This is a genomic window from Amycolatopsis sp. NPDC021455 (assembly GCF_040640995.1).
GTDB lineage: Bacteria > Actinomycetota > Actinomycetes > Mycobacteriales > Pseudonocardiaceae > Amycolatopsis.
The window spans coordinates 1-55,162 of record NZ_JBFACT010000047.1 but is presented as its reverse complement, the minus strand read 5'-3'; the positions used below and the strand labels follow the sequence as shown (position 1 = coordinate 55,162).

61 protein-coding genes and 1 tRNA gene (1 of these 62 cut by a window edge) are annotated in these 55,162 nt (G+C 70.9%); 14 read left to right on the top strand and 48 right to left on the bottom strand.

What is annotated here, in order from left to right; genetic code table 11:
* Positions 1-701: the 5' portion of an MFS transporter gene (locus AB0G28_RS35295; protein WP_361099415.1), read on the bottom strand. Its footprint begins 637 nt before the window's first position; only the first 701 of its 1,338 coding nucleotides appear in the window; it begins with the start codon at positions 699-701; its stop codon lies beyond the left edge, outside the window.
* 110 nt (positions 702-811) lie between these two features.
* On the opposite strand from AB0G28_RS35295, the gene AB0G28_RS35290 reads away from it, so the two are divergent.
* Positions 812-1,759 carry an AsnC family transcriptional regulator gene (locus tag AB0G28_RS35290; protein WP_361099412.1) on the top strand — a complete coding sequence of 316 codons (948 nt, stop codon included), beginning with the start codon at positions 812-814 and terminating at the stop codon, positions 1,757-1,759.
* An 83-nt stretch (positions 1,760-1,842) separates the two neighbouring features.
* Here AB0G28_RS35290 and AB0G28_RS35285 read toward each other — a convergent pair whose 3' ends face one another.
* Positions 1,843-2,019 carry a zf-HC2 domain-containing protein gene (locus AB0G28_RS35285; protein WP_361099409.1) on the bottom strand — a complete coding sequence of 59 codons (177 nt, stop codon included), beginning with the start codon at positions 2,017-2,019 and terminating at the stop codon, positions 1,843-1,845.
* 315 nt (positions 2,020-2,334) lie between these two features.
* Between AB0G28_RS35285 and AB0G28_RS35280 the strand changes: the two genes are divergently transcribed.
* Positions 2,335-2,583: a hypothetical protein gene (locus AB0G28_RS35280; protein ID WP_361099406.1), complete on the top strand. Its 249-nt coding sequence runs from the start codon at positions 2,335-2,337 to the stop codon at positions 2,581-2,583.
* Positions 2,584-2,817: 234 nt separating this feature from the next.
* Positions 2,818-3,891 carry a glycoside hydrolase family 19 protein gene (locus AB0G28_RS35275; protein ID WP_361099403.1) on the top strand — a complete coding sequence of 358 codons (1,074 nt, stop codon included), beginning with the start codon at positions 2,818-2,820 and terminating at the stop codon, positions 3,889-3,891.
* Between the two features lie 40 nt (positions 3,892-3,931).
* Here AB0G28_RS35275 and AB0G28_RS35270 read toward each other — a convergent pair whose 3' ends face one another.
* The 6 genes from AB0G28_RS35270 to AB0G28_RS35245 form a co-directional block, all read right to left on the bottom strand.
* Positions 3,932-4,678, bottom strand: a complete 747-nt coding sequence (locus tag AB0G28_RS35270; RefSeq protein WP_361099400.1) for an alpha/beta fold hydrolase — start codon at positions 4,676-4,678, stop codon at positions 3,932-3,934.
* A 128-nt stretch (positions 4,679-4,806) separates the two neighbouring features.
* Positions 4,807-5,961 carry a thioester domain-containing protein gene (locus tag AB0G28_RS35265; RefSeq protein ID WP_361099397.1) on the bottom strand — a complete coding sequence of 385 codons (1,155 nt, stop codon included), beginning with the start codon at positions 5,959-5,961 and terminating at the stop codon, positions 4,807-4,809.
* Between the two features lie 274 nt (positions 5,962-6,235).
* Positions 6,236-6,943: a serine hydrolase gene (locus AB0G28_RS35260; RefSeq protein ID WP_361099459.1), complete on the bottom strand. Its 708-nt coding sequence runs from the start codon at positions 6,941-6,943 to the stop codon at positions 6,236-6,238.
* Positions 6,835-7,326 (bottom strand): cellulose binding domain-containing protein, encoded by a 492-nt coding sequence (locus tag AB0G28_RS35255; RefSeq protein ID WP_361099394.1) that lies wholly within the window; start codon positions 7,324-7,326, stop codon positions 6,835-6,837. Before AB0G28_RS35255 ends, AB0G28_RS35260 begins: the two co-directional genes overlap by 109 nt.
* 70 nt (positions 7,327-7,396) lie before the next feature.
* Entirely contained in the window at positions 7,397-8,962 is a 1,566-nt protein-coding gene (locus AB0G28_RS35250) for a cellulase family glycosylhydrolase (protein ID WP_361099391.1), read from the bottom strand.
* 154 nt (positions 8,963-9,116) lie between these two features.
* Positions 9,117-10,412, bottom strand: a complete 1,296-nt coding sequence (locus AB0G28_RS35245; protein WP_361099389.1) for a hypothetical protein — start codon at positions 10,410-10,412, stop codon at positions 9,117-9,119.
* A gap of 56 nt (positions 10,413-10,468) precedes the next feature.
* Between AB0G28_RS35245 and AB0G28_RS35240 the strand changes: the two genes are divergently transcribed.
* The 3 genes from AB0G28_RS35240 (at position 10,469) to AB0G28_RS35230 (ending at position 12,880) form a co-directional block, all read left to right on the top strand.
* Positions 10,469-11,005 carry a helix-turn-helix domain-containing protein gene (locus AB0G28_RS35240; RefSeq protein ID WP_361099386.1) on the top strand — a complete coding sequence of 179 codons (537 nt, stop codon included), beginning with the start codon at positions 10,469-10,471 and terminating at the stop codon, positions 11,003-11,005.
* 114 nt (positions 11,006-11,119) lie between these two features.
* Entirely contained in the window at positions 11,120-11,428 is a 309-nt protein-coding gene (locus tag AB0G28_RS35235; RefSeq protein WP_361099383.1) for a hypothetical protein, read from the top strand.
* A 399-nt stretch (positions 11,429-11,827) separates the two neighbouring features.
* Positions 11,828-12,880 carry an NlpC/P60 family protein gene (locus AB0G28_RS35230; protein ID WP_361099380.1) on the top strand — a complete coding sequence of 351 codons (1,053 nt, stop codon included), beginning with the start codon at positions 11,828-11,830 and terminating at the stop codon, positions 12,878-12,880.
* 70 nt (positions 12,881-12,950) lie between these two features.
* On the opposite strand, the gene AB0G28_RS35225 is transcribed toward AB0G28_RS35230, so the two are convergent.
* On the bottom strand, positions 12,951-13,970 hold the full coding sequence (locus AB0G28_RS35225) for a hypothetical protein (protein ID WP_361099377.1): 1,020 nt from the start codon (positions 13,968-13,970) through the stop codon (positions 12,951-12,953).
* Between the two features lie 101 nt (positions 13,971-14,071).
* Between AB0G28_RS35225 and AB0G28_RS35220 the strand changes: the two genes are divergently transcribed.
* Positions 14,072-14,680, top strand: a complete 609-nt coding sequence (locus tag AB0G28_RS35220; RefSeq protein WP_361099374.1) for a TetR/AcrR family transcriptional regulator — start codon at positions 14,072-14,074, stop codon at positions 14,678-14,680.
* 1 nt (position 14,681) lies between these two features.
* Here the strand turns inward: AB0G28_RS35220 and AB0G28_RS35215 are convergent, their stop codons facing one another.
* Both AB0G28_RS35215 and AB0G28_RS35210 read right to left on the bottom strand, forming a co-directional pair.
* Entirely contained in the window at positions 14,682-15,662 is a 981-nt protein-coding gene (locus tag AB0G28_RS35215; protein WP_361099371.1) for a hypothetical protein, read from the bottom strand.
* 110 nt (positions 15,663-15,772) lie between these two features.
* Complete coding sequence (locus AB0G28_RS35210) at positions 15,773-16,753, bottom strand: YafY family protein (protein ID WP_361099368.1); 981 nt, start codon at positions 16,751-16,753, stop codon at positions 15,773-15,775.
* 86 nt (positions 16,754-16,839) lie between these two features.
* On the opposite strand from AB0G28_RS35210, the gene AB0G28_RS35205 reads away from it, so the two are divergent.
* Positions 16,840-17,787 carry a hypothetical protein gene (locus AB0G28_RS35205; protein WP_361099365.1) on the top strand — a complete coding sequence of 316 codons (948 nt, stop codon included), beginning with the start codon at positions 16,840-16,842 and terminating at the stop codon, positions 17,785-17,787.
* A 61-nt stretch (positions 17,788-17,848) separates the two neighbouring features.
* Complete coding sequence (locus tag AB0G28_RS35200; protein ID WP_361099363.1) at positions 17,849-18,490, top strand: hypothetical protein; 642 nt, start codon at positions 17,849-17,851, stop codon at positions 18,488-18,490.
* A 234-nt stretch (positions 18,491-18,724) separates the two neighbouring features.
* On the opposite strand, the gene AB0G28_RS35195 is transcribed toward AB0G28_RS35200, so the two are convergent.
* The 24 genes from AB0G28_RS35195 to AB0G28_RS35080 all read right to left on the bottom strand — a co-directional run bounded on the left by AB0G28_RS35195 (position 18,725) and on the right by AB0G28_RS35080 (position 38,616).
* Complete coding sequence (locus AB0G28_RS35195) at positions 18,725-20,194, bottom strand: MFS transporter (RefSeq protein WP_361099360.1); 1,470 nt, start codon at positions 20,192-20,194, stop codon at positions 18,725-18,727.
* 6 nt (positions 20,195-20,200) lie between these two features.
* Complete coding sequence (locus AB0G28_RS35190) at positions 20,201-22,333, bottom strand: MMPL family transporter (RefSeq protein ID WP_361099357.1); 2,133 nt, start codon at positions 22,331-22,333, stop codon at positions 20,201-20,203.
* Between the two features lie 13 nt (positions 22,334-22,346).
* Positions 22,347-22,952 (bottom strand): hypothetical protein, encoded by a 606-nt coding sequence (locus tag AB0G28_RS35185; RefSeq protein WP_361099354.1) that lies wholly within the window; start codon positions 22,950-22,952, stop codon positions 22,347-22,349.
* 112 nt (positions 22,953-23,064) lie between these two features.
* Entirely contained in the window at positions 23,065-23,250 is a 186-nt protein-coding gene (locus tag AB0G28_RS35180; RefSeq protein ID WP_361099351.1) for an acyl-CoA carboxylase epsilon subunit, read from the bottom strand.
* A complete protein-coding gene (locus AB0G28_RS35175) occupies positions 23,247-24,767 on the bottom strand; it encodes an acyl-CoA carboxylase subunit beta (protein WP_361099457.1) in 1,521 nt (506 codons plus the stop codon). Before AB0G28_RS35175 ends, AB0G28_RS35180 begins: the two co-directional genes overlap by 4 nt.
* Before the next feature lie 77 nt (positions 24,768-24,844).
* The gene (locus AB0G28_RS35170) at positions 24,845-25,171 is read right to left on the bottom strand and encodes a TcmI family type II polyketide cyclase (RefSeq protein ID WP_361099348.1); all 327 of its coding nucleotides are present in this window, start codon (positions 25,169-25,171) and stop codon (positions 24,845-24,847) included.
* Between the two features lie 12 nt (positions 25,172-25,183).
* Positions 25,184-26,344 carry an acyltransferase gene (locus AB0G28_RS35165; protein ID WP_361099345.1) on the bottom strand — a complete coding sequence of 387 codons (1,161 nt, stop codon included), beginning with the start codon at positions 26,342-26,344 and terminating at the stop codon, positions 25,184-25,186.
* A gap of 29 nt (positions 26,345-26,373) precedes the next feature.
* Positions 26,374-27,330, bottom strand: a complete 957-nt coding sequence (locus AB0G28_RS35160; RefSeq protein WP_361099342.1) for an amidohydrolase family protein — start codon at positions 27,328-27,330, stop codon at positions 26,374-26,376.
* Positions 27,327-28,208, bottom strand: a complete 882-nt coding sequence (locus tag AB0G28_RS35155) for an NAD(P)-dependent oxidoreductase (RefSeq protein WP_361099339.1) — start codon at positions 28,206-28,208, stop codon at positions 27,327-27,329. Before AB0G28_RS35155 ends, AB0G28_RS35160 begins: the two co-directional genes overlap by 4 nt.
* Positions 28,209-28,221: 13 nt before the next feature.
* Entirely contained in the window at positions 28,222-28,968 is a 747-nt protein-coding gene (locus AB0G28_RS35150) for an SDR family NAD(P)-dependent oxidoreductase (protein WP_361099336.1), read from the bottom strand.
* Positions 28,961-29,452, bottom strand: coding sequence for a SchA/CurD-like domain-containing protein (locus AB0G28_RS35145; protein WP_361099333.1), 492 nt, complete (start codon positions 29,450-29,452; stop codon positions 28,961-28,963). Before AB0G28_RS35145 ends, AB0G28_RS35150 begins: the two co-directional genes overlap by 8 nt.
* On the bottom strand, positions 29,449-30,504 hold the full coding sequence (locus AB0G28_RS35140; protein ID WP_361099330.1) for a methyltransferase: 1,056 nt from the start codon (positions 30,502-30,504) through the stop codon (positions 29,449-29,451). The genes AB0G28_RS35145 and AB0G28_RS35140 overlap by 4 nt, the downstream gene beginning before the upstream one ends.
* Before the next feature lies 1 nt (position 30,505).
* Positions 30,506-30,826, bottom strand: a complete 321-nt coding sequence (locus AB0G28_RS35135) for an antibiotic biosynthesis monooxygenase family protein (RefSeq protein WP_361099327.1) — start codon at positions 30,824-30,826, stop codon at positions 30,506-30,508.
* Positions 30,823-31,110, bottom strand: a complete 288-nt coding sequence (locus tag AB0G28_RS35130) for an antibiotic biosynthesis monooxygenase (protein ID WP_361099324.1) — start codon at positions 31,108-31,110, stop codon at positions 30,823-30,825. The genes AB0G28_RS35135 and AB0G28_RS35130 overlap by 4 nt, the downstream gene beginning before the upstream one ends.
* Before the next feature lie 13 nt (positions 31,111-31,123).
* Positions 31,124-31,852, bottom strand: coding sequence for an SDR family NAD(P)-dependent oxidoreductase (locus AB0G28_RS35125; RefSeq protein WP_361099321.1), 729 nt, complete (start codon positions 31,850-31,852; stop codon positions 31,124-31,126).
* 8 nt (positions 31,853-31,860) lie between these two features.
* Positions 31,861-32,580 carry an SDR family NAD(P)-dependent oxidoreductase gene (locus AB0G28_RS35120; RefSeq protein ID WP_361099318.1) on the bottom strand — a complete coding sequence of 240 codons (720 nt, stop codon included), beginning with the start codon at positions 32,578-32,580 and terminating at the stop codon, positions 31,861-31,863.
* A complete protein-coding gene (locus tag AB0G28_RS35115; protein ID WP_361099315.1) occupies positions 32,577-33,050 on the bottom strand; it encodes a hypothetical protein in 474 nt (157 codons plus the stop codon). The genes AB0G28_RS35120 and AB0G28_RS35115 overlap by 4 nt, the downstream gene beginning before the upstream one ends.
* Positions 33,047-33,967 (bottom strand): hypothetical protein, encoded by a 921-nt coding sequence (locus AB0G28_RS35110; RefSeq protein WP_361099312.1) that lies wholly within the window; start codon positions 33,965-33,967, stop codon positions 33,047-33,049. Before AB0G28_RS35110 ends, AB0G28_RS35115 begins: the two co-directional genes overlap by 4 nt.
* Positions 33,964-34,920, bottom strand: a complete 957-nt coding sequence (locus AB0G28_RS35105; protein WP_361099309.1) for an SRPBCC family protein — start codon at positions 34,918-34,920, stop codon at positions 33,964-33,966. Before AB0G28_RS35105 ends, AB0G28_RS35110 begins: the two co-directional genes overlap by 4 nt.
* Before the next feature lie 21 nt (positions 34,921-34,941).
* On the bottom strand, positions 34,942-35,439 hold the full coding sequence (locus AB0G28_RS35100) for a hypothetical protein (RefSeq protein WP_361099306.1): 498 nt from the start codon (positions 35,437-35,439) through the stop codon (positions 34,942-34,944).
* 1 nt (position 35,440) lies between these two features.
* Entirely contained in the window at positions 35,441-35,725 is a 285-nt protein-coding gene (locus AB0G28_RS35095) for an acyl carrier protein (protein WP_361099303.1), read from the bottom strand.
* A 13-nt stretch (positions 35,726-35,738) separates the two neighbouring features.
* Positions 35,739-36,977 (bottom strand): beta-ketoacyl synthase N-terminal-like domain-containing protein, encoded by a 1,239-nt coding sequence (locus AB0G28_RS35090; protein ID WP_361099300.1) that lies wholly within the window; start codon positions 36,975-36,977, stop codon positions 35,739-35,741.
* Positions 36,974-38,242, bottom strand: coding sequence for a beta-ketoacyl-[acyl-carrier-protein] synthase family protein (locus AB0G28_RS35085; protein ID WP_361099297.1), 1,269 nt, complete (start codon positions 38,240-38,242; stop codon positions 36,974-36,976). The genes AB0G28_RS35090 and AB0G28_RS35085 overlap by 4 nt, the downstream gene beginning before the upstream one ends.
* Positions 38,239-38,616: a cupin domain-containing protein gene (locus AB0G28_RS35080; protein WP_361099294.1), complete on the bottom strand. Its 378-nt coding sequence runs from the start codon at positions 38,614-38,616 to the stop codon at positions 38,239-38,241. The genes AB0G28_RS35085 and AB0G28_RS35080 overlap by 4 nt, the downstream gene beginning before the upstream one ends.
* A gap of 348 nt (positions 38,617-38,964) precedes the next feature.
* Between AB0G28_RS35080 and AB0G28_RS35075 the strand changes: the two genes are divergently transcribed.
* The 3 genes from AB0G28_RS35075 (at position 38,965) to AB0G28_RS35065 (ending at position 41,733) form a co-directional block, all read left to right on the top strand.
* A complete protein-coding gene (locus AB0G28_RS35075) occupies positions 38,965-39,870 on the top strand; it encodes a UbiA family prenyltransferase (RefSeq protein ID WP_361099291.1) in 906 nt (301 codons plus the stop codon).
* A gap of 221 nt (positions 39,871-40,091) precedes the next feature.
* Entirely contained in the window at positions 40,092-41,078 is a 987-nt protein-coding gene (locus tag AB0G28_RS35070; protein ID WP_361099288.1) for an ATP-binding protein, read from the top strand.
* A complete protein-coding gene (locus AB0G28_RS35065; protein ID WP_361099285.1) occupies positions 41,071-41,733 on the top strand; it encodes a response regulator transcription factor in 663 nt (220 codons plus the stop codon). Before AB0G28_RS35070 ends, AB0G28_RS35065 begins: the two co-directional genes overlap by 8 nt.
* A gap of 46 nt (positions 41,734-41,779) precedes the next feature.
* Here the strand turns inward: AB0G28_RS35065 and AB0G28_RS35060 are convergent, their stop codons facing one another.
* Positions 41,780-42,247, bottom strand: coding sequence for a hypothetical protein (locus AB0G28_RS35060; protein WP_361099282.1), 468 nt, complete (start codon positions 42,245-42,247; stop codon positions 41,780-41,782).
* 149 nt (positions 42,248-42,396) lie between these two features.
* On the opposite strand from AB0G28_RS35060, the gene AB0G28_RS35055 reads away from it, so the two are divergent.
* Positions 42,397-43,134 (top strand): LuxR C-terminal-related transcriptional regulator, encoded by a 738-nt coding sequence (locus AB0G28_RS35055; RefSeq protein ID WP_361099279.1) that lies wholly within the window; start codon positions 42,397-42,399, stop codon positions 43,132-43,134.
* A 65-nt stretch (positions 43,135-43,199) separates the two neighbouring features.
* On the opposite strand, the gene AB0G28_RS35050 is transcribed toward AB0G28_RS35055, so the two are convergent.
* The 4 genes from AB0G28_RS35050 to nfi all read right to left on the bottom strand — a co-directional run bounded on the left by AB0G28_RS35050 (position 43,200) and on the right by nfi (position 46,138).
* A tRNA-Leu gene (locus AB0G28_RS35050) sits at positions 43,200-43,276 on the bottom strand.
* 103 nt (positions 43,277-43,379) lie between these two features.
* Positions 43,380-44,714 carry an NAD(P)/FAD-dependent oxidoreductase gene (locus AB0G28_RS35045; RefSeq protein ID WP_093949616.1) on the bottom strand — a complete coding sequence of 445 codons (1,335 nt, stop codon included), beginning with the start codon at positions 44,712-44,714 and terminating at the stop codon, positions 43,380-43,382.
* A gap of 84 nt (positions 44,715-44,798) precedes the next feature.
* Positions 44,799-45,482 (bottom strand): uracil-DNA glycosylase, encoded by a 684-nt coding sequence (locus tag AB0G28_RS35040; protein WP_361099276.1) that lies wholly within the window; start codon positions 45,480-45,482, stop codon positions 44,799-44,801.
* A complete protein-coding gene (gene nfi / locus AB0G28_RS35035) occupies positions 45,479-46,138 on the bottom strand; it encodes a deoxyribonuclease V (RefSeq protein WP_361099273.1) in 660 nt (219 codons plus the stop codon). Before nfi ends, AB0G28_RS35040 begins: the two co-directional genes overlap by 4 nt.
* A gap of 48 nt (positions 46,139-46,186) precedes the next feature.
* Here nfi and AB0G28_RS35030 point away from each other — a divergent pair, with 48 nt between their 5' ends.
* Positions 46,187-47,680 (top strand): peptidase S10, encoded by a 1,494-nt coding sequence (locus tag AB0G28_RS35030; protein WP_361099270.1) that lies wholly within the window; start codon positions 46,187-46,189, stop codon positions 47,678-47,680.
* 7 nt (positions 47,681-47,687) lie between these two features.
* Here the strand turns inward: AB0G28_RS35030 and AB0G28_RS35025 are convergent, their stop codons facing one another.
* The 8 genes from AB0G28_RS35025 to AB0G28_RS34990 form a co-directional block, all read right to left on the bottom strand.
* Entirely contained in the window at positions 47,688-48,521 is an 834-nt protein-coding gene (locus AB0G28_RS35025) for a hypothetical protein (protein ID WP_361099267.1), read from the bottom strand.
* A 67-nt stretch (positions 48,522-48,588) separates the two neighbouring features.
* Positions 48,589-48,714 (bottom strand): hypothetical protein, encoded by a 126-nt coding sequence (locus AB0G28_RS35020; RefSeq protein WP_361099265.1) that lies wholly within the window; start codon positions 48,712-48,714, stop codon positions 48,589-48,591.
* Positions 48,711-49,328, bottom strand: coding sequence for a hypothetical protein (locus AB0G28_RS35015; RefSeq protein ID WP_361099262.1), 618 nt, complete (start codon positions 49,326-49,328; stop codon positions 48,711-48,713). Before AB0G28_RS35015 ends, AB0G28_RS35020 begins: the two co-directional genes overlap by 4 nt.
* Positions 49,329-49,396: 68 nt before the next feature.
* Positions 49,397-51,112, bottom strand: coding sequence for a S8 family serine peptidase (locus AB0G28_RS35010; RefSeq protein ID WP_361099259.1), 1,716 nt, complete (start codon positions 51,110-51,112; stop codon positions 49,397-49,399).
* 73 nt (positions 51,113-51,185) lie between these two features.
* Entirely contained in the window at positions 51,186-52,184 is a 999-nt protein-coding gene (locus AB0G28_RS35005; RefSeq protein ID WP_361099256.1) for a dipeptide ABC transporter ATP-binding protein, read from the bottom strand.
* Positions 52,177-53,172, bottom strand: a complete 996-nt coding sequence (locus AB0G28_RS35000; RefSeq protein WP_361099253.1) for an ABC transporter ATP-binding protein — start codon at positions 53,170-53,172, stop codon at positions 52,177-52,179. The genes AB0G28_RS35005 and AB0G28_RS35000 overlap by 8 nt, the downstream gene beginning before the upstream one ends.
* Positions 53,173-53,178: 6 nt before the next feature.
* Positions 53,179-54,132 carry an ABC transporter permease gene (locus tag AB0G28_RS34995; RefSeq protein ID WP_361099250.1) on the bottom strand — a complete coding sequence of 318 codons (954 nt, stop codon included), beginning with the start codon at positions 54,130-54,132 and terminating at the stop codon, positions 53,179-53,181.
* Complete coding sequence (locus AB0G28_RS34990) at positions 54,125-55,054, bottom strand: ABC transporter permease (protein ID WP_361099247.1); 930 nt, start codon at positions 55,052-55,054, stop codon at positions 54,125-54,127. Before AB0G28_RS34990 ends, AB0G28_RS34995 begins: the two co-directional genes overlap by 8 nt.
* Between the last annotated feature and the right edge of the window lie 108 nt (positions 55,055-55,162).

The window sequence follows — 55,162 nt, the reverse complement described above, 5'->3', positions numbered from 1 at the left end:
AGCAGCGCGGCACCGGCCGCGAGCAACGCCCAGTTCGTGCCGCCCGGCTCGATCAGCGGGTAGACGACCAGGCCGGCGCCGGCGACGACGAGCACCGCGCCGGGGACGTCGAGCCGGGGCCGGGTGGCGGCCCGGTCCTCCCGCAGCAGCCGCGCGGCGACGAGCACCGCGAGCCCGAGCGGGACGTTCACCAGGAACACCGCCCGCCACGACACCGCCTGCGTCAGCAGGCCGCCGAGCAGCGGCCCGGTGACCGCCGACAGGCCCATCACCGGCCCGATGGTCCCCAGGGCCTTCGCGAGTTCGTCGCCGTCGAACAGGCTCCGGATGAGGCCGATGGTCTGCGGGATGATCAACGCCGCCGCCGCGCCCTGCACCGCGCGCGCCCCGATCAGCAGCCCGGCCGCGCCGGAGACCGCGCAGACCAGTGACGCGAGCACGAAGCCCGCCACGCCGATCCGGAAGACCCTGGCCCGGCCGAAGAGGTCGCCGAGGCGGCCGCCGGTGATCAGGAAGGCCGCGAACGGCAACGTGTAGGCCGCGCTGAACCACGGGACGTCGGCGGCCGGCCCGGGCAGCGCGGCGTGGATCACCGGCCCCGCGACCTGCACGATCGTGGCGTCGAGCAGGTTCATCGCCTCGGCGGTGAGCAGGACGGCCAGTGCGGCCCAGCGCCACCGGTAGCGGGTCATGGTCGGCATGGGTGCCCCCTTTCGTTCCGCCGCCCACCCTGGCGAAGGGCCGAACTGGCGTTCCAGCCACAGACGTCAACGAGCAGATTTCTTCCACCAATTGCGGTTCAATGCGGGATATGACCACACTGGACGCCGTCGACCGCGCCGTGATCCACGCGCTGCACATCGACGCCCGGGCGCCGTTCACGAAGATCGGCGACGTCCTCGGCGTCTCGACGCAGACCGTGGCGCGGCGCTACCGCCGTCTTCGCGCCGAAGCGTCGCTTCGCGTCGTCGGCCTGCCTGACCCGCAACGCGCCGGGCAGGCCGAGTGGATGGTCCGGCTGACCGCGACGCCGCACACCGCGCAGGACCTCGCCCACGCGCTCGCCCGCCGCGCCGACACCGCGTGGATCAAGCTCATGTCCGGCGGCACCGAGATCTGCGTGAACGTGCAGACACCCGCCCGGAGCGATCATTCACTGCTGCTGCGGGACATCCCGCGGACCGCGAGCATCACGGCGGTTTCGGCGCACCAGCTGCTGCACCGCTACTTCGGCGGCCCCAGCGCCTGGCTGGGCCGGGCGAACTCCCTCGACGCGGCGCAGATCGCGGCGCTCACGCCGGTGCACGAAGGGCCGGGCAAGCCACTGACCAGCGAGGATGACGCCCTGATGGCCGCGCTGCAGCGGGACGGCCGCGCGAGCCTGGCCGAGCTGGCCACGGCCACCGGCTGGTCCGCGGCGACCGTCGCGCGGCGGCTGGCGGACCTGCGGGCCGGCGGCACGGTGTTCTTCGACCTGGAGGTCGACCCGGCGCCGCTCGGCGCCACGACGCAGGCGCTGCTCTGGATGGCGGTCGCGCCCGCCCACCTCGACGGGGTCGCGCGGCAGCTGGCAACCCACCCGGAACTCGCCCTCGTCGCCGCGACGACCGGCTCGGCCACCCTCGTCGCGCACGCGCTCTGCCCGGACGCGGCCGCGCTGCACCACTACCTGACCCACCGGCTGGGCGCGCTCGAGGCGATCCGCACGCTGGAGACTGCACCCGTCTTGCGCACGATCAAGGCCGCCGCGTCCCGCTGAGGCTCCCCGGACGTCTTGAACGACTCGTTCCTGTCGTCCGGCGTCCTGAACGAGTCGTTCAAGACACCCGGCCGCGGGGAGTCCTAAGTGGACTTCACTTCGACCAGGTGGTCGAGCATGCCGCGGACGGCTTCGAACTCCCGGACCTCCTGGCGGCAGTCCGGGCACGCGTCGAGGTGCCGCTCGACCCGTGCCGCGTCGGCGGCGTCGAGCAGCCCCAAGCTGTAGGCCCCGAGGTCGGTCCGGTCGTACCGGCCCATGGATCGCGTCTCCGTTTCCGCATCCCGTGAGGGAACGCCCGCACTATCGGATGCCTCCAGGGTCCGTAAAGGGACGCGCCCCCGGCGAAGTTCCGCGTTTTTCTACCCGATCGGCCGACAACTTCGGAGGGCAAACAGCCCATGTGAGTGAAAGCGGTCGTCACGCAGCTCACCCGTCCGAACACGGAAAGCTTTTCCGGGAGCGATTTCGCGGGTTCCGCGTCATGGCCCCCCGGCTTGCCCGTCGGACCTGCGTCGGGCTGGAGTTTTCCGGCCTCGACCTGGGTAACTAGGCGATCCGAAACGAGGAGAGCGATGACCGTACGGAGCCACCGGGCGGACGACGTCGTGGACGAGGTCGGGGTGTGGCTGGCCGGGGAGTTCGCGGGGCGGCTCCCCGCCTCGGAGATCGATCGCGTCGTCCGGACGACGCGGCTCGACCTCGAAGGGAGCATCGCGCCGGAGGAGCTCGGGGAGATGCTCCACCGGCTGGGCCGGGCCCGGCTGCAGCGGCTCCTGCAGTACGCACCGGCCGCGCAGGTGCGGATCCCGCAGGCGCGCTGAATCGCACGGCAGGCCAGGGCAGCCGGGGTCGTCCCGGCCGCCCGGCCGCGGCCGGTCCACGAGGGGACGTTCGCGCACACCCCTTGCCCGGACCGGCCGGAATTCTTGACTGGACTAGACCAATCTGCTCTAGTGACCGTTGTCACGTTCGTCTCGGCCGGATGAGCACCCCCCACCCCGCGACATCCGGGCGCCCGTGCGCCCGGATCCTGTCGCGGCCGAAGGAGTGAGCGAGTGTTGAGAAGACGTCTCGTCGCGGTCCTGTCCGCTGTCGCCGCCGTAGCCGGGCTCGCGTTCGGCGTACCCACGCTGACCGGGCAAGCTCCCCAGGCGGCCGCTGCCGCGTGCAGCGCGCCGAACTGGGTCGCGGGCCAGTGGTACGACGTCGGCGCGGTCGTCCGCTACACCAACGGCGGCTACTACCGCGCGAAAAACGCGAATCCGGGCTACGACCCGATCATCAGCACCTGGTACTGGGAACCCTACAGCTGTGACGGCGGGGGCGGCACCACCTGCAGCTACCCGGACTGGGTCGCCGGCCAGTGGTACGACGTCGGCGCCATCGTCCGCTACACCAACGGCGGCTACTACCGCGCCAAGAACGCGAATCCGGGCTACGACCCCATCATCAGCACCTGGTACTGGGAGCCCTACGACTGCGGCGGCGGCACCGATCCCGGCAACCCGGGCGCGTTCGTCGTCAGCGAAGCCCAGTTCAACCAGATGTTCCCGGGCCGGAACTCCTTCTACACCTACAGCGGCCTCACCGCGGCGCTGTCGGCGTACCCCGGCTTCGCGAACACCGGCAGTGACACGGTGAAGAAGCAGGAAGCGGCCGCGTTCCTCGCCAACGTCAGCCACGAAACCGGCGGGCTCGTCTACATCGTCGAACAGAACACCGCCAACTACCCGCACTACTGCGACTGGAACCAGCCCTACGGCTGCCCGGCCGGCCAGTCGGCCTACTACGGCCGCGGCCCGATCCAGCTGAGCTGGAACTTCAACTACAAGGCCGCCGGTGACGCGCTCGGCATCGACCTGCTCGGCAACCCGTGGCAGGTCGAGCAGAACGCGGCCGTCGCCTGGAAGACCGGGCTCTGGTACTGGAACACCCAGAGCGGCCCGGGCACGATGACCCCGCACAACGCGATGGTCGACGGCCGCGGGTTCGGCGAAACCATCCGCAGCATCAACGGCTCGATCGAGTGCAACGGCGGCAACCCCGCCCAGGTGCAGAGCCGCGTCGACAAGTACCGCCAGATCACGTCGATCCTCGGCGTCGACCCCGGCGCCAACCTCTACTGCTGACCGAGTGGGCAGGGCGCGCCGCGTCCTGCCCACTCTCCGTTCAGCGGGCGAGCCGGTCGCCGATCAGCCGGGTGATCGCCGCTTCTTGGTCCTTGAGGTAGAAGTGGCCGCCCGGGAACGTCTTCAGCTCGAACCCGGCCGACGTGCGTTCCGCCCAGCCGCTCGCCTGGGCCTCGTCCACCTTCGGGTCCTCGTCGCCGAGCAGCGCGACGACCGGGCAGCCGACGTCGGGGCCGGGGCGGTAGTGGTAGGTCTCGGCGGCCCGGTAGTCGCTGCGCAGCGCCGGCAGCGCCATGCGGCGGATGTCCGGGTCGTCCAGCACCGCCGTCTCGGTGCCGCCGAGCCGCTTGACCTCGGCCAGCAGCTCGTCGTCGTTCTTCAGGCGGGCGCCGTCGTCCAAGGGCGCGCCGGGCGCGCGGCGGCCGGATACGAACAGCGTGTGCAGCCGCGTTCCGCGTGCTTCGAGCCGCCGCGCGACCTCGAAGGCCAGGCTGGCGCCCATGCTGTGGCCGAAGAACGCCACCGGCTCGCCGATCACCGCCGGCAGCACGCCGGCCAGCCGGTCGGCGAGCACGAACAGGTCGTCCACCGCGGGTTCGCCGTACCGGTCCTGCCGGCCCGGGTACTGCACGACCAGGACCTCCACGGCGGGAGCCAGCGCCGCCGAGAAGGGGCGGTAGTAGCTCGCCGCCCCACCGGCGTGCGGGAAGCACACGAGCCGCGCCGCGGCGGCGGGCGCCGGGTGGAAGCGCCGGACCCACTCCGAAGCCTCGAGCGAAATCGTCATGCTCCCGAATCTGTCAGGCCGGAGCGAGCCGGACAAGGCCGGCGACGGACAGCCTGGGCGTCCCCCGAAGGTCGTCACGCGAAAACGGGGCCGGTCCACAGTGGACCGACCCCGTTCCCGGTGGTGCGTTACGCGCGGCTGCGACGACGGTTCAGCAGCAGCATCAGCGCGCCGCCGCCGAGCAGCAGGCCGCCGATGGTGAACGGAACCGCGGTGTCGACACCGGTGTTGGCCAGCTCGCCGCCGCCGGAGGGCGCGCCGCCCGGGGTGGTCGGCGCCGGGGTCGTGGCCGGGGCACCCGCCTCGGTCCAGCTCGCCGCCGCCTTCGCGGTGACCTGGGTCTTCTCCGAGTCGGCCACGATCAGCGACTGGGCTTCCTGCGTCTCGTAGTTCTGGGCGACGAACAGGCGGCCGGTGTCCAACTGCCCGGTCACCTTGAGCGAGAAGGAACCCTTGCCGGGCTTGGTGCCCGCCGGGACGTCGACGAACAGCTTGCTGCCGTCCTTGACGTCCGTCCCCTTCAGCTCCTTGCCGTCGGCGTCGGTGATCTTGACGCCGTCGGGCAGCTCGCTGGTCAGCGCGGTGATGTCACCGGTCGTGGCGACGTTGAACGGCCCGATCTTGGTGCCCGCGGCGCCTTCGGTCTTGTCCGCGGCGATGTTCAGCGTCGGCTTCGGCTGCTTGCCGAGGCCGGCGTTGTCCGCGCCGGTCAGGTAGTCGTACAGCGCGACGACGTCCGCCGAGGCGTCGGCGTTCTCGTACGGCAGCGGCTTGGTCTTGTCGAGGTTCGTGTTGTCGCTGAAGTGCCAGACCGACGCCTGCGTCGCGGTGATGGCCTCCTGCTCGGACAGGCCGCCGTGCAGCTTGGCGCCCTTCTGGGCGAGCACCTGGCCCAGGTCGTCCAGCTTGACCCCCGGGTAGCCGTGGTGCAGCACCCAGTTGATCTTGTCGCTGTTCGCCTGGAAGTTCTTCGACTCTTCACTCTTCGGGTACTGGTTCCACGGCCGCTCGACCATGTCCACGTCGGTGCGCATGCCGACCTTGATCTGCACGCAGTAGAGCTTGAGCGTCTTGCCGTCCGACAGCTTCATCCCGAACAGCTCGGTCACGTAGTTCCGGCCGGGGCCCAGGTTCACGCTGAACCCTTCGGTGCCACCGCCCTTGACGACCCGGCCGCGCGCGGCGCCGTCGTCCGCGAGCGCCGCGGGGGTGCCGACCATGACCGCGGCAGCCGCGGCGAGCACCGCGATCCCGCCACGCACGAGTGCTGACCTGACCTGCATAAATCTCCTATTCCGAGCCCGAACCACGCCGTTTGGGCCGCGTGGGATGAAATCCCCGACCACAGCGGCCACCGATTCAGGTGAGTGATCACCCGGTCAAGCGAGATCGGAGCATACACAGACCACACAAGAGCTACGCAGGGTGCCCCCACAAACACGAAAGTGCGCAAAATACCGCTGAATGGCCGAGCCAAAGAGTCCCGAAACGACGTTTTGTCCGGCGTGCGCGACGGGGCCCGGCGAATCCACGCCGGGCCCCGCCGCACTCACGGCGTCAGCCCCGGAAGTACCCCTTGAACAGGATCTCGCTGATCTTGGTGGTGGTCTCCATGCCGGTTTCGTAGCCGTTCCGGATCACCTTGGTGTTGTTCATCAGCGCCAGGGTGTACCGCTCGTGCGGGCCCACGAAGCCGACCGAGTTCATGATCCACGAGCCGTCGTCGTTGTCGTCGGACCAGCCGTCCTTGTTGCCCGGGCGCGCGGCCTCGCCGGCACCCCAGACACCCCACTGCTGGTTGACGTCCACGGCCCGCATCTCGCGGACGATGTAGTCGCGGTGCCGCTTCGGCAGGCGGGTCAGCACGTAGTTGATCAGCCGGTCCAGGTCGTTCGCCGTGGTGAGGATCCAGCCCCAGTGGTGCGGGTGCTGGTCGGTGAACCGCATGTCGGTCATCCCGTAGGACGGGAACCGCTTGGCGAACTCGGCCTCGCCGCCGTAGCGGGTCCACAGCGTGTGGGCGGCCGCGTCGTCACTGGAGTTGAGCATCCGGTGCATCAGGTCACGGTCCTCGGCGGTCAGCGTGACCGCGCCCGAGTCGTCGCGCAGCAGCAGGTCCACGACCATGGCCAGCTTCGGGGTCGAGCAGGCCCAGATCAGCGTGCCCGCGGCCGGGCTGCGGTAGACCGCGCCGGTCCACCGGTCCCGCAGCACGATGCCGGTCTCCCCGGGCCGGCTGTCGGCGTAGGCCTGCGCCTGCGCGATCCGCGCCCGCAGTTCCCGGTCGAACCGGCCGGTGGCGCCGGCCTCGGCGGGCGCCAGCGCGAGAGCCAGCAGAACCGCCGCGAGCACGGCGGCCAATCTTTTTCCCATGAGTTCCCCAGGTGAAGGTAAAAGGATCTTTCCTTCCCTGAGGCGCGCGCGGGCGGCCGAGGTTGCGATCGCCGGTCAGTGACCCACGACACACCCCGCGACATCAGCCCGCCGTGCAACCGACCACCGGTCCCAGTGGCCAGGAAGCCGAAAGTGGCCGACGCGCCAGGGGCCGGCGCGCCGTTCCACTCCGCGTTGCGCGCGGTCCCGCCCTGGCCGACCGTGGCGTTCCAGGCCTGACCGATCCGCTGCCCGCCGGACCATTCGCCGGTCACCCGGGTGGTCGCGGCGCAGGAACCACCGGGCGACGGCGTGCCGGGGGCGGCCGCGACCAGCGACCGCCTTTCACGGGTTCACGGTCAGCAGGTGGGCCCGGAAGCCCTCGCCGTAGGTCTTGGTGGGCGTGCCGTCGAAGCTCTCGATCAGCACGTTGCCACCGCTGCAGCCCCACGGGTTCCACGTCCACGCGGTGTACCCGAGGTTGTGCGCGTCCAGCCACGCCATCACCTGGTCGATGTAGTCGTGCGCGCAGCTGTTCTGGCCGATTTCCCCGGCCTGGACCGGCACCTGCGCGGCGACCGTCCCGATCTGGCTGTCCCAGCAGGACACCGTGACGCAGGCGTTGAAGTTGTAGGTGTGCCAGGAGGCGACCAGGTTGCCCGCCGGGTCCGACGGCTTGTAGGCCAGCCACTGCGTGAGGTCGTTCGTCCACGTCAGACCGGCGGTCATGATCACGTTCTTCGCGCCGGTCGCGCGGACGGCGTCGACCAGTTCCTGCATCCCCGCCACGGTATAGCCGATGCCGGTGCAGGTTCCGCCGTCCCGCAGGCACTTCCACGCCGCGGCCGCGTCGGACCAGTTCGCGGCCGCGTCCGGGTAGGGCTCGTTGAACAGGTCGAACACCACGGCGTTGTCGCCCTTGAACGCGGTGGCCACCTGCGTCCAGAAAGCCGGCGTGTACTGCCGGTCGGGCATCGGCTTCTGGCAGGTCGCGTTGACGTCGGTGCAGGCCGAGGAGGTGCCGGTGTACTGGCCGTGCGTCCAGTGCAGATCGAGGATCGGGTTGATCCCGTTGGCCTCCAACAGCTTCGCGTAGTCCTTGATGGCCTGCGGGTAGGGGGCTCCGCTGGGCGAGCCGGACAGGCCGAGCCAGCAGTCCTCGTTCAGCGGGATCCGCACCGCGTGGATGTTCCACGCCTTCATCGCGTCGACCGAAGCCTGGTCGACCGGGCCGCTGTCCCACATCCCCTTGCCCTGCACGCAGGCGAACTCCCCGCTGGACCGGTTGACGCCCAGCAGCCGGTAGGTCTTGCCGCCGTCGGTCAGCAGCTTGTTGCCCGACACGTGCAGCGCGGGCGCCGGGCCGGGCGGCGGTGGCGTCGTCGTGGTGGTCGTGGTGGGTGTCGTCGGCTTGGTGATGGGTGTCGTGGCCGTGGTCGGCGGTGTCCCGGTGCACGCGGCGCCGTTGACGGCGAAGTCGGTCGGTGTGGTGTTCGTGCCGCTGTAGGAGAAGTTCGCGCCGGTGCTGACGGATCCGCCGGCCGGGATGGTGCCGTTCCAGCTCGCGTTGGTCACGGTGATCCGCTTGCCGGACTGCGTCCACGTCCCCATCCAGCCCTGCTGCAGGGTCTGGTTGCCGGCGTAGGAGTAGGTCAGCGTCCAGCCGTCGACGGCCGAAGAGCCGAGGTTGGCGATCCCGACGGCGAGGCTGAAACCGCTTCCCCAGTCGTTGGCCGAGTAGGTGACGCGGCAGGCGAACGCCGCGCTCGCCTCATTCGCCGCCGAAACGGCCGTCGTCGACGTGACGACGACCGCGGCGGCGGCCGCGAGGCCCGCGACCGCCAGCACGGCAGGACGTTTTCCGGCTCTTACCCACATCGGCACTCCCTTGTGCACACTGACGGCGGCCACGGGCGGAAGGTTCTGGGAGCGTTCCCAGTCGCCCGACACACCGTCGCTTCCCGACCCCGGGTTGTCAATCACCAACGATGGGAAAGAGCCCCGATTCAGGCGAACAGCGCCGGGCGCGTTCGGCCATCCTCCGCAAGCGGCTGCGCGCCCCGGGTCAGCCGGCGGCCGGACGCCGCCGAGGGAAGAACCGGGCGATCCCGCGCCGCGGGGGCGCCAGCCACCCGGCGATGTCGTCGACCACGGCGGGGTCGACGTGCTGCGGCGAGGTGTATCCGGGCTTGGACGGGCCTTCGCCGCGGAAGAACAGGTGGTCGTCGGCGTCGTGGACGCGGATCGTGACGTCGGGGCGGTGCGCCAGGCCGGCCCGCCAGCCCGCGAGGTCGTCGGCGACGGTCACCTGGTAGTCGCGGCCGCCCTGCAGGATGAGCATCGGCTTGCCGAGCGCGGCCGCCGTCGCGACCGGGTCGAACTCCCGCAGGTCCAGCCAGTACGAGGCCGGCCAGCCGAAGAGGAGGTCCGCCGCCGGGGCCGAGGGCGAAAGGCCGGGGCTCTCGACGAGCGCGGCCTGCCGCGAAACCGTCTCGAGGGCGGCCGTCGTGGCCGGGCCGGGATCCAGCTCGGCCAGGTAGCGGGCGACCCGGACGGCCGCCCGGCTCAACGGCGCGGTGTCCCCGGCGAGGCTGACCACACCGGCGACCGAGGCCTCGGCGGCCGCGACCCGCGTGGCGGCCTTCCCGCCGCCGCTGTGACCGAGGACGTACACCCGCGCGGGGTCCACGGCCGGCTCCCGCTGGAGCAGGCGCACGGCGGCGATGGCGTGCGGCAGGTACTCGTCGGCCATGGTGAAGCCGGGTTCGGAGCCGGCACCGGGGTGGACGTGGGTCAGCTTGTCGAACCGGGCCACCGCGACGCCGCGGCTGCCCAGGCCCCAGGCCAGGTCCTTGAACGGCTTGCCCGGCCCGGTCGTCACGTCGCGGTCGTGGGGGCCCGAGCTCAGCAGCACCACCGCCGGCCACGGACCGCGCCCCTTGGGGAGGGTCACCGTGCCGGGCACCGCGAGCGGGCCGGACCCGACGGTGACTTCGTGTTCGGTGAACCGGTCCGGGTCGGCGTAGGCGGGCGGCTCCCAGGTCACTCCGGACGGCGGGGCGAGCCGCAGGCCGTGCAGGAAACCGTCGCCGTCGACCGACATGACCACGGTGAGCCCGCCGTGCCGGCAGGTCACCGGAACGCTCACCCGGACCAGACCCGCCTTGGCCGGCTCGCGCACCGGCTCCCCGACCGCCGTGACCGGCCCGGCCTTGGCGATCTCCGTCTCCCAGCCGACTCGCAATGTCTCCGCGGACGCGGCCGCCCGCAGCCGGGGCGCGAACAGCTCCTCGGCGTCCGCGAAGCGTCCCTCCGCCGCCATGTCGACGACCGTCCTGGCCACAGCCCCCGGGTCCGTCATGTCCCCCACCTTTCTCACGTTTTGCGAACGGTATCATGATGTGAGATCGTTTGGTAGTGGACACCTTGGAACTGCTGGGTCACCCGGTCCGGCTGCGGATCGTGCACGCCATGCGCGGCGACCGGACGCTCACGACCGCCCAGCTCTGCGCGCTGCTGCCGGACGTCTCGAAGGCCATGGTGTACCGGCACGTCGACCTGCTCGCCGCCGGCGAAGTCCTGGAAGTGGCCGAAGAACGCCGGGTCCGCGGCGCGGTCGAACGCCATTACCGGCTGCGCCGCGAACGGGCCTCCATCGACCCGGCCACGGCCGCGTCCCTGTCACCCGCCGATCACCGGCGCGCGTTCACGGTGGCGGTGGCCGCACTGGTGGCGGAGTTCTCCGCCTACCTCGACCGCGAAACCGCCGACCCGGCCACCGACCCCGTCGGCTACCAGCAACACGCGATCTGGCTGGACGAAGCCGAGCTCACGGCGATGGTCGGCGAACTGCGCGCGGCCATCCTGCCCCGGCTGGCCAACCCGCCCGCACCCGGCCGCACCCGGTATCTGCTGAGCCCGATCCTCTTTCCCAGCGAAGAGGCGGCGACATAACGTTGCGGGAGCGCTCCCTCAATTCTTGCCGAATGGAGCTTGACACCGAGTACGGCCCACGGACTAACGTAACGACGTTCGTTTGCGATACGGGGTCCGGTGGGGGGATTCGACGTGGAAAACGACTGGCGTCCCGACGCGGTCGGCGATGGGCCGCCGGCCCGGGCGGACCAGGGGGATCCGGACAGCTTGGCGGCCATCTTGGATTCGCTCGAGCGCGATCCGGCCCTGAAATTCACGCATTCCGGACGTGCCCTTCTGCAGTGGCTCGCCGCGCACGCACTGAGCCCCGAGGACACCGGGGTGTTCACCGCGGTTCCCCCGCACTGCGCGAATCTGGTCGCGGATATCGCCCGGCGCAATGCCGCGCTCTGGGAGGAGCTGGCGAATATCGTCGAACGGCTCTCCCCCGACGTGAAGTAAGCGGGCGAAAAGCCGCGATTTCCCTTTTCCGGCACGGGATCGGCCTCCGGCGCCGCTCGCCGCGCCGGACGACCCCGCGGCGCGGACAGCGGTGATCGGTACTATAACAATTAGTACTAGGTCACCTAACGCAGCGTGACTTGGCTCCACGCAAAGATTTCTCCGCCGGAAGGTGGACATCACGGACATCTTTTCGTAGCCTGGCCGTGATCTTGCGGCAGCTGCCGTCGACCGGACGGCGACGCGGGATCACCGCCGGCCCGGCTTTGCCGCCGAAGCCGCGAAAAAACGGAACCACCGCGCGCGTCACCTGTCGCGGCTCGCGCTGCCCGAAGAACGGCACACCCCGATGCCGTGGTTCCGGCCGGCGGACGACGAGCAAAGGAGACCCGCGCGACCGTGCAGTCGCAGCCCATCCGGCGAGTGGTTTCAGGCATCCTCGCGGCGACCTCGGTGATCCTCGTGGTCACGGTCGCCCGGCCCGTGGCCACCGCCGCCCCCGTCCCCGCTCCCCAAGCTCCGCCCAGTTCCTCCGACGCCTTGGCCAAGTACCGCGAACTCGCGGCGGAGGCCGAGAAGCTCAACGAGGACCTGCTCAAGGCGCAGACCGACCTGACGACCAGGCAAGGCGAGCTCGACAAGGCCACCAACGACGTCAACGCGGCGAAGGACCAGGGCGTCAAGGCCACCGAGAACCGGAAGAAGTACCAGGAGGAGGTCGACAAGTTCGCCGGCGCGTCGTTCACCAGCGGCGTCCAGCTGAACAAGCTGTCGGCGCTGCTGTCCGGAACGTCCACACAGGACTTCCTGGACCGGTCCTCGGCCCTCGAAGTGCTGGCCACGGACAAGAACGCCGCGATGACCAGCCTCACCGGCGCCGTCCAGCAGGCCGCCGACGCCACCAAAAAGGCTTCGGACGCAGCGAAACGGGCTCAGGACGCCCGCGACGCCGCGGCCAAGCTGACCGAGGACATCAAGGCCAAGCAGAAGACCCTCGACGACCAGATCGAGCAGATCAAGGCCGCCGACAAGAACCTGAGCGCCGCCGACAAGGCAGCCCAGCGCGACACCGGCGGAAAGCCACCGGTCGTCAAGGCCCCGACGGCAGCCGCGCAGATCGCGGTCGACGCGGCGTTGAGCAGGCTCGGCAAACCGTACGTCTGGGGTGCCACCGGGCCGGACTCGTTCGACTGCTCGGGCCTCCTGCTGTGGGCGTACAAGAAGGCGGGCATCACGCTGCCCCGCAACTCCGCGGCCCAGGCCCAGTTCGGCACGCCGGTCCCGCGCGACCAGCTGCAGCCGGGCGACCTGGTGGCGTACTACTCACCGGTGTCCCACATCGGCATGTACATCGGCGACGGCAAGATGGTCCACGCCCCGACCAGCGGCGACGTCGTCAAGATCTCGCCGCTGCAGAGCCAGTACGCCGGCGCGACCCGGCCCACGGCCTGACGTCGCGGATCGACGCCGGGGCGGCATCGCACGTTCGCGAGCGATGCCGCCCCTGTCCGCCGGTGCTCCATCAGGCGCGGTAGCAGTCGGCGACGGCGGTGAAGGCCGCCTTGGGTTCCCACGGCAGGTCGGGGTACGTGTCGCCGGTGCGGTCTTCGAAGACCTTGACGACGCCGAGACTCGCCATGTCGAGGTCGCGGCGGGGATCGTCGGGCCGGTGCGGGAAGTTGCCGAGCGCGAAGAGGTAGACGAAGGCGCTGTCGACGCCTTCGGCCTCGAAGATCTCCAGCAGCTCGCGCAGGTAGGCGGCCTGGCCGGCCTCGTCGCGGACGTAGTCCCCGTTCAGTCCGGCCGGGCGGCCGTTCTCGTCGTACTCGACGATCTCCATGCTGCGCGGTGCGACGTCGCCCGCGCCCCGCCAGGTAGCCGTGCCGAAGCCGGTGATCGCGACCGGTTTTCCCTGCGCGACGAGGGTGCGCACGCCTTCGGAGAACCGGTCGGCCACCTCGGCCGAGCGGATGAGCTCGAACGACATGATGTCGAAGGGCGTCCAGTCGACGCCCTCGAACTGGATGCAGGCGTAGGTGAGCCGGCCCTGAAAGCGCTTCCTGACCTCGGTGACGGCCTCGCCGAGGAAGCCGTTGAGGCGGGCGCTCATCTCGGCGATCCGCTCACCCCGGCCGTCGGGGCCGCTCAACAGCAGGCCGAGCCGCTCCTCGATGTCGTCACCGGGCAGGAACCCGCGGTTCATGATGCTCAGTTCGACGCCGGTGACGAATACGACTTCGGCTCCCTCCCGCCGGATCCGTTCCGCCCGCTGCGCGCAGTCGGCGAACAGCGCGAGGATCTCCGCGGTGGTCAGTTCCAGCGGGTAGGGCGAAAACCAGATCTCCAGCCCCAGCTCGGCGGCGCAGCGGGCGGCCAGTTCGAGCCGTTCGGGATCGCCGCCGACGAGGTGCACCGCGGTGCAGTGCAGGTCGTCGCGGATGATGGCCAGCTCCCGCCGGACCACGCCGGGATCGAAGCGCTCGCGGGAGATCTCGCCGTTGCGGACGAAGCCGGTGTCGTACGCGATGCCCTTGGCACGCATGGGTCAGTCCTTCCGTCGGAGCCTGCTGACCGCAGCCTAGGGAAGAAAAGTGCGTGCACGCAAGTTTGCGTGCACGCAGGAAACCTGGGAGGCTGGCTGCTGTGACGGGGTTGCGCGAGCAGAAGAAGCAGGCCACGAGGGAGGCGTTGCGCGAGGCGGCACTGCGGCTGGCCCTGGCGCACGGGCCGGACGAAGTCCGCGTCGACGACATCGCCGAGGCGGCCGGCGTCTCGCCGAGGACCTACAACAACTACTTCTCCAGCCGCGAACAGGCGATCGTCGCCGCGGTCACCGCCGAACGGGAAGCGCGGGTCGCGGCGGCGGTGGCCGCCCGGCCCGGCGACGTCGGCTTGGCCGAAGCCGTGGTCGAGGCGATCGTGGCGCAGTACACCGACCCCGGCGAACCCGCCCGCGACGCGCTGCTGCTCATCACCACCCATCCCGCGTTGCGCGACGCCTTCGTCGGCACCACCACCGAACTCGAACACCCCCTCGCGGACGCGATCACCCCACGGCTCGCCGTTCCCGACGAGCACACTGCCCGCGTACTGGCCGCGAGTGTGGCCGCCGCGGTCCGCGTCGCGCTTCAACGATGGCTGCGGCCGCCGTCGCCCACCGGTGGGCTCGTCGTGCCGTCCGGCTCGCTCCCCGAGTTGCTTCGCGCCGCTCTCGCACCGCTCGAACCCGCACTCGACGCCGCGGGACGGTGATTCAGCCGACCAGCCCCGCGTCCCTCGCCAGCAGTCCCGCCTGGAAGCGGGTGCGGGCGCCCAGCTCGGTCATCAGGTTCGCGACGTGGCGGCGGTACGTGCGCACCGACATGCCCAGGCGCCGGGCGGAAACCTCGTCGGTGCAGCCGGCCGCCAGCTGGGCGCCGATCGCCGCGCGCAGCTCGGACGAGGCCACTTCGCCCCGGCCGCCGGGGGCGCTCACCTCGGGGGTGGCCGTCTGCCAGACGTGGTCGAACAGCTCGTGCACCCGGGCGACGATCGCCGGGGTGCGGACGAGCACCGCCCCGGACGCCGGTTCGTCGCCGGGGCACGCCGAAACCAGGAGCACCCGCCGGTCGAAGAGCGACAGCCGGAACCACAGCTGGGGCACCGAACGCACCGCGCCGCCGGCCGCGGTCAGCTTGCCGACGTAGGACCGGACCGCGAGCTTGGCGAGCACGCTGTGCTGCACCACGGTCCGCACGCCGATGCCGCGCCGCCGCATCTCCAGCTCGTCCGGCAGCACGGCGCCGAAGTCGGTCGCGCTCAGGTGCGTCGTGGCGAACTCCGACGAGCATTCGCCGACCGCCCGGTAGACCGCCACCCGGGTGGGCTCGCCCGGAGGCAGGACCGTGAGCTCGTCGTCCCGGTCGCCGGCGTCACGGGCCCGGGAGTACACCGCGCCCAGGTCCTGCAGCGTCTTCCGGGTCTCCTCGATGAACCGCTGGGTGGCGTGCAGGTCGGAGAGCACCGGCGTCAGGAGCTCCGCTTCGGCCCACTCCGGCGGCATGGGCCGGAAGCGGCCTTCGGCACCGGCCGGGCGGACCAGCCGGACGGCCTCCAGCCGGGCCAGCGCGTCGGCCGCGCGCTCGGGCGACAAACCGGCTTCCCTGGCCACGATCTCGCTGTCCAGCGTGTCGTAGCGGAGCGTCAGTCGGTACAGGTCGAGGGTGTCCTCGTCGACGCCGTGTGCCGTTCGCATCGCGCGGTCCCTTCGCTCGCCCTCACCGCTCTGCCACGATCGACGGTAGGGCTCGCCGGGGCCGCGGGCCCAGGCCAGGCGGCGAAGTTGGGTGCAAAGCGTGAGCCCTCCTACGACTGAAGTCGTAGGCCCGGCCCGCCCGCGGCCCGGAGCACCCGCTCGCCCAGCTCGCGCAGGTGGTCCGCCAGCTCCGGCGGCTCCAGCACCTCGAAGTCGCACCCCAGCATGGCGAGCCGGAACGCGATCCACTCCAAGGAGTCGGCGCGTGTCCGGAGCCGGCAGCTGTGGTCGTCGATCGGTTCCAGGTCCGCCCGTGCCCCGCGCATGCGACGGCGGACCTCGTCGACCGGGGCGTGCAGGGCCACCACCGCGCGGTAGGTGGGCGCGCGTTCGAAGAGCTTGCCGGACACGTATGCCGCGGCGTCCGCCGCCGGCAGTTCGCGCGGTGGCGTCCGGACGCCGGTGAGGAACGGCTCGCGCATCCGGTCCGCGCGGAAGATCCGCCAGTCGGCGCGGTCGTTGTCCCAGGCCACCAGGTACCACCGGCGCTTGGTCGACACGAGCCGGTGCGGTTCCACGAGCCGCCGCGTCTCGCTCCCGTCCGCGGCCTGGTAGTGGAACCGGAGCCGTTCGTGCTGCGCCACCGCGACGGCCATGCGGGCCAGGTCCTCCGGGTCGACCTGCGGGCCGTCCCCGGGCAGCAGCGGTTCGGTCGCGGAGTTCAGCGCGCTGACGCGGTGCCGCAGCCGGGAGGGCAGCACCTGCAGCAGCTTGGCGAGGGCGCGGACCGAAGCCTCTTCGATGCCCTCGACCGCGTGCCCGGCGCCGGTCCGCAGGCCGACCGCGATGGCGACGGCCTCCTCGTCGTCGAGCAGCAACGGGGGCATGGCCTGGCCCGCGACCAGGCGGTACCCGCCGATCGCGCCCATCGTCGCCTCGACCGGGTACCCCAGTTCGCGCAGCCGGTCGATGTCGCGCCGGATGGTGCGCGGGCTGACCCCGAGCCGTTCCGCCAGTTCGCTGCCCGGCCACTCGCGCGGCGTCTGCAGCAGGGAAAGCAGGGCCAGCAACCGGGCGGGGGTGTCCGTCATGACGACAAGTATCCCATCGATGTGGGACACGATCTGACCTACTTGGGTCTTACCGTCGGCCGCAGCGACCGACGAGGGAGACCACCATGACGACCAGCCTGACCGCCCCGGCCACCGTTTCCGGCGTTCTGCCGGCGGCCCAGCCGTTCGACCTGCGCACCTCGATCCGGTTCCTGCAGGGCTTCGGAGCCTGCAGGGGTGACCAGGTCATGACCGAGGACACCCTGACCAAGGCGATCGCCATCGGCGGCCAGGCCGTCGTGTTCAAGGTCAGCCCGTGCGACGGCGGCGTCGAATACGAGCTGAGCTCGGACCGGCCGATCGCGCCGGAGCTGCGTGCCGCGGTGCTCGCCAAGATCGACGGCTACCTCAGCCTGTCCGACGACCTCACCGGGTTCTACGCCCAGGCGGCCGGCGACCACCCCGGCTACGCGCGCCTGGTCAAGGCACTCTGGGGCCTGCACCAGGTCCGGTTCCTGACGGTGGCGGAGATCGGCGTCTGGGCGATCCTTTCCCAGCGCACGCCGAAGAACGTCTCCACCGCGCTCAAGCGCCGGATCACCGAGCGGTTCGGGCGCACCATCGGCTACGACGGGCTGCGGTTCCAGGCCTTCCCCGAGCTGACCGACCTGCGCCAGCTCGAGGTCGACGACTGGCTCGCGATCGTCAAGAACGCGCGCAAGGCCGAATACCTCGCCAGCCTCGTCGAAGGCTTGCTGGACATCGGCGAGGACTACCTCGCGACGGCGTCCTACGGGCAGGCGACGAAGGCGCTGCGCGGGATCAAGGGCGTCGGCGAGTTCTCCGCCGCCGCGATCCTCCTGCGCGGTCTGGGCCGGATGGACTTCGTCCCCCTGGAGATGCCGGCGTTCGCCGACGCGACGGCCAAGGTCTACGGCCCGGGGTACGACAACCAGCGGTTGCGCAGCCGGTACGGGGACAACCTCGGCTACTGGGCCTACTACCTGCACACCGGCCTCGGCGCCCTGCGGGACGAGGCACTGGGCCCGGTCGCGTGCGGAACCGGGCGGTGACCTCTTCCTGCCATCGTGACGAGGTGGACACCTCCGGTGACCACGCCCGACCATGGACCCGGTGAACCACTCGACGAGCGGCCGGCTGCCCGGCCCGTTGTCCTCCGCAACGGGCCCGGCACCGGCCGCTGTCGCGTTGAGCTCGGCGGAGGCCGGGCTGACGCACGCCGAAGTGGCGGACGCCGTCGCCCGGGCCACCGAGGTCGTCACCCCGCACCACTTGCTGCTGGCGTGGGCCGGCTCCTCCGCGGCCGAGCCACGGGAAAGCCCTTTCAGCGAGCGAACCGCGCTGCTGGCCGCCTTGCCACCACGGCACGCGGAAGAACTGGCGGCGGCCGCGTGGCCGGTCGTCGAAACGGGCGGGCGCGTGCACTGCGCCCGCTCCTGCGAGCCGGGAACCGTCGTCGACGAACTGCGGGCCACGCGGGCCACCGACCTCGTCGTGCGCGGCGATCTGCTGTGCCCGATCCGCCGGACGCTGGAGCGCGAGCTCGCCACCGGCCCGATCGTCACCCTGGCCGTGTTCGAAGGGCTGCAACGCGATCGCGACCGCGGCGCGGAAGCACGCCGGGCCGCGCTGCCCGCGTTGCACGCCTGGCTCGGTTCGAAGCTGACCACGCTGTGGTACGCCGGTGAGCCGGCGGACGCCGAGACCGTCACCTTCTTCACCCGAGTGGGTTTGCCCGTCCGGCGGCTCGGCTGACGAAACGACCCGGGTCCCCCGGCGGATGATTTCCGCCGGGGGACCCGGGTCGTTCAGGCTTGCAGCTCGGTGGCCCGCCACCCCGAAGCCGGATTGCGACTACGGACGGCAGTACCGGGTTGCGGGGAGGTCTGGATGAGCGGCGCAGGTGATGCCTCAGCGTGCGGTTCACGCCGGCTCGGCATCTTGAACGGGGCGCTACGACTTCGCCGCAACCCTGGATCCTTCCGTGGGTCAGGCCGCCGGCTGCTCCGCCGGCCGGATCTTCTTGGGCAGTGCGAACATCAGGAGGAACGCGAGGGTGAGGCCGCCGACGACCCACCACAGACCGTTGCCGAACGCCGAGCTGTAGACTGCCGCGCGGTCCGGTGCGGCCGGGGACACCTTGCCGACGGCGCCGAAGAACGCGACCGAGACCAGCCCGAGGCCGAACGCCCAGCCGAGCTGCTGCACGGTGCTGATCAGCCCGGAGGCCGAACCGGAGTGCTCGGGCGGCACGTCGGACAGGATCGCGTCGGTGATCGGGGAAATGATGAGCCCCATCCCGAAGCCCATGACCAGCAGCGCCGGGACCATCTCCCACGTGGTGATCCCGGTGCCCAGCCACGAAACCAGCAGGATGTAGATCAGCACGCCCACCTTCATCACCAGGGCGCCGCCCTGCAGGACCTTGCGGCCGAAGCGGGGCACGAGGAGCGCGACGGACATCCCCGCCGCGCCGCCGACCGCCAGCGAGAACGGCACCGCGGTGAGCCCGGCGTGGAGCGTCTCCCAGCCCAGCCCGGCCTGCATGTACAGCGTCCAGATCAGGAAGAAGATGCCCGTGGTGGCGCCGAAGACCAGCTGGACGGCGATGCCGGCGGCGAAGCTCTTGATCCGGAACAGCTCCAGCACGACCAGCGGCGAGCCGGCCTTCCGCCGCTCGTAGGCGATGAACAGGCCGAACACCACGACGCCCACGGCCATCGAAACGAACGTCCACAGTGGCCAGCCCAGCTGCTCGCCCTGGGTCAGCGGGAACAGCACGAGCAGCAGCCCGGCGGTGGCCAGCACGGTGCCCACGACGTCGACGCGCAGGGCGTCGCGGCTCTTGGACTCGGTGATGAACCGCGCGCCCAGCGCCAGGCCCGCGATCCCGATCGGCAGGTTGACCAGGAAGATCGGCCGCCACTCGAGCCCGAAGAGGTTCCACTGCGTCAGCAGGGCGCCCAGCAGCGGACCGGCGACGGCGCCGAGCCCGACCATCGCGCCGTACATGCCGAAGACCTTGCCGCGCTCCTCCGCCGGGAACGTGACGTGGATGATCGACAGCACCTGCGGCACCATCATCGCCCCGGCCACGCCCTGCAGGACGCGCGACACGACCAGCATGTCCGGCCCGGCGGACAGGCCGCAGAGCGCCGACGCGACCGTGAACCCGGCGATGCCGAGCAGGAACAGGCGCTTGCGACCGAAGATGTCACCCAGCCGGCCGCCGGTGATCAGGCCCAGTGCGAACGCCAGCGCGTAGCCGCCGGTGATCCACTGCACCGCGCTGAACGACGCGCCGGTGTCCCGCTGGATGCTCGGCACGGCGATGTTGACGATGGTGACGTCGACGAGATCCATGAAGGCGGCGGTCATCACCACCGCGAGGGCGAGCCAGCGGCGGCGGTCCGCCGCGGCGGACGCTGTGGGAGCCACAGCGGTGGGGGCGATGGTCATCCGTCTCTACCTTTCCTGTTCTTCGAATCGGGCTTCGGTGAAGCTAGTTCCCGAGTAGGCCAGTTCGTGTCCTACTTCGGCGACGGGAACGACGGGTTTCGGCCGGCGCGGCCACCACATGGCTTCGCCGAGGTCGAGCGTCAGCGCGGTGACCAGGACCGAACGGACGACGAAGGTGTCGATCAGCACGCCCAGCGCGACGGTGAACCCGAGCTCCGCGGCGAACACCATCGGCAGCGAGCCCATCGCCGCGAACGTGCCGGCCAGCACCAGGCCGGCCGAGGTGATCACGCCGCCGGTCGCGGTCAGGCCGGTGCGGGCCCCGCGTCGGGTGCCCGCCTTGCCGGCCTCCTCCCGGATCCGGGTGACGAGGAAGATGTTGTAGTCCACTCCCAGCGCCACCAGGAAGGTGAAGGCCTGCAACGGGAACGCGGCGTCCATGCCGCCGAACCCGAAGACGTGGTCGAAGACGAACACGCTGATGCCCATCGTGGCGCCGTAGGACAGCACGACCGTGCCGACCAGCACCAGCGGCGCGACCAGCGCCCGCAGCAGCAGGACCAGGATGCCGAACACCACCAGCAGGATCGCGGGGATGACGACCCACGAATCCCGCGCGGCGCCCTCCTGCATGTCCAGCGTGATCGCCGGACCGCCGCCCACCGCGGCGCCGTCTCCCGCGAGGCCGTGCACGACGGCACGCACCTGCCGCGCGGTGTCCAGTGCTTCCGGGCTGCCCGCGCCGGCCCGCGGCGTGGCGAGGATCAGCGTCTTGCCGTCCTTCTGGTCCAGTTGCACGACGGTCGCCACCGACGGCAGCAGCGACAGCCTCAGCCGGACCTGGTCCGAGGCGGCCGAGTCCACGACCGCGCAGATCGGGTTCCCGGCCCCCGCCGGGAAGTGCCGGGCCTGCAGCTGGTCGCCGAGCACGGCTTCGGTGACCTTGGTGAACTGGCGGTCCTGCGGGATGCCCTCGGCGTGCAGGCCGAGCATCCCCAGCGAGAGCGCGCCGAGCACCGCCGCCGTGACCGCCCAGATCCACCGGGGCCTGCGGGCGACGAACGCGCTGACGCGGCCCCAGAACCCGCCGCCCGACGGCGGCAGCGCGCCGAACGACGGCTTGGCGGGCCAGAAGATCCACCGTCCACAGAGGACGAGCAGGGCGGGCAGCAACGTCGTCATGGCCAGCAGGGCCACCACGATGCCGACCGCGCAGACCGGGCCGAGGCCGCGGGTGGAGTTCACGGTCGCGAGCAGCAGGACCAGCAGGCTCACCGCGACCGTGGCGGCGCTCGCCAGGATGGCGGGCCCGGACCGGCGCAGGGCGCGCGCCATCGCGTCGTGCCGGTCGAAGTGGACCAGCAGCTCCTCGCGGTACCGGGCGATCAGCAGCAGCGCGTAGTCGGTCGCGGCGCCGAACACCAGCACGCTGAGGATGAAGCTGCTCTGGGAGTTCACGACGACGCCGGCGTACTTCGCCAGCACGGCGATCACCGCTTCGGAGGTGAAGACCGCGGCCACCGCGGAGATCACCGGGAGCAGCCACAGCACCGGGCTCCGGTAGGTGAAGAGCAGGATCGCGACGACCACGACCACCGCGATGATCATCAGCAGGTCCGCCGCGCCGAACGCCCGGCCGGAGTCCGCCGCGTAGCCGCCGGGGCCGGTCACGTGGCTGACCAGCCCCGTGTCCCCTTCGGCCGCGATCGCCGCCAGCCGGTCGACCACCTGCGCGATCCCGGTCCAGCCCGACTCCCCGACCCGGACCGGCACCACCGTCTCGACGGCCTGGAGGTCGTCGGCGACGAGCGGCAGCTGGACCTTGCCGGTGACGCCGTCGAGCCGCTGGAAGGCGGCCGCGTCCGCGTTGGCCTTGGCCACGTCGGCCTGCGTCAGCCCGCCCGTGCGGGAGTAGACGACGACGGCGGGCATCGTGCCGCCCGGGCCGAACTTCCCGGCCGCGGTCACGAACCGCGCCGACTCCGAAGAGCTCGGCAGCCACGCGGAGATGTCGTTCTTCTGGACCGAACCGAGCATCCCGGCGAGCGAGAACGCCGGGATCAGCAGCAGGATCCAGGCGACGAGGACCACCCACTTGCCACGCCGTCCGCCCGGCAGGGCCACCAGTGCGCGCATCATCCCTCGGCCCTCCTCAGGTGTGGTGGACATCGACGTGCCAGGTGCCGTCGGCGTGGTTGGTGATCCGGACGTGCCACTCGACGGTGATGGGGATCCCCGAGATGATCACGTAGAAGTCGGCGGCCACGGCGACCGTCGCCGTGCCGTTCCCGGTGTAGGACACCCAGTCCCGCAGGGCGTCGTAGGCGAACCCGCCGTACTGGCAGACCCCGCCGCCCGCGGTGAGCACCGGGCCGTCGCGCCGCAGGTCGAAGGTGACCGCCGCGTGCCAGGCGTCGCAGCTGTACGCCGAGCAGAGCCGCACGGTCCGCGAGGTGCCCGTCGTCGTGAAGGTGGCGGTGTTGACGCAACCGGTTTCCGGGACGCCGGCGGGGTACTTGCGGTGCAGGAAGTCGCATTCCGCGGTGGACCCGGTGTAGTCGACGTGGGCGGTCCCGGTCGCCGGCGCGTCGGCGTCGACGATGAGCTTCCCGGACAGCGGCGACGGCCTGCCCACGATGCTGTCCGCGGCGGCCTGGGCGGGTGGTGACGCGGTCCCGCCGAGGAACACGGCCGCCACGGCCAGCGCGACGACCGCGCCGGCGGCCGTCAGCGCGCCGGCTCTGCGTGATGGGAGCACTTCGCTCGTCTCCTTCGCTCGTCCGGCGAGACCGAGTCTGCCGGGGTCCCGGTCCGCCGGGAACCGTTGCGGGATGGCACTTTCCGCCCCTGGCAGGTTCCTGCCACCGGGGTCACCACCAGATGCTGTCGGCGTCGTGCCACGGCCGCCGCCGGGCCCAGGGCGCCGGTTCGGGACGCGCCGGCTCCGGCGGCGCGCTCCCCCGCTCCAGCAGGACGCACAGCGCTCCCACCAGAGCCGCGATCTCCTCGTCCGTCGGGCTGCCCCGCCGGATCCACAGCGCCGGTTCGCCGGTCACGTCGGCACGTTCCCGTGCTTGCGGTGCGGCAGCCGGACGGCCTTCCCGGCGAGCATGCGCAGGGCGCGCGCCAGGACTTCGCGGGTGCGCCGGGGATCGATGACGTCGTCGACGAGCCCGCGTTCGGCGGCGTGGTACGGGTGCATGAGCTCGCGGCGGTACTCCTCGATCCGGCTCGCCCGCGTCGCGTCCGGATCGGCGGCCTCGGCGATCTCGCGCCGGAACACGACGTTGGCCGCGCCTTCCGCGCCCATCACCGCGATCTCGTTGGTCGGGAAGGCGTACGCCAGGTCGGCGCCGATGGACCGTGAGTCCATCACGATGTACGCGCCCCCGTAGGCCTTGCGCACGATGACCTGGATCCGCGGCACGGTCGCGTTGCAGTAGGCGTAGAGCAGTTTCGCGCCGTGCCGGATGGCGCCGTTGTGCTCCTGGCCGACGCCGGGCAGGAAGCCCGGCACGTCGACCAGGGTCACCAGCGGGATGTTGAACGAGTCGCAGGTGCTGACGAACCGGGCCGCCTTCTCCGACGAGTGGATGTCGAGCACGCCAGCCAGCGTGAGCGGCTGGTTCGCGACGACCCCGACCACGTCACCGCCGATCCGCGCCAGCGCGCACAGCACGTTCGGCGCCCAGTTCTCGTGCACCTCCAGGAAGTCGCCGTCGTCGACGACCTCCGCGATCACCTCGCGCATGTCGTACGGCCGGGCCGGATCGGCGGGGACGAGGTCGAGCAGCCGTTCGCTGGTCCGCTCCACGGGGTCGTCCGGCACGACCGACGGCGGCTTCTCGAGGTTGCTGGCCGGCAGCAGCGAGAGGAGGTAGCGCACGTCCGCCAGGCACGTCCGCTCGTCGTCGTAGCCGAAGTGCGCCACGCCGGAGATGCCGGAGTGCACGCCCGCGCCGCCGAGCTCGTCGTGGGTGACCCGCTCGCCGGTGACCGTTTCGACGACGTCCGGTCCGGTGAGGAACATCTGCGAGGTGTCCCGGACCATGAAGACGAAGTCGCTCAGCGCCGGCGCGTAGGCGGCGCCCCCGGCGCAGGGGCCGGTCACCACCGAGATCTGCGGGATCACCCCGGACGCGGCCACCGCGCGCCGGAAGATGCCGCCGTACCCGGCGAGCGCGGTGACGCCCTCCTGGATCCGGGCGCCCGCGCCGTCGTTGATGCCGACGATCGGGGCGCCCGCGGCGAGCGCCAGGTCCATCACCTTGTGGATCTTCTCCGCGTGCGCTTCGCCGAGCGCGCCGCCGAAGATGCGGAAGTCGTGGGCGAACACGAACACCGTCCGCCCGTCCACGGTGCCCCAGCCGGTGACCACACCGTCGGTGTGGGGCCGCCGGTCCTCCAGGCCGAAGCCGGTGGCCCGGTGCCGGCGGAACGGCTCCACCTCCTGGAAGCTGTCTTCGTCCAGCAGCAGCTCGATGCGTTCCCGCGCGGTCAGCTTCCCCTTCGCGTGCTGGGCCGCGGTCGCCCGCGGGACGCCTTCGGCGATCGACCGGCGCAGGCCCGCCAGCTCGGCGACCCGCGCCGCGGCGGGAACCGTCGCGGACGGCGACGCGAAGTCGTGTTCGAGCCGCTCCTCGACGGCGGTCACGACCCCACCGACCAGTGGTAGAACTCCTCGGCCATGGCGTCGCGCGGCGACTTCCACGTCCGCTCGTCGTACGGCTTGACGTGCTCGGCCAGCTTCGCGTTGACGTCGGCGAACAACTCGTGCCCGCGCACTTCCTCGACGCGCCGCGGACCGTCTTCACCGGCCTCGAAGAGGTGGAAGTAGAGGCCCTGGTAGCGGAACAACCGGCGGCGCGTGACGCCGACGAGTCCCGGGAGCTCGGTGCGGTCGGACTCGGCGAAGATGCCCGCGACCCGCCCGGCCGCGTCCGGCGTCATCCTGGCCACGATCAGTGTGGTCGTCATGGGATTGTCCAATCAGGTGGTGGTGAGCTGTTTCCGGGGCCGGGCGACCGCCCAGCGGGTGCGGATCGGCTTCTCGACGAAGGTGTAGAGCAGCCACGCCAGCACGAAACTGGCCAGGAGATCGAGCGCGATGATCCCGAGCGAGACGGGGATCGAGAACAGCTTTCCGTTGCGCAGCACCGTTCCGCCGCCGAACACGACGATTCCGTGCACGAGGTAGAAGGAGTACGACAGGTCGCCCAGCTTCGCCCACACCTTGCCCCGCAGCACCGAGCGCCGGTTCCGGACGTCGGTGTTCGCCGCGGCCGCGACCAGCAGCGCGGCGGGCAGGATCTCCACGAACGAAAGCTCGAAGGTGAACGGCAGGAGCAGGCCCAGCCCGGCGGCGACGACGTAGATCCCGGCGGCGGGCAGCAGGCCCAGGTTGATCCAGCGGCCGGTCTTGACGATCCGGCACATGATCATGCCGAGCACGAAGTCCAGCATGCGGGTCGGCGGCGCGGTGTAGACCATCCAGAACTGCGTCATCCCGATCGGCGAGGAGAACGGGAACGCGGGCGTGCCCGGCACCAGGAAGTGGGACACGCTCGTGATCACGAGCACCGTCGCGACGATGCCGCCGACCCACCACCACAGCCGGTGCGGCGCGATCCGGCCGACCTGCTTGAGGATCAGCGGGAACGCCAGGTAGAACGGGATCTCGCAGGCCAGCGACCAGGTGGAGCCGTTGAGCGCGGCCCAGATCTCGTAGCGGGGCACCCACGACTGCACGAGGAACACGTTCGGCAGCACCTGGCCCAGCGTCGCGCCGACACCCAGGAGGCAGATCAGCATCGTGACGAGGTGGCCCGGGTAGATGCGGACCAGCCGGCGGCGGATGAAGCCGCCGTAGGTGTCGGATGGTTTCGCGAGCCAGGTGAGCAGGAAGCCGCTGAGCACGAAGAAGAACGAGACACAGCCGAACGCGGCGACCCGGAAGACGGCCTCGAGCCCGTCGCCGAACGCCTGGTCGGCGAACGGGTTGATGCCGGGCAGCGGCAGCAGGGAATGGTCCATGAACACGGTCAGCGACGCGAAGACCCGGAGGCCGGCCAACGTCGAGAGCCGCGTCTTGGCGGGTTTCGGGGTCGCCGGTACCGGCCCGGCCCCGGTTTCGGGAATGGTGGAGGTCATGGGACGACTCGTCTCCTCGGTCCGTCGCCTCAGGCGGCCGCGCGCGTCTGCCGCTCGGACAGGCCGAGCAGGCGGACGGCGTTGCCGGCCAGGATCGCGTTGGTGTCCTCAGTGGACAGATTCAGATCGGTGACGGCCCGCACGAGATCGCCGACCTCGTGCGGCAGCGGCGGGGTGTCCGTACCGAAGAGGACGTTGCCGGGACCGAACACGGACACGTTGGCGCGCAGGGCGTGCGGGCTGCACGACGCCGTGTCCACCCAGATCTGCGAGAAGTAGCTGCTCGGCTCGCGCGGCAGGGCCGGGGTGCCGGCGGTCTTCCAGTGCCGGGGCGCGTTCGCCAGGTCCAGCCTTCCGGCCAGCAACGCCAGCGCCCCGCCGCCGGTGGCCGCGATGATCCGCAGGCCCGGGTCCCGTTCGAGCCGGCCGCTCGTGATGAGGGTGGCCAGGCTCAGGTGCACGTCCGTGAAGCGGCCCAGCTGTTCGACCAGCCCGAAGTGGGCCAGCGCGCCCGAGCCCACCGGCTCGGCCGGCGGGTGCAGCATGACCGGCACCCCGGCCTCCGCGGCCAGCTCGAAGAAACCGTCGGCGCCCGGGTCGTCGAGGAACTTCCCGCGCACCGAGGTGTTGACGATGAAGCCGACGAACTCGTCGCGGCGCACCAGCTCCGCCGCGGCGGCGAGCTCGGCCTCGGTGCCGAACGGGTTCACGTAGGCGTAGGCGAGCAGGTGGCCGGCGTGCGCGCGGACGGTCTCGCCCAGCCAGTCGTGGAAGGCGGCCAGCTTGGCCGCGGGCTGGGCGTAGTTGTCCAGTCCCGGGATGCGGGTCATGGTGCCGAACCCGACCGGGCTGCCGACGACGGTCAGCCCGACCCCGGCCGCCAGCTTGCGCTCGATCATCCCGCCGATGTCGCCGAGGCTCGGCGGCATCGGGTACTTCGCCAGCAGTTCGGGTGCGGTCACGTGGCCGTGGACGTCGATGATCATGCCGGCACCGCCGGCCGGGCCGCCCGCACGACGGCCACGGCGTCCAGGTGCCCGAGACCGCGTTCGACGCCCTCGTGGAACCGGTCGCCGGAGGCCTCGGTCACCGGGGCCGGCACTCCCTGGGCCCGGGCGAGGTCGGTGGCCAGCCGCAGGTCCTTGGCCATGAGGTCGAGCCGGAACGCGGCGGGCTCCAGCCGGCCGGCGCCGGCGAGCATGCAGCGGAACGCCACGACCGGCGAGCTGTATCCGCTGCCGCCGAGCACCCGGAGCACGGTCGCCCGGTCGAGCCCGGCGGCCTCGCCGATGTCGACCGCCTCCGCGAGCCCGGCCAGCTGCACGCCGAGGAAGAGGTTGAGCGCGATCTTCATCTGCGCGCCGGAACCCCACTCCCCCAGCACGTTCACGTCCTTGCCGAGGGTTTCCAGCAGCGGGCGCGCCGCCTCGACGTACTCCGCCGGGCCGCCGGCGAGCATCCGCAGCTCGCCCTGCCGGGCGTGGTGCGGGTTGCCCAGCACCCGCGCCTCCACGAAACGGAAGCCGGCCTGTCCGGCGCGGGCACCGAAGTCACGGGCCGCGTCGGCGGACGTCGTGCTGGCGTCCAGCACCAGCGCCCCCTCCCGCAACCCGGCGGCGGCGCCGTCCGGGCCGAAGAGAGCCTGCTCCACGGCGTCCGCGTGAGCGAGGCTGACGAGCACGGCGTCCGCGCCGCGGGCGGCCTCGGCCGGCGTGCCCGCGGCGAACGCGCCCAGTTCCAGCAGGGGCAGCAGCTTTTCCGGGGTGCGGTTCCACACCCGCAGCTCGTGGCCCTCCGCCAGCAGCCGGTGCGCCATTCCGGCGCCCATCGCCCCGGTTCCCAGGACGGCGACGGTCGAAGTCATGGTGGTCCCTCCTTCACGAACTGGCGGTCACGCCGCCGTCGACGTACAGCACTTGCCCCGTGACGAACCCGGCTTCGGGCGAGGCCAGGAACGTCACCGCCGCGGCCACCTCGTCCGGGGTCGCGAACCGGCCGGCCGGGATCCGGCGCAGCATCATGGCGGTGAACTCGGCGCCCGCCCCGGCGGTCAGCGCGGTCGGCACGAAGCCGGGCGCGACCCCGTTGACGGTGACGCCGCGCGCGGCCCACTCCGTGCTGAGCTGCTTCACCAGCAGGTCGACACCGGCCTTCGACGCGCCGTAGGCGGAAAAGCCCCGCCGGCCCCCGAACGCGGCCCGCGTCGAGGACAGCAGCACGATCCGGCCGGGCCGCCCGGTGCCGAGCATCGCCCGGCCCGCGGCCTGCGCGAGCCAGAACGTGCCCGACAGGTTGACGCCGACGACCCGGTCCCACTCTTCGGGCTCGACGTCGAGGGCGGGCCCCTGCGCGTCGATCGCCGCCAGGTTCACCAGGACGTCGAGCGGGCCGAGCCGCCCGGTGACGTCCGCCACCAACTCGTCCACTGTGGACTTATCGGCCAGGTCGACGACGAACGGGTGCGCGCGCACCCCGTCCTCCCGAAGCTGCTTGCAGGCGAGTTCGGCACTGTCGCGCGTCCGGCCGGCCACGGCCAGCTCGACGCCCCGGGCGCCCAGCTGGTCGCAGACCGCCCGGCCGATCCCGCCGTACCCGCCGACGACGAGCGCGATCCGGTCAGGCATCGGACAGCTCCTCGTCGTGGCGGCGGCTGAGGACGCACCGCATGCTCGCCGAGGCGAAGAACGCGGCCGTCTTCTCCGGGGTGGACATGTCCCGTTCCTGTTCGAGGTACGGGTCCAGCTGCCGCTCCAGGTCCCGGACCTCCCGCTGGCGGCCCATGTGCTTGGCGACGTCGAGGAACTCGCCGTCGAACTCGATCACCCGGACCACGGTGTTGCGCCGCATGAAGACCGAGGTGCGCTTCAGCAGTCCCACGACGTTGCCCTCGTCGTCGCGCACGACGTGGTCGGGCCGGCCACTGCGCTCGAACAGGCGGATCACCTCCGCTTCCGTTCCCTCCCGCACGTTCCAGGTGAGCGCCCACTGCTGCGACATCGTCTTGTCCTCCTCGTCGTGTTCCTGCGGCTGGAAGCGGGGTTCCGGGATCCCGAGCAGACCGGCGCCGTAGGCGGCGAACCAGCCCAGCACCCGGGGCGGGCCGGTCATGCCGGACGGCCCACCAGGATGGAGTTCGGCGGGCTGATCTCGACGATCTCGTCGAGCACGAAGCCGGCGCGGGTGAACAGGGCCCGCCACTCCGCCTCGGTGCGTTCGACCCCGCCGACGTTGACCATCATTTCGACGTCCATGAACTTCGCGAAGCCCCACGCGTTGAGCCGCGGGACGACCGCCTCGACGACCAGGACGCGGGCGTCCGGCCGGTCGCCGATGGCCCGGCGGACGCGGGCCAGGATGTCGGCGCACTGGTCGTCGGTCCAGTCGTGCAGGACGCTCTTGAGGACGTAGGTGTCGCCGCCGGCCGGGACGGTCTCGAAGAACGAGCCGGCGACCAGTTCGACGCGGTCGCCGAACTCGCCGGTGACCGCACCGTCCAAAACGGACTGCTGGTCGAACAGGACGGCGGTGGTGCCCGGGTTGGCCCGCAGGATCTCCGAGACGAGGAACCCTTGCCCGCCGCCGATGTCGACGACCTTCCCGGCGCCGGCGAAGTCGTACCGCTCGGTGATGTCGCCGATCGAGTCGCCGGACAGCGCCAGCATCGCGCCGTCGAAGATCCGCTGGCTGTCGGCGTGTTCGGCCATGTAGGCGAACATGTCCGGCACGTCGTTGATCGCGTTGAACACCGGCGCGCCGGTGCGGACGGTGTCGAGGATCCGGCCGTAGGGCCGCCAGGTGAAGTCTTCGCCGAAGAAGATGACGGCCTGGCGCAGCGAGCCGGGGACGTCGTCGCGCAGGCACTCCGACAGCGGTGTCTGGCCGTAACGGCCTTCGGTGTCCTCGGCGAACACCCCCACGCTGGCGATGGCCCGCAGGATCCGGTGCAGCGAGCGGGCGTGCGTGCCGGTCGCCGCGGCGAGCTCGGCCGGCGTGCGCGGCCCGTCCGCCACCAGGTCGGCGACGCCGAGCTTGGCCGCGACGTAGAGCGCCTGCGCCACCCACTTCCCGGTGGCCATCAGCAGGATCTGCGCGGACTCCGGCAGCAGCGCGGTGTCCGGCGGGTCGGCGACGAGGCCTTCGGTCTCGTTGATCGCGGTCATCTCAGATCCCCTTCGCGCCGGCGTGGAGCGCACCCGGCGCCACCTCGTGGATGTTCCGTTCGACCGCGCCCGCCCAGTACGGCCGCAGCGGTGTGGTGGTCTGCTTGTGGACGGGGGCGTCCTCCCAAGCCAGGAAGGCGGCCGAGCTCTCCCACTCCGAGAGCAGGATGTAGCGGTCGTCGCCGTCGGCGGGCCGCAGCAGCTCGTCGCGGACGTGGCCGGGCGTGCCGGCGACCTTCGCGGTCACCTCGGCGTAGGCCGCCTCGAAGGCGGCCCGGTCGTCCTCCCGGATGCGGGCGAGGACCATCACTCGTGCGGTCATTGCGGTGCTCCGATCTCGGCTAGTTCCATGCGGGCGCTGCGCCGCAGCGCGGCCAGCGGTGCGGTGACGCGGTCCTGCGCCTCGCTCGTTTCGAAGCGGTGGAAGGACTCCCGGTCCCGCCACTCGCTGGTGATCACGAACTCGGTGGTGTCGTCGTCGACGTTGCGGGCGGTGATCGCCTGGCCGAGGCAGCCCGGCACGCCGGCGGCGTAGGCGGCCGCGGACTCGAACCGGTCGATGAACTCCCGGGCGTCGGCGCGGCCGACTTCCATCGTCAAGGTCATCCGGACCGGCATCTCAGATGCCCCCGTCCACGTAGAGCAGGGCGCCGTTGACGAACCGGGCGAAGTCGCCGGCGAGGAACAGCACCGCGTCGGCGATGTCATCCGGCCGGCCGAGCCGGCCGAGGGCGGCCAGGTTCGCGTAGCGGCCACGCTGTTCGGGCATCAGGCCGGCCACCTGGTCGGTCTCGACGATGCCCGGCGCGACGCTGTTGACCCGGATGCCGCGCGGGCCGAGCTCCTTGCACAGCGAGCGCGTCAGGCCGTGCACGCCGGCCTTGGCGGCCGTGTAGTGCGCGCGGTCCGGCATGCCGACCCACGCGACCGCCGAGGTGACGTTGACGATGGACGCGTTGTCCCGCAGCCGCGGGAGCACCGCGCGGACGACGAGGAACATGCCGGTGAGGTTGGTGTCCACCACGCGGTGCCATTCGTCGAGCTCCAGGTCCAGCACCGACGCGCTGCTGACCACGCCGGCGTTGTTCACCACGATGTCCAGCTCGCCCGCCTGCCCGGCGAGCGCGGCGACCTCGTCCGGGTCGGAGACGTCGGCGAAGGCGACGGAGTGTTCGGCGGACAGCTCCTTGAGCTCCGCGGCCAGTGTTTCGGCGGCCGCACTGGGCCGGGCCCCGACCGCGGTGACGGTGGCGCCGTGACGGGCCAGCGCGAGCGCGGTGGCCCGGCCGATGCCCCGGGTGCCCCCGGTGACGAGCGCGGTCTTGCCGGTCAGATCGATTTCGGTCACGGTTTCTCTCACATCCCGCCGTCGACCATGAGCGTCTGGCCGTTGACGTAGGAGGATCGGTGGTCGGCGAGGAACGCGACGACCTCGGCGAGCTCGGGCGGCTGCCCGATCCGGCCCAGGGCGCACTGCGCCTCGTAGCGCTTCCGCAGCTCGGCGTTCGGCGCGGACATTTCGGTTTCGACGATTCCGGGCGCGACGGCGTTGACGCGGATCCCGCGCCGGCCGAGCTCCCGGCTCAGCGCCTTGGTGAAGCCGATCAGGGCCGCCTTGCTCGCGGCGTAGTGCGTCTTGCCGGGAGCGCCGGTGATGCCGAGGCCCGAGGTGATCGTCACGACGCTGCCGCCGGCCCGCAGGTGCGGGAGCGCCGCCTTGGTCACCAGGTACGGCCCGGTGACGTTGGTGGCGAAGGTGGCTTCCCACTCCTGGAGTCCGAGGTTCTCCAGCATCGCGAAGGGGGCCACGCCGGCGTTGTTCACGAGGACGTCGATGCCGCCGAACTCCTCGCCGCAGCGCGCCACGGCGTCGCGCACCTGCTCGGCGGAGGTGACGTCGCACGGAAGCGCGAGTCCTCGCGGGGACGCCGAACCCAGTTCCTTGGCCAGCAGTCCGGCGGCTTCACCCTCGGTGCGGTACAGGCCGCACACGCGGACGCCGTCGGCGAGCAGCCGTCGCACCACCGCCTGCCCGATGCCCCGGCTCGCGCCGGTGACCAGTGCCGTGCGCGTCACGCCGGCCTCCCCGGGGCGAGCTGCCGGTCCCCGCCGGTCTCCCGGGAGACGACGGGGATCAGCCGGCGGCGGTCCAGTGCCTGCTGCTCCTCCGGCTTGATCCAGTCGCCGAAGCCGCTGCCGGTCGGGGCCGTCCGCATGATCCGGATGAAGCCGCTGCGCACCCTGCCGGGCACCTTGCCCCACTTGACCAGAGCCAGGTGCTCGGGCGAGCGGGCGAACTCCTGCAGCGACTCGAAGCTCTCGAAGAACGCGAGCGCCCCGGTCGTCAGCGGGAACTTGAACAGTCCCTTGTGGAACACGAAACCGGGGGTGCGCTTGAGCCGGCGCATCATCTTCCACACCAGCGGCCCGCCGGTGAGGAAACCCTTGAGCGTCAAGCGGGTCTTGCTGACGAACAGCACCTGCGCCCGCGCCTCGTCCGGCATCAGCTCGAAGTCCTGGGTCAGGCTGACCGGAAGCCGGTTCATGACAGCGCTTCCTTCCGCAACGCACCGAGGCCGGTGTGCAGGTAGTAGGCCCAGTAGCCCAGGTGCCTGCCGTACCGGTCGCGCAGCTTCTGGTTGTCGTAGCCGTCGCCGTAGAGCTTCGCCGTCGCTTCGGTGAAGTTCGGCATCTCCAGCGGCACGAAGTCCATCCGCCCCAGCCCGCGCAGCAGGATGGCCGCGGCGGAGAACTCCCCGACGCCCTTGATCGCGCGCAACGCCTTCGTGGCCTCTTCGTACGGGGCTTCGGCGAGGTAGTCCTCGTGCAGGTCGAGCAGCCCGTCCACGAGGCAGGCCAGGTACTCCGCCTTGCGGGCGTTCTTCACGATGCCGGCCCAGTCCGCGGCACCGAGGTGCTGGAGGTCGGCCAGCTCGGGGAACGCCTGGTACTCGACGCCGTCCACGGTGAGCTTGCGCCCGAACATCCCGGTGATCCGGCGCTTCAGCGCGACGGAGACGTTCTTCGGCGTCCGCTGCGAAAGCACCGCCCAGACCCCGATCTCCGCGACGGTGAGGAAGCGGACCTGGTGCAGGCCCCAGAGGTTCTTCACCAGGCGGGCGAAGGCCGGGTGGTCGCCCTCGGCCAGTGCGTAGAACTCACGGAGGTCGTCGGACAGGCTGAGGTAGCCGTCGATCTTGTCGCACACCTGGTCGTGGGTGGCCCGCGAGATCGGCCGGTCGGAGTGCAGCACGTAGTGCACGCCGTCGCGGGCGGGCGTCACCTCGAAGACCACGGCCTGGCCGTCGATCGCGATCGCCTTGGTGATGCTGTCGGCGGTCATCACCTGGTCGCCCTTGCAGGCGCCGAAGCCCTCCAGGAACCGGATGGACGTGCGCAGGTCGAACGGCTGGGCGGCCGGGAGCACCCCGGCGACCCGCGTCGGATCCAATGTGGCGGTCATGCCTCCTCCTTGGCGGTGGTCGGGTCCAGTGCCGCGCGGACGCCGGGCAGGGCGTCGGCGGTGCGGAGCACGGCGACGACGGACAGGAACGGATCGGTGACGAGCGTCAGCGGCGCCTTGTCCCGGGCGCCGAAGCCGTGTTCGGCACCGAGCACGCCGTGCCAGTCCAGGGCGAGCCCGATCGCCTCGTCCTCGCCGCCGGCGGGCAGGCCGGCCGCGGCGCGCAGGCTCTCCGCCCGCCGCACCTGCTTGGCCCGGCCCGACGCGATGTCGCGCTCGGCGATCTTGTGCAGGCTGCGCGGCACGCCCTGCAGGTGCGCGACCTGGACGATCGGCACGTCGGCGGTGGCCGGGTCGGTGCGCAGCGCGTCGACCAGGTCGTGTCCCGCCTTCTGCGTGATCCGGTTGCCCAGGATCACGACGAGCGGGCGGCCGGCCTTGGCGGAGAAGTCCACCTCGGTGCTTCCGGCCCCGGGCAGCACGGTCCCGCGCAGGTTCTTCGCGGCCGCCGCCTGCTCGATGGTCTTCTTGATCAGCTCCAGCTGGACGGCGCTGTTGGCGTTGATCCGGTCGCGCATCCCGGCGTCGTCGACGGGAGCGTCCGGCTTCATGCGGAACTCCTGGTACCAGCGCAGGACGGTGCCGCCGCCGTCGCCGGTCTCGTAGGTCCACCGGAGGTTCATGAACTCGAAGGGCCCGGTCTCCACCCGGCGCGCCACCACGGTGCGGGCGGCGCGGTCGAGCTCGCGTTCGGACACCCAGCTCCACACCCGGCCCTGCTCGTCGGGGTGCATGGTGAGCCGGAACCGGACGTACCCGGGCCGGGTCTCGAGGACTTCGGCGGCGGCGTACTCGCTGAAGAGCCGCGGCCAGCCGGGGACGTCGTTGGTGATGTCCCAGACGAGGTCGAACGGCGCGTTGATGTGCACGGAGTTCTCGGTACGGGCGGTCATTCCGGAACGGTCCCTTCCACTTCAGGCCGTGCCCAGCGCGGCTTTGACGGCCGCGAAGGCGTGGGGTTCGGTGATGCGGGCGAGCAGCCGCTGGCCGGGGTCGAACACGAGGACGACCGGAGTGCGGTCGGCACCGGTGAAGCCGAAGCCGCCGGTCACCTCGCCGGTCCAGTCCAGCGCGATGGTCAGCAGCGCCGACTCGTCGGCCGCCGGCGCACCCAGTGCGGCGCGGCGGGCGGCGAGGTCGGCGAGCTGGGCCCGGTAGCCCGCGGCGATGTGCCGCTGGGCCATCGCCCGCAACGGCTGGGAGACGTCGCGCAGGCAGGCCACCTGCACGACCGGCACGGACATGGTCGCGGGGTGCGACCGCAGCGACTCGATGATCTGGTGACCGGCCTTCTGGGTGTGCCGGTTGCCCAGGATCACCACGAGCGGGGCACCACGGCGGGCGTCGAAGTCCACCGTGGTCCCGTTGACCCCGGGGACGACGTGGCCGGCCAGCGCCGACGTGGTGGTCATCTCAGCTGCCCGGACGCAGCAGCGCGGCCAGGAACCGCACCGTGGCGGCCGGGGTCCTGAGCTGCTCGGCGTCGGCGTCGGTGATCGTGATCCCGAACTCGCGGCCCAGGATGACCATCAGCTCCAGGTGCCCGAGCGAGTCCAGGCCCCACGCCTCGTATTCGGCGTCCGGGCGTTCGTCGAGCTCCGCGGCCGTGGTCGGGAACCCGCCGCGCGTCATGAGGTCCGCCAGCACTTCGGTGAGCCGGCTGGTCCCCGGGTCGGTCCGGTCGAAGGTGATGCTCATGGTGGTTCTCCCGTCAGTTTTCGTTCTTCTCCAGCCGGCGCAGGACGACCGCGGCGTTGAAGCCGCCGTAACCCCGGGCCAGCACGACGACGTGGCGCAGGTCCGCCGTGCGCAGCTCGTGCACCAGATCCAGGTCGCTCGCCCACGGCGCCTTCTCGATCACCGGCGACGGCGGCAGTTCGCCGTGGTGCAGGGCCAGCGCGGCGGTCGCGACGTCCAGCGCGGGCGAGCCCGCGTACATCCGGCCGACCAGCGTCTTGGGCAGGCAGACCGGGACCGGCCGGGTCCCGAACACCGCCCGCAGGGCGGCGACCTCGGCCTGGTCCAGCTCCGGGGTCGCGGCGCCGTCGGCGAACACGGCGTCGACGTCGCCCGGGGCCACGCCGGCGTCGGCGATCGCGAGCCGGGCGGCCCTCGCCAGGCCGTCTCCGGTCGGCCGGGCCGTCGTCGGCCGTCCGTCGTGGGTGGCCGCGTAACCCGCGATCTCGGCGTACACCCGTTCCGCGCCACGGTCCCGTGCCCGGGACAGCTCCTCGACGAGCAGCATCGCGCCGCCTTCGCCGACGACGTGGCCGGCGGCCGTCGCGGAGAACGGCAGGTACGCGGTCATCGGATCGTCCACAAGGGACAGCCGTCCGCCGCGCAGCTGGCAGGCCAGCGCGTACGGGCTGATCGGGGCTTCCGTCGCCCCGGTCACGACGGCCTTCGCCTCGCCGCGGCGCAGCACCCGCCGGCTCGCGCCGAGCGCGTCGAGCCCGCCCGCGGATTCGGTCGCCAGCACCCCGCACGGGCCCTTGGCGCCGTGCTTGATCGCGACCTGCCCGGTGGTGGCCGCGTAGAACCAGGCGATCGACTGGTAGGCGCCGACCGCGTGCGGGCCGTCCGACCAGAGCTTGTGGATCTCCCGCTGGCCGAACTCGTTCCCGCCCGAACTGCTGGCCGTGATGACGGCGGTGTCGTAAGGGCATTCGCCGGGGCTGTCGTGACCGGAGTCCTCCAGCGCCTGCCCCGCGGCGACCAGGCCCAGCTGGGTCCACCGGTCGGTCTGCGCCGCGATCCGGGGCAGGACGTACTCCGCGAGGTCGATGTCGTGCACCTCGCCGCCGACCCGGCAGGGGTAGTCGGTGAGGTCGAACCGGCTGATCCAGCCCAGCCCGGACTCGCCGCGCCGCACGGCGTCCCAGTACGTCGCCGTACTGGCCCCGATCGGCGTGACCGCCCCGATTCCCGTGATCACCATCCGGAAGCTCATCGGTCCACCCGCTCCCGGCTCAGCAGCAGCGCCGACTGGAACCCGCCGAACCCGCTGCCCACCGTCAGGACGTGGTCGAGGCGGGCCGGGCGCGCCTCCAGCGGCACGTAGTCGAGGTCGCACAACGGATCCGCCTCGTGGAGGTTGGCCGTGGGCGGCACGGCGTCGTTGCCGAAGGCCAGCACGCAGGCGGCCGCTTCGATGGAGCCGATGGCCCCGAGCGAGTGCCCGACCATCGACTTGATCGAGCTCACCGGCGTCCGGTACGCGACCTCGCCGAGGCTGCGCTTGAACGCCGCGGTCTCGTGCCGGTCGTTCTGCTTCGTGCCCGAGCCGTGGGCGTTGATGTAGTCGATGTCCCCGGGATTCAGCCGGGCCTGGCCCATGGCCCGGTCGATCGCCTCGGACATCTCGATGCCCTCCGCGGTGAGCCCGGTCATGTGGTGGGCGTTGCCCGTGCTCGCGAAGCCGGTGATCTCGCAGTGGATCGGGGCGCCGCGGCGGCGCGCCGACTCGTACTCTTCGAGCACCAGCACGGCCGCGCCCTCACCGAGCACGAAGCCGTCGCGCCGGCGGTCGAACGGCCGCGAGGCGCTGGCCGGCTCGGCGTTGTTCGGCGACGTCGCCTTGATGGCGTCGAAGCAGGCCACCGAAATGGGCGAGATCGGCGACTCCGCCGCACCGGCGATCATCACGTCGGCTTCGCCGTCGGCGATGATCGCGCAGGCGTGCCCGAGCGCGTCCAGTCCCGACGTGCAGCCGGTGGACACGACCGCGGCCGGCCCGCCGGCCCCGAAGGCGGCCGCGATCTCGGCGGCGAGGCTGCTCGGAACCAGCGCGTCGTACATGAACGGGTGCAGGAACCGCAGGTCCGCCGACCAGCTGGTGGCGTTGTCCGACGCCGGCAGGTACTCGTCCTCCAGCAGCACGGTCCCGCCGACGGCGGTGCCCATCGCCGTGCCGACGCGGGTGAGGTCGACGGCATCCGCCGCCAGCCCCGAGTCGGCGACCGCTTCGCGCGCGGCGACCAGCGCGTACTGCACGTAGAGGTCCATCCGCCGGATTTCGCGGGCGGTCAGGCCGGCTTCGCCCGGGTCGAAGTCGCACTCGGCGGCGATCTGCGAGCGGAACGAGGACGGCTCGAACCGGGTGATCCGCCGGGTGGCCGTCCGCCCGTCCACCAGCAGCGACCAGAACGCTTTCGCGCCGACGCCCCCGGGGGCGACCACGCCGACCCCGGTGACCGCTACCCGCCGGCCGGTCACGACCGCACCCGCTGGTCGACGTGCTCCTCCAGGTCGACGTGGCCGAGCTCGGGCCGGGGCGCGAGCGGCCCCAGGTGGAACACGAGGAACGCCTCCTCGTCACCGGTGTTGACCAGCCGGTGCGGCGTGTGCTCCGGCACCAGCAGGCCCTGCCCGGCCGCCAGGTCGACGGCCTCCTCGCCCAGGTCGCACCGCAGCCGGCCGCGGACCAGGAAGACGAACTCTTCGGAGTACGGGTGCAGGTGCGAACTGATGTAGTCGCCGGGAGCGATGGTCGCCACCCCCATGAAGCCCGAAGTCGAGCCGACCGTCCGGGGCGACAGCAGCGTGCGGATCTCGCCGCCCCGCCGTGTGTCGGCGGGAACGTCGAGCATGGAAATCGGTTTGGGTCCCGATGCGGCCACGAGCATCTCCCTACAGTTGCGCAGAATTGCTTTCTTCGGCGGATCGCGTATGGCCAGCTTGCGTTCGGATCGCACGAATTAAAAGGGCTGCGCGCTGGCAACAAAAGGACACGACGATCCGATTACCCGAACACCGGCGATTCGGCAATCAATCTGTCGTACACCCGAAGTGGGCCGAAGGTTGTACCCGAACTACACCGGGGGACGCTTTGTGCGGCCGGCCGGCCGGGATAGACCTGTAGCCGGCGCCGCACGCCGACCTCTTTTTCGCCACGGCTTTCCGGGCGATTCCCGACCTCCGGCCGATCGAGGAGTCAGATGTTCTTCGAACTGATCAGCCCTGCCCTGCCCCGTCCGCGCGCCACGGCGTGGACGGGAACTCTGCGCGACTGCCTGCTCGAAGCCCGCCCGGTCGTGCAGATCATCTTCTTCGTCCGGCTGCTGGCCGGCCTCGCGCTCGCCGGCCCGCACCTGGCCGCGATCGCCCCCGCCACCCTGCTCGCGGGCACGGTCTCGTGGGGCTGCGCGATGATCTTCGTCTACCTCTACAACGGCGCGGCCGACATCGTCGAGGACCGGGCGTCGGGACACGACCGCCCGATCGCCCGCGGCGACCTGCCTCGCCGGACCGCACTGGCGTGGTGCCGCGGCTTCGCGTCCGCCGCGCTGGTCAGCGGCCTCTACGTGGGGCCGGCGTTCGCGCTCCCGGTCCTCACTGTGCTGGGGCTCGGGTACCTCTACTCCGCCCCCGGGTTCGGTTTCAAACGGCACTACCTCGGTGCGGCGCTGGTGGCCGCGCTCGGCGGGAGCCTGACCTTCCTGGCCGGCTTCCTGCTCGGCGGCGGCGAGCTCCCCGACCCGGGGATCACGCTGCTCGCCACGGCGATGCCGGCGTGGATGGGCGGCGTCGGCTCGGTGGCCAAGGACTTCTCCGACGTGCGAGGTGACGCACTGGCGGGCCGTCGCACATTGGTGGTGATTTTCGGCCGACGCGTCGCGGGTGTTGTCGTGTCCGTTTGCGCGCTGTGCGTAGGGATATCGTTTACCGTTGTCGCGTGGATGTGGGTTCCCGCCATGCGCCTTTCCGCCGCCTCGCTGCTCGTGGGCGCTTTTTGCGTCACCTGCTTCGCATTGCGCCGTTCGCCGGCCTCCCACCCGCGCAACCCCTACCGGGCGTTCATGGTCAGCCAATACGCCGCGACGCTGTCCGTTCTGCACGGTTGAGCAAACCGATTGACACGGACTCGTTACCGGTGTCCTGACCGGCTGCGGAATCCTCTGTTAGAGTTGCGGCCACCACGCCGACCAGGGGGAGGCCGGCGACCCACGGACGTTACTTGGGGGAGGAGTCCGAATTGGGAAGTTTGTCCTGCGCGGCCGCGGCCGATATCTTGGATCAAGAATGTAGTTCAATTCTCATCCACTACGAACGTCAGCTCAGCCTGATGGCGAGCCGCCTCCTGAAGGACGCGGACACCCGCACCGAGTGCCTCCGGCAAGCCAGGACGATCGTCGTCGACATCGCCCGGTCGCTGCGCGGGCAGAAAGTCACCGAACTGGGTCTGTCCCGGGAAATCGGCACATCGCGCGCGGCGAACCGGATCCACCCGAGCGAGTCCCTGCGGGCGGCGATGGTGCTGTTCGAGGTGATCACCACGATCGGCGCGGACCGGCTGAAGGCCGCGGGCCACGCGCCGGACGCGCTCCTGCAGTTGTCACTCGCCACCAACAAGCTTGTCTCGCAGCGCATCCGGCTGGCTTCGAGTTCCTACATGGGGTTCCTGCTGCGCAGCATCGAGCAGGCCCACCTGCGGGAGCGCAAGCGGATCAGCCGTGAGGTGCACGACCGGGTCGGCGGCAACGTCGCGGCCGCGCACCGGCAGCTCGAACTGTCCGCCGCCTTCCGGCCGGCCGAGGCGGGGAAAGCCGACGACTGCGTCGGCCAGGCCGAGTCGATTCTGCGGAACACCATGGGCGACATCCGCGCGCTGATTTCCGACCTGCGGGCCTGGGAGCCGGTAGGAGGACTCGAACGCGCGCTGCGGAGTTACCTGGAAGACAACAAACCCGGCCGGATGCAGTATTGCTTGCGCGTCAACGGCGAAGAGCACAACCTCTCGCCGGAAATCCACGGCGAAGCGTTCCTGATCATCCGCGAAGCCATCCGCAACGCGGTCAAGCACTCGGGCGCGACGCGGTTGCTGGCGCAGGTCAACATCACCCCGAACGAGCTCTACTCCTTCGTCGAGGACGACGGGGTCGGAATGGATCCGTGCGGAAGCGCCGACGGCACGCGCAACGCCGGCTTGTCGTCGATGCGCGAGCGCGCGTCGCTCCTGGAGGGAGACGTCGTGATCACGAGCCAGCCGGGCCGCGGCACCCGAGTCGAGTTGCTGATCCCGCTGGGCCACGGGACCGAAGACGGTGCCTGACACCCCGGTCCGGGTCGTGCTCGTCGACGACCACGCGTTGTTCCGCGACGGGATCAGCCAGATACTGCGGTCCGAGCCGGACTTCACGATCGTCGGCGAGGCGGCGGACGGCAAGGCCGGCGTCGAGGTGATCCGGCGCGAAAAGCCGGACGTCGTGCTGCTGGACGTGGAGATGCCGGGCCCGCCCGTCCTGGAAACGGTGGCGCGCGTCCGCGCGATCTCCCCGGAAACGACGATCCTCATCCTGAGCATGCACGACGACCCGCTCCTGGTGAACCGCCTGATCGCCCTGGGCATCGGCGGTTACCTGCTGAAGAACGTAACCCGGATGGAGCTGCTCAGCGCGGTCCGCAGCGCGGCGGGCCCCTCGGACCAGGTGATCCTCGCCGTCTCCCGCGGCTCCCTGCTGAACAACGACAAGCCGGTACCGGACCGGCTGTCCAGCCGCGAGCAGGAGGTGATGGAGCTGACGGCGCGAGCGATGAGCAACGCGCAGATAGCCGGCCACCTGAACATTTCCGAAGCCACGGTGAAACGCCACCTGTACAACGTGTTCGGCAAACTGGGCGCGGTCTCCCGCATCGACGCGGTGAACAAGTACTACAAGACGGACCGCAGACGCCCACCACGCCAACCCGAGAGCGACCCCCACTGACCGACGCGGCCCATCTCTTCGCGCTTGATGCGCGAAGTAACTCGAGCTAGACGAAGCTCGTGTCTTTGACGCAAGCCAAGCAATCTTCCGCTGCGTCCGCGTACTCGATCTTTCGCGCGGACAAGCGGACTTCGAGCATCTCGAGACCGGCTCGGGCCGCCTGTGCCCGGCTGACGTGCTCGTCGACGGCGTGCGATTTCATCAGCTGCGTCGTGATCGTGGCGGTGAGCGAGCAGAGCATCGCGGCCGCGCAAAGCAGCCGCCAGGCCGGGGAAGTCAGCCCCAAAGTCGCCGTCAGCCAGTCCGCGACCGGCTTCCCACCCAAGGCCGGGGCCGCGGTGAGGGTCGCGGCCAGCGTTCCCGTGATGACGGTGAGGTTCAGCAGCCGGCGCCGTCTCGAGGTGGCTCGCGCCAGATATGTGTCCAGTTCTCCACGTTTGGCCCCGATCCAGGCGGCGAGCACCGTCCGGGGATCCTCGTCACCCGATACTTCCAGTTCGGCAAGTGATGACATGCCCTCCTCCTCGTTTTCTCCCCTTCGAGGATGCGACGGGCAGAGCGAAGAAGATATTCGCCTTGAGGCGTATTTCCCGGGGCCCCGGAGCGTACGCTGGTTTCGCTTGTCCCACACCTGACCCTCGTTCCGGCGGACGGAGGGGACCGATGAGCGAATCGCTGACCGAGGCCGAACTGCGGCTGCTCATGACCGCGGTCGAGGAAGGCCGCCGCGACGAGCCGATCGCCGGGATGCCGTGGGCGCTGCTCGACCGGCTGGCGTCGCTCATCCCGTGCGAAGCCATCTCATGTCCCGAGTTCGACCTTCAGCGGGAACTGCCGATGCGCGACCAGTGGCTGGAAGGGGATGACCGGACGCTCGAACTCGGCGCGGAAGGAGGCGTCGCGCTACCGGATTACTGGGAGTCGTTGCGCCGCTTCGAACCATGTACATACCCGGAACGCACCGGTGATTTGCTTACCCCGGTCCGTTGGTCCGACTTCTACACCTGGCCGCAGCTGCGCGAAACTGCGCACTACGCCGACTACCGCCGCACCGAGGGCTTCCGGTACGGCATGCACCTCCCGATTCCTGCTCCGCCCGGCATCGTCCGCAAGATCTCCCTCTGGCGCGGACCAGGCCGCGACTTCACCGAGCGAGATCGGCTGGTTCTCCAACTCCTGCGCCCGCACCTGTGGGAAATCCACGACGCCCGGCACCGCCCGACCGGCGCCCCCAAATTGACCGACCGCGAACAGCAGGTCCTGCGTCTCGTCGACGCCGGGCTGGGCAACACCGAAATCGCGCACGAGCTGTACATCTCGGTGGCCACCGTACGCAAGCACCTGGAGCACATCTTCGATCGCACCCGCGGAGCAGCCGCCGCCCTCATGCGCGGCCGCTGACCGGGCTTCCCGAGTTCCGGACGTTCCCGAAACCAAAGAGGAGCTCAGGCCGATGACAGCCTGCGTGGTGCCCCCGACGGGACTCGAACCCGCACTCGATCGATTTTAAGTCGACTGCCTCTGCCGGTTGGGCTACGGGGGCACCGCACACTCTAGGTGATGACCTCGGTGCGGCGTCCACAGCGTCGGGTCACGAACGGCGAATGCCCCCGGTCACCGGACCGGGGGCACTCGGCGAAACCGCGTCAGGACTTCGAAACTCGCGCGAACTCGTCCTTCGGGTTGTTGATCTGGCCGAGGGAAATCACCTCACGCCGGAACAAACCGCCCAGGATCCAGTCGAACAGGATGCGGATGCGGCGGTTCCACGTCGGCATTGCCTTCAGGTGGTACGCGCGGTGGAACAGCCAGGCCGGGAAACCCTTGATCTTCAGGTTCAGCGCGTCCGCGACGCCCTTGTGCAGGCCGAGGCTCGCCACCGCGCCCAGGTTCTTGTGGAAGTAGTCCTTCGGCTTGCCGCCACGCAGCACCTTGATGATGTTCTTCGCCAGGAGGCGGGCCTGGCGGACCGCGTGCTGGGCGTTCGGCGGGCACGTCGCCGTCGGGTCCTCTTCCGTGCGGGACAGGTCCGGGATCGCCGCGTTGTCGCCCGCGGTCCACACGTCCGGGTGGCCCACCACCTGCATCGCCGCCGTGGCCTCGAGGCGGCCGCGCTTGTCCAGCGGGAGGTCCGAGTTGGCCAGCACCGGGTTGGCCTTCACACCCGCCGTCCAGATGATCGTGTCCGTGTCGAACTCGGTGCCGTCCGACAGCACCACGTGGCCGTTCTCGAACGACTTCGCCGCCGTCGACAGGTACACCTCGATGCCGCGCTTCTCCAGCTGCTCGACCGTGTACACACCCAGCGTCTCGCGGACCTCGGGCAGAATCCGGCCGGCCGCCTCGACGAGCACCCAGCGGATGTCGGAGGTCTCGATGTTCGGGTAGTAGTTCTCCACCGCGAACCGGGTCATGTCCTCGAGCTCGGCCAGCGCCTCGATGCCGGCGAAGCCGCCGCCGACCACCGTGAACGTCAGCAGGCGCTTGCGCAGCTCGGGGTCGAGCGTGCTGGCCGCCTCGTCGAGCTTCGTCATGATGTGGTTGCGCAGGTAGATCGCCTCGCCGATGGTCTTGAAGGCGATGCCCTCCTCGACCAGGCCCGGGATCGGCAGGATGCGGGCCACCGCACCCAGGGCGACTACCAGGATGTCGTAGCCGAGCTGCTCGATGTGGCCGTCGGCCGCCTCGACCGTGACGGACTTCTTCTCGTTCTCGATCTTGGTGACGCGCGCGGTCAGCACGTGGCAGCGCTTGAGCACCCGCCGCAGCGGCACGACCACGTGCCGGGGCTCGATGGCGCCCGCCGCGGCCTCCGGGAGGAACGGCGCGTACGTCATGTGGGGCTGCGGGTCAACGACGGTCACGGAGGCCTCGTTGGCCCGGAGCATCTTCTGGAGGCCGTACGCCGTGTAGAGCCCGACGTACCCACCACCGAGGACGAGGATCCGAGTCGGTTCCGACTTCGACTTCGCAGCAGCCATGCCCTCATGGTGACACCTTCGCCGCGTCCCCGCTCGGGGGCCCCATCCGGCTGTGACCAGCGTCGCTGCGGTTTCCGTAACGATTCAGTCCGGCCCTGTCACCGAGGTCGCGGCGCGGAAGACGTCCGCCACCATGGCGTGGGTCACCAAGCGTGTCTGGACATTGCGCGGCGACACGTGATAACAGCCGAATACCCGCAGGTCGCCCAGCTCCAGAACCGCCCCGTGCGCGAATGCCGGACGCGGCCTCGGCATCGCCCAGCCCGCCGCTTCCAGCACGGGCAGTAACGCCTGCCAGCCGAACGCGCCGAGCACCACGATCGCCCGCAGTGTCGGACGTAACAGTGCCAGTTCCTCGGCGAGCCACGGACGGCAGGTGTCCCGCTCGGCGGGGGTCGGCTTGTTCTCCGGCGGCGCGCACCGCACGGGCGAAACGAGCCGGGTGCGGTACAGCCGGAGGCCGTCGCCGATCGCCGTCGACGTCGGCTGGGAGGCGAGCCCGACCTCGTGCAGGACCCGGAAGAGGAAATCACCCGATGGGTCGCCGGTGAACATCCGGCCGGTGCGGTTGCCGCCGTGCGCCGAGGGGGCCAGGCCGACGACCGCGAGCGACGCGTCCGGCGGCCCGAAACCCGGCACCGGGCGCGCCCAGTACTCCTGGCCGCGGAACGCCGCCTTGGTGCCCGCGACGCCTTCCCGCCAGGCGACCAGCCGCGGACAGGCGCGGCAGCCGGCCACCGCCGCGTCCAGCTCGGCCAGCGACCTCATCGCAGTGCCGCCCGGGACAGCCGGTCGGCGTGCCGCGTGGTTTCCGGAAGCCGGTAGCGCGGGGTGAGCGCCAGCGTGAGCCGGCAGGCGTGGGCCAGGCCGATCCGGTGCCCGGCCGAGACGTACACCGGCTTGACGCCGTCCTGCGTCCGCAGCACCGCGCCGACGACTTCCCCGGCGTCGGCCAGCGGCGCCGAAGAGCCTCGGGAGACCGCCGGAGGCTCGTGCGAGCCGACGAACCGGGTCTTGCCGACGCCGAACGCGGGCAGCCCGGTCAGGACGCCGAGGTGGCAGGCCAGGCCGAACCGCCGCGGGTGCGCGAGGCCGTGACCGTCGCAGACCAGGACGTCGGGCGCGCGCTCCAGCCGGTCCAGCGCGGCCAGCAGCGGCGGCAGCTCGCGGAAGGCGAACAAGCCCGGCTCGTACGGGAAGACGGCCTTCGCGCGGTGGGTCCGTTCCTCGACCACGGTGAGCCCGGCGGTCTCGAGGGTGACGACCGCCGCCGCGATGCCGCCGGCGTCGTCGTAGGCGACGTCGAGGCCGGTGACCGTCGGTGGCAGCTCGGGAAGGTCGTCGGTGAGGTCGACCCGGTCGCGCAGCCGTTCCTGCGTGGCGAGCGCTTCCTCGACCGTCGAGGGCCAGTTCCCGGTGTGCACCAGGTCACCCTGCCACAGCCGCCGGGGCGCGCCGACTAAGTTGGGTCCATGGCGGACACCACCCCCGAAGAGGCTCCCGAGCCGAAGGCCGCGGAAGCCACGGAGATCGCGGCCGAGCCGACCGACGACATCGTCACGACCCGGCACACGCTGACCGTGAAGCGGAAGAAACTCGCGTACACGGCGAAAGCGGGCCGGGTCGTCCTTCGCAAGGAGGTGGTCAAGGACGGCAAGTCCGAGGGCTTCAAGGCGAAGGCCGAGGTGTTCCTCACCTCCTACACCCTCGACGACGCCGACCCGGGTTCGCGGCCGGTGACATTCGCCTTCAACGGCGGGCCCGGCTCGTCGAGCATCTGGCTGCACATGGGCCTGCTCGGGCCGCGCCGGGTGCTGTCGGGCGACGTCGACGACCTGGTGCCGCCGCCGTACGGGCTGGCCGACAACCCGGAGACGCTGCTGACGCACAGCGACCTGGTGTTCATCGACCCGGTGTCGACCGGCTACTCGCGGGTCGCGGGCGGCGAGGAGACGAAGGACTTCCACGGCTTCAAGGGCGACATCGAGTCGGTCGGCGAGATCATCCGGCTGTGGGTGTCGCGGCACCAGCGCTGGCTGTCGCCGAAGTTCCTGGCCGGCGAGTCCTACGGCACGCTGCGCGCCGCCGGGCTGGCCGCGCACCTGCAGGACCGGCACGGGCTGTACCTCAACGGCCTGCTGCTGATCTCGTCGGTGCTCGACCTCGGCACGCTGCGGTTCACCGAGGGCAACGACCTGCCGTACTCGCTGTACGTGCCGACGTACGCGGCGATCGCGCACTACCACGGCCTGCACGGCGAGCGCCCGCTCGACGACGTGCTCGCCGACGCCGAGGACTTCGCGGCGAAGGACCTGCCGTACGTGCTCTCGCGCGGCGCTCGTCTGTCCACTCAGGACCGTGCGGAAGCGGTGGCCACGCTGGCGTCGCTGACCGGGCTCACCGAGTCCTATGTGGACCGGGTGAACCTGCGGATCGAGCACGTCCGCTTCTTCACCGAGCTGCTGCGCGACCGCGGCCTGACGGTCGGCCGGATGGACGGCCGCTTCACGACGTGGGAGCCGGACGGCGGCCGGGAGCACATGAGCGACGACCCGTCGATCTCCCGGGTCATCGGGGCCTACGCGGCCGCGTTCAACCACTACGTGCGGGCGGAGCTCGAGTACGAGAACGACCTGCCGTACGAGCTCATCCACGAGGACACGTTCAAGGCGTGGTCGTACTCGGACTTCGAGGGCCGCTCGGTGTCGGTGGTGGACTCGCTGAGCGCGGCGATGCGCGCGAACCCGCACCTGCGGGTGCACGTCGCGTTCGGCCACTACGACGGCGCGACGCCGTACTACGCCGCCGAGCACGTGCTGGCCCGCCTGCAGGTCCCCGAAGAACTGCGGGAAAACATCGACACGGCGTACTACCCGGCGGGCCACATGATGTACGTCCACGAGCCGACCCGGGTGCAGCAGGCGAAGGACCTGGCGAAGTTCGTCAAGAAGGCGTCGAACCGCTGAGCCGCCGTCACCGGCCGTAGCAGCCCGGCGGCAGGCGGCGGTACCGGTGGCGGGTCACGAACCAACCGGTCAGCTGCAACGCGGCCACGAGCAGCAGGTAGGCGAGCGCGGACCAGCCCAGGAACCCCGGCGTCGCCCAGTCGACCACGAAGACCGGCATCGCGAGGAAGGCGTAGACGCCGCACGGGGCGAACCGGTACGGGTCCTCCGCGCGCAGCACCTCGTCGACCCGCCGGGACGCCTCGTCCTCCGCGATCACCGGACCGCGCAACACCCCGGCGAGCACCAGCGTGGTCACGCCGGCGCCGACGGCCAGCGCGAACGTGTGGAGCCCGATCACCACCGACGGCGGATACCAGTGCTTCCAGGTGAACCGCGGCTCGGTGAGGAACGACGCGGCGCACAGGACCGCCCCGCCGCCGAACGTGACGGCCGCCGAAGCCAAGTACCAGCCGGCTTGCTCCACCGCCAGGAGGAACGGAGGTGGCGCGCCGGCGCCGGTCAGCTGCTCGGCGAGGTGCTCGCGCCGTTGCGCCGCCCGCCAGCGCAGCGCTTGGAACACCGCGATGAGCACCGCCAGGAAGGCCGTCTTCCCCGGCAGGTCGGCCAGTTGGAACACCACTCCGCCGAGCAGCCACGAGCACACGGCGCCGATCAGGTAACCGGGCGTCCCCCGGGTCTTCACGCCGCGGCCGCCGACGCGGAGGGCGAGCAGCCGCGTCGGCAACCACACCGACACGCCCCGGCGGGCCAGCCACGCCCTCGTGCGGCCGACTTCGAGCAGCGACGGCTCGCCCGGCAGCCTCGGATCCACCGGCAGCGCCGGTTCACGAACGTCCAACGGAACTCCCCCGGTCTTACGGTTCACGCGGACCATCCCGGACAGGTTGCCTGCCCGCGTCAGTCGGTCAGGCCCAGCTCCAACGCCCGGTGGAGATCTTCGCTCCGCCCGCGCGCGTCGGCCAGGCGGGGCTGAGGTGGACGGTCTCCTTCGCTTCCGTGAGGGCCGGGTCGTAGCCGGTTTCGTCGATCACGGGTCCCTCCTGCAGTACCGACCGGCGCCGAAGAACCGCTCGGGCAACGGCAACCGCTCGAGCTCGCCGATGACGCCGGCCTGCGCGATCCGCTCCTGGCGTACCAGCTCGCCGTGGCGGTCCTCGGCGATCTCCCACCAGAGCTCCAGGAGGTCGTAGCGCCCGCCGCGGTCCGCCTTCTTCTCGGCGAGCCGCTCCCGCGGGACGTGGATGCTCAGGTCCACGATCCGTTCGTGCAGGCGGTCCAGGTGCCGGGACGGCGGGTACTCCCCGGACCACTTCAAAGACACGAACTGCTTCAGCAGCCACAGTTCCTGGCTTTCCGACAGCACCCCGCGGACGACTCTGGCCCGCATCGGCCAGTCGGACCGGGTCAGGAACTCGTCGCTGGCCTCGCCGCCGGAGTACTCCAGGGCAGGACAGATCCAGACCGGCCGCTCGGCTCCGGCCGAGAACTCCGCGCGGTCCGCCGCCGCCAACGCCGTCAGCGCTTCCTCGTCGTGCTCGACGCCCGTGGCCAGCGCCAGCACCATGACCAGGTCGTCGGCCGGCATCGGCGCGTAGAAGCGGTTCAACGCGTCGAGCACCGGCTTGCGCGTCTCCTCCGGATCCATCCGCTCCCCCTCACACGGAAAAGGCCCGCCTCCGGCCGTTTGCCGGAGGCGGGCCGATCCGCCGAACCCTACTTCAGGTACTGCGACCCGCGCGTCACCGCCGCGTAGGCGTCGACCGCGCCGTGGCCGTAGAAGCCGTTGAACGACGGGTCACCCTCGCAGGTCGCCGTGAACGTCGCGTCGCGGCCTTCCTTCAGGTAGTCCACCGTCCGCGGCACCGGGCAGGCGATCTGCGCCGCCGTGCCTTCGAGGACCCGCTGGACCTTGTCCGGGTCCATGCCGAACTCGCCGTGCGACTTCTTGCCGTACTGCGAGATGATCAGCGCCGCGACGCCGGTCGCGTGCGGGGTCGCCATCGACGTGCCCTGCAGCCACTGGTAGTAGCCGGTCCGGCCGTCGGCCGCCGTCGCCTTCTGGATGCCCAGCGCGACGCCCGCCGGCGTGACGTTGCCGTCCGCGTCGATGTTGCCCTCGGCGACGCCGACGTTCTTCGGGTACGTCGAGAGGATCTCGTTCTCGACCGTGCGGTACCACGGCGTGCCGAAGCCGTCGCGGAAGAACCCGCCCGGCGCCGACACCGAGATCTGCTCGAGGCCGTAGTTCGAGTAGTCCGCCTTCTTCTGCGACGGCCCGAACGAGCTCACGCCGATGGTGTGGTTGCCCTCCACCGGCAGGCTGAGGCAGGTCGAGTTGTCGACCGTGCGCGGGTGCGTGGCGTTCGCCGGGTAGTCCGGGCTCGTCGTGTCCGGCTGCGGCAGGCCGAGGTCGGTGTGCTGGTTGCCCAGCGCGACCACCATCGTGACGCCCTTGTGGTGCGCGTAGTTCAGCGCCCGCTGGGTGGCCTCGATGATCGTGCGCTGCTCGGCCTGTTCGGCGGGCGAATCCGCCGGGTTCGCCGTGCAGTTGTACAGCCACGGGTCGGTGTAGAAGCTCATGTTGACCACGTCGATGCCGGCGTCGCCGGCGTAGGTCAGCGCGTCGACGGTCGGCTGCAGGAAGAAGTAGCCCGAGTCCTGGCCGGCGCGGATGTTCACCAGCGTGACGTTCGGCGCGACGCCGGAGACGCCGAAGCCGTTCGCCGCGGCGGCGATCGTGCCGGCGACGTGCGTGCCGTGGCCGCCGTCGTCGTGGTTGGGCGGGTCGACGCAGCCGCGGAACTCGCACGGCCCGTCCAGCTCGACGCCGTTGGGGTCGGTCGGGATGTCGCGGGTGAAGTTGCGCGAGTCGGCCAGGTCGAAGTTCGGCGCGATGTCGGGGTGCGTGCCGTCGATGCCGGTGTCGATGACGCCGACCTTGACCTGCTTGCTGCCCGGCTGCTTGGTGCGCGAGAGGTCCGAGCGGACGGACTTGAGGCCCCAGAGCTGGTCGTCCAGCGGGTCCATCCCCACGGGCGCGGCCTTCTTCGCCGAAGCGGCGCCGCGGCCTTCCTTCTCCGCGTTGTCGTTCTTGGTCTTCTTGCCGTTCTTCGGCAGCGAGCCGATGACCTGGGCCTTGGCGGAGCCGAACACGGCCCGGCTCGCCGTCACGCGCTCGGTGAACCCGGTGGCCGGGGCGCTGGCCCTGATCAGGCCGACGGCGGTGTTGGTCTCCAGCACGGTGCCGCCGGCGGCCTTGATGGCCTGCTGGGCACCGGCGATGCTCTGGACGTCCTTGGCGAGCACGGTGAACTCGGTCGCCGGGCCGGACAGCGCGGGCTGCGCCGAGGCGGCCGGCACCGCGACCGCCGACACCGCGCCGAACAGCGGCACGGCCAGCACGGCGGCGAGAAGCCTGGGTCTCTTCACGTTTCTCCTCCTCCGGAAAGCGGTTCCTGCACCGTATAGATCGGACAATGCGCTTACAACGGCAAAAAGTACGTTATGGAACAACCGACTTCTGCTCCGCGAAGTGACAAGCTGACGGATGCCCGTCGGTCCTGGGCACCAGCTCCGGCACTTCCGAAGCGCAGATCTCCTGCGCCTTCCAGCACCGCGTGCGGAACCGGCACCCGGACGGGGGATCCAGGGGACTCGGCACGTCGCCGGTCAGCCGGATCACCTGCCGGTGCCCGCGCACGGCCGGGTCCGCCACCGGGACCGCGGAAAGCAGCGCCTGCGTGTACGGGTGGGAGGGCCGCTCGTAGATCTCCTCGTCGGTGCCGATCTCGACGATCTTGCCGAGGTACATCACCGCGACGCGGTTGGACAGGTGGCGCACCACCGAAAGGTCGTGCGCGATGAAGACGTAGGACAGCCCGAACTCGCCCTGCAGGTCGCCGAGCAGGTTCATCACCTGCGCCTGGATCGAGACGTCGAGCGCGGACACCGGCTCGTCGCAGATGATCACCTTGGGCCGCAGGGCCAGCGCCCGCGCGATGCCGATGCGCTGGCGCTGCCCGCCGGAGAACTGGTGCGGGTAGCGGTTGAGGTGTTCGGGGTTGAGCCCGACGACTTCCAGCAGCTCGCGCACCTTGCCGGCTCGCGAGCCCTTCGGCGCCACCTCGGGGTGGATCTCGAACGGCTCGCCGACGATGTCGCCGACGGTCATCCGCGGGTTGAGCGAGGTGTAGGGATCCTGCAGCACGATCTGGATTTCGCGGCGCAGCCGGCGCAGTTCGTTGCCGCGCAGGCCGAAGATGTCGCGGCCCTCGAACGTCGCTGTCCCGCTCGTCGGTTCTTCGAGCCGCATCAGCACCTGGGCGAGCGTGGACTTCCCGCAGCCGGACTCGCCGACGACGCCGAGCGTCTCGCCCGGCATCAGGTCGAACGAGACGCCGTCGACGGCCTTGACCTGCCCGATCGTGCGCTTGAACAGGACTCCGACACGGACCGGGAAGTGCTTCTTCAGGTCGGTGACCGAAAGGATGGGTTCAGGCACGGGAGCTCACCACCTCTTCGGCGAAGTGGCACGCGCTGGTGCGGCCGAAGCCGAGCGCGTGCTGCGGCGGAACCTCCGACGAGCAGCGCGCTTCGGCCCGCTTGCAGCGCGGGTGGAACGGGCAGCCCGGCGGGATGTCCAGGAGACTCGGCGGCAGGCCCTTGATGGTTTCCAGCGTCTGTCCTTTGAGGTCGAGCCGGGGCAGGGAGTCCATCAGCGCGGCGGTGTACGGGTGGCCCGGCGCGCGGAACAGCTCGCCGACGTCGGCCTGTTCGACGATCCGGCCCGCGTACATCACCGCGATCCGGTCGGCGACTTCGGCGACCACGCCCAGGTCGTGGGTGATGAGCACCAGCCCCATCTTGCGTTCGGCCTGGATTTCCCCGAGCAGGTCCATGATCTGGGCCTGGACGGTGACGTCGAGGGCGGTGGTCGGCTCGTCGGCGATGAGCAGGTCGGGGTCGAGCGCGAGCGACATCGCGATCATCGCGCGCTGGCGCATGCCGCCGGAGAACTGGTGCGGGTAATCCTTGATCCGGCGTTCGGCGGCCGGGATGCGGACGATGTCGAGCAGCTCGATCGCGCGCTTCCGAGCGTCCTTTTTGGACATCCCGAGCCGGACGCGCAGCTGCTCCTCGATCTGGAAGCCCACGGTGAACACCGGGTTCAGCGCGGACAGCGCGTCCTGGAAGATCATCGCGATCTCACTGCCGCGGACCTCGCGACGGCGTTCGTCGGACGCGGTCAGCAGGTCCTCGCCGCGCCAGCGCACGGCACCGCCGGTGATCACGCCCGGCGGCATGTCGAGGATGCCCATCACCGTCTGCGCCGTGACGCTCTTCCCGGAACCGGATTCGCCCAGCACGGCCAGGGTTTCCCCGGCGTGCACCGAGTAGCTGACGCCGTTGAGGACGTTCGCGACACCTTCGGACGTCCGGAACTCGACGCGCAGGTCTTCGACTTCGAGCAGGAGTTCGTTGTCGGACAAGGGGATCTACCTCGACTTCGGATCGAGCGCGTCGCGGATGCCGTCGCCGAGCATCACGAAGGCCAGCACGGTCAGGGTGACGAAGGCGCCGGGGAACAGCAGCATGTGCGGGTAGCTCTGGAAGTAGTCCCGCGAGTCCGCGATCAGCAAGCCCCACGAGACCACCGGCGCGCGCACGCCGATGCCGAGGAAGGCGAGCGTCGCTTCGGCGCCGATGAACGCGCCGAGCGCGATGGTGGCGTACACCAGCACCGGTGCGATCGTGTTCGGCAGCAGGTGCCGGAAGATGATCCGCGGGGTGCTCGCGCCGAGGCCGCGCGCGGCCTTGACGTAGTCGAGCTGCTTGGCCACCAGCGTCGCCGAGCGCATGATCCGCATGGCCACCGGCCAGCTCAGCACCGCGATCGAACAGACCACCTGGACGACGATCGTGACGGCGCCGGGGTTCGTGCCGGGTGCGTTGAACGTCGTCAGGATGACGATCGCGCCGAGGATGAACGGCAGGCCGGCGAAGATGTCGCCGAAGCGGGAGAGCACGCTGTCGACGAACCGCCCGTAATAGCCGGCGAGGATGCCGACGATCGAGCCGAAGAGCACGGTCAGCAGCGTGGCGAACACGCCGACCAGCACCGAGGCACGCGTGCCGTAGATCGTGCGGGCGTAGACGTCGGCGCCCTGGTTGTCGTAGCCGAACCAGGCGTCCGCGGACGGCCCTTCGTTGGCGTGGGACAGATCGCTGAACCCCGCGTCGCGCGAGCTGAACAGGCCGGGAGCGATCGCGAGCAGCACGATGAACAGGATGATCACCGCCGAGGCGATGACCGCCGGCTTGCGCCGCAGCTGCCGCCAGGCGTCGCTCCACAGGCTGCGGGGTTTCTGCGGGCCGGTGGCGGAGTCGTCGACGCGGGACAGCTCGGCCGCGTCGGCGCCGCCACCGCCCACCAGGTTCGGGTCAGTCATAGCGGATCCTCGGGTCGAGAACGGCGTAGAGCAGGTCGACGATCAGGCTCATCAGCAGGTACACCAGCACCAGCAGGACGACGACGCCGACGACGGTCGCGCTCTCCCGGTCCTGGATGCCGCGGAAGATCAGCCTGCCCAGCCCGTTGATGTTGAACACGCCTTCGGTGACGATCGCGCCGCCCATCAGGGCGCCGAGGTCGGTACCGAGGAAGGTGAGCACCGGGATCACCGAGTTGCGGAGCAGGTGGACGCCGACGACCCGGCTCTGCGGCAGGCCCTTGGCGATCGCCGTCCGCACGTAGTCGGCGCGGCGGTTCTCGGCGATGCTCGTTCTCGACAGGCGGGCGACGTAGGCCATCGACAGGCTGCCGAGCGCGATGCCGGGCACGATCAGTTCGCCGACGCTCGGGTTCTCCGACACGCTGGCCTCGATCCAGCCGAGGCCGTTGCCGCCCAGCAAGAGCTGCAGCACGATCGCCGTGACGAACACCGGCAGCGAGATCAGGAACGTCGTCGACACCAGCACCAGGTTGTCGAGGAAACCCTTGCCGCGCAGGCCGGTCAGCACGCCGGCGGTGAGGCCGATGACGGCTTCGATGGCCACGGCGATCACGGCCAGCCGCAGCGTGATCGGGTACGACGTCGCGATCAGCTCGCCGACGGAGGTGCCGTTGAAGGTTTCGCCCCAGTCGCCGGTGAAGAGGCTCCCGAGGTACTTGAAGTACTGGACGAAGATGTTGTCGTTCAGGTGGTACTTCTCGGTCATCTGGGCGACGTAGGCCGGCGGGCAGGCGGCCTGCCCGCACTTGCCGGAGAACGGGTCGCCGGGCAGCGCCCAGACCAGGACGTAGATCAGGAACGTGGTGCCGAAGAACACCGGGATCAGCTGGAGCAGCCGTCGCAGGACATAGCGGGTCATGACGAGTTCCTAGTGCGCGCCGGGCGTCGTGGGCGGGAGTGCCGGGACCTCAAGAACGGCACCGGAGCCGCGGCGCGGCAGGGTGCTTTGCTGCTGCGGCACGAAACC

Coding starts and splice junctions, on each gene's coding strand:
- AB0G28_RS35290 (WP_361099412.1), top strand. CDS start 812: ATGACCACACTGGACGCCGTCGACCGCGCCGTGATCCACGCGCTGCAC.
- AB0G28_RS35285 (WP_361099409.1), bottom strand. CDS start 2,019: ATGGGCCGGTACGACCGGACCGACCTCGGGGCCTACAGCTTGGGGCTG.
- AB0G28_RS35280 (WP_361099406.1), top strand. CDS start 2,335: ATGACCGTACGGAGCCACCGGGCGGACGACGTCGTGGACGAGGTCGGG.
- AB0G28_RS35270 (WP_361099400.1), bottom strand. CDS start 4,678: ATGACGATTTCGCTCGAGGCTTCGGAGTGGGTCCGGCGCTTCCACCCG.
- AB0G28_RS35265 (WP_361099397.1), bottom strand. CDS start 5,961: ATGCAGGTCAGGTCAGCACTCGTGCGTGGCGGGATCGCGGTGCTCGCC.
- AB0G28_RS35245 (WP_361099389.1), bottom strand. CDS start 10,412: ATGACGGACCCGGGGGCTGTGGCCAGGACGGTCGTCGACATGGCGGCG.
- AB0G28_RS35225 (WP_361099377.1), bottom strand. CDS start 13,970: ATGCGTGCCAAGGGCATCGCGTACGACACCGGCTTCGTCCGCAACGGC.
- AB0G28_RS35215 (WP_361099371.1), bottom strand. CDS start 15,662: ATGCGAACGGCACACGGCGTCGACGAGGACACCCTCGACCTGTACCGA.
- AB0G28_RS35210 (WP_361099368.1), bottom strand. CDS start 16,753: ATGACGGACACCCCCGCCCGGTTGCTGGCCCTGCTTTCCCTGCTGCAG.
- AB0G28_RS35205 (WP_361099365.1), top strand. CDS start 16,840: ATGACGACCAGCCTGACCGCCCCGGCCACCGTTTCCGGCGTTCTGCCG.
- AB0G28_RS35195 (WP_361099360.1), bottom strand. CDS start 20,194: ATGACCATCGCCCCCACCGCTGTGGCTCCCACAGCGTCCGCCGCGGCG.
- AB0G28_RS35190 (WP_361099357.1), bottom strand. CDS start 22,333: ATGATGCGCGCACTGGTGGCCCTGCCGGGCGGACGGCGTGGCAAGTGG.
- AB0G28_RS35170 (WP_361099348.1), bottom strand. CDS start 25,171: ATGACGACCACACTGATCGTGGCCAGGATGACGCCGGACGCGGCCGGG.
- AB0G28_RS35165 (WP_361099345.1), bottom strand. CDS start 26,344: ATGACCTCCACCATTCCCGAAACCGGGGCCGGGCCGGTACCGGCGACC.
- AB0G28_RS35160 (WP_361099342.1), bottom strand. CDS start 27,330: ATGATCATCGACGTCCACGGCCACGTGACCGCACCCGAACTGCTGGCG.
- AB0G28_RS35155 (WP_361099339.1), bottom strand. CDS start 28,208: ATGACTTCGACCGTCGCCGTCCTGGGAACCGGGGCGATGGGCGCCGGA.
- AB0G28_RS35150 (WP_361099336.1), bottom strand. CDS start 28,968: ATGCCTGACCGGATCGCGCTCGTCGTCGGCGGGTACGGCGGGATCGGC.
- AB0G28_RS35145 (WP_361099333.1), bottom strand. CDS start 29,452: ATGACCGGCCCGCCCCGGGTGCTGGGCTGGTTCGCCGCCTACGGCGCC.
- AB0G28_RS35140 (WP_361099330.1), bottom strand. CDS start 30,504: ATGACCGCGATCAACGAGACCGAAGGCCTCGTCGCCGACCCGCCGGAC.
- AB0G28_RS35135 (WP_361099327.1), bottom strand. CDS start 30,826: ATGACCGCACGAGTGATGGTCCTCGCCCGCATCCGGGAGGACGACCGG.
- AB0G28_RS35130 (WP_361099324.1), bottom strand. CDS start 31,110: ATGACCTTGACGATGGAAGTCGGCCGCGCCGACGCCCGGGAGTTCATC.
- AB0G28_RS35115 (WP_361099315.1), bottom strand. CDS start 33,050: ATGAACCGGCTTCCGGTCAGCCTGACCCAGGACTTCGAGCTGATGCCG.
- AB0G28_RS35110 (WP_361099312.1), bottom strand. CDS start 33,967: ATGACCGCCACATTGGATCCGACGCGGGTCGCCGGGGTGCTCCCGGCC.
- AB0G28_RS35105 (WP_361099309.1), bottom strand. CDS start 34,920: ATGACCGCCCGTACCGAGAACTCCGTGCACATCAACGCGCCGTTCGAC.
- AB0G28_RS35100 (WP_361099306.1), bottom strand. CDS start 35,439: ATGACCACCACGTCGGCGCTGGCCGGCCACGTCGTCCCCGGGGTCAAC.
- AB0G28_RS35095 (WP_361099303.1), bottom strand. CDS start 35,725: ATGAGCATCACCTTCGACCGGACCGACCCGGGGACCAGCCGGCTCACC.
- AB0G28_RS35090 (WP_361099300.1), bottom strand. CDS start 36,977: ATGAGCTTCCGGATGGTGATCACGGGAATCGGGGCGGTCACGCCGATC.
- AB0G28_RS35080 (WP_361099294.1), bottom strand. CDS start 38,616: ATGCTCGACGTTCCCGCCGACACACGGCGGGGCGGCGAGATCCGCACG.
- AB0G28_RS35075 (WP_361099291.1), top strand. CDS start 38,965: ATGTTCTTCGAACTGATCAGCCCTGCCCTGCCCCGTCCGCGCGCCACG.
- AB0G28_RS35070 (WP_361099288.1), top strand. CDS start 40,092: ATGGCGAGCCGCCTCCTGAAGGACGCGGACACCCGCACCGAGTGCCTC.
- AB0G28_RS35060 (WP_361099282.1), bottom strand. CDS start 42,247: ATGTCATCACTTGCCGAACTGGAAGTATCGGGTGACGAGGATCCCCGG.
- AB0G28_RS35055 (WP_361099279.1), top strand. CDS start 42,397: ATGAGCGAATCGCTGACCGAGGCCGAACTGCGGCTGCTCATGACCGCG.
- AB0G28_RS35045 (WP_093949616.1), bottom strand. CDS start 44,714: ATGGCTGCTGCGAAGTCGAAGTCGGAACCGACTCGGATCCTCGTCCTC.
- AB0G28_RS35040 (WP_361099276.1), bottom strand. CDS start 45,482: ATGAGGTCGCTGGCCGAGCTGGACGCGGCGGTGGCCGGCTGCCGCGCC.
- AB0G28_RS35030 (WP_361099270.1), top strand. CDS start 46,187: ATGGCGGACACCACCCCCGAAGAGGCTCCCGAGCCGAAGGCCGCGGAA.
- AB0G28_RS35015 (WP_361099262.1), bottom strand. CDS start 49,328: ATGGATCCGGAGGAGACGCGCAAGCCGGTGCTCGACGCGTTGAACCGC.
- AB0G28_RS34995 (WP_361099250.1), bottom strand. CDS start 54,132: ATGACTGACCCGAACCTGGTGGGCGGTGGCGGCGCCGACGCGGCCGAG.
- AB0G28_RS34990 (WP_361099247.1), bottom strand. CDS start 55,054: ATGACCCGCTATGTCCTGCGACGGCTGCTCCAGCTGATCCCGGTGTTC.